This window comes from Sphingobacterium sp. GW821-FHT03E03 (assembly GCF_059420745.1).
Genome location: NZ_JBWKUH010000006.1, coordinates 230687 through 277921, shown reverse-complemented (window position 1 = coordinate 277921; position 47235 = coordinate 230687). Strand labels below are relative to the sequence as shown.

Here is a 47235-nt window from a genome sequence, read left to right as displayed (position 1 = left end):
GATTTTTTGTTGGCTTTTGATACTAAAAAAATAGCGTAATTTGACATCTTCTGAAAAAGTTTTTAAATTAGATATTAATAAATATTTGCTCGTTCGAGCATACTTTTCATAAATAGGTTAATAATATGGCTTAAACACCCGAAGATCCCCAAATTTGCGGGTGTTTTATTAATGAACTATTTTTATAGCAACTTCAGGGCGGCAAGACTCGCAGAATGTAGAATGCTCTTAAAACCATTTTAATTTCACGCTGTAACTTTCTTGGTTGATTTAATATTTATATTTTCAACACAAAAAAATCTATGTTGGATACAGAATACATTGAAAATGTGCTAAAAGGGAAGGATGGTTTAGAGTTTCAGAAATACTGTGTGAATTTCCTACGAAAAAAATATGGTGGGGCATTTCAGGAGGTAGAATCAATGGGCCCACTGGGAGATGGTGGTAAAGATGGTTATGTGTTTGAAACTAGAGAGTACTTTGCCATGTCGAGCTGGTCTGAGAATATAGCAACAAAAATAAACAATGACTTTCATAACTGCCTGGCTAAAAACCTCGAAGTCAAAAAGTTCATCTTTGTTACCAACCGGAAAATAGGCCCCAAGGAATGTGATATTATGGACGAAATAAGATTGGAGTATCCACATATTAAAATCGAGGTACTCAGTCATAAAGATATTGCTAAAGATTTAATCAATTATTCTCAACGAGAGGTTTTAGCGATGCTTGGAAAGCCCGTACCATTTTTTGACGATACAACTGTATATTTTGAAGAGTGCAGGGAGAGGCAAGTCACTTTTACCCTGTGGGAATCCGTGAAAGATTCAATGCATCTTTACATTATATGGATCATTTTCATTGGGCTCTTTGCCGTCTCATTTTTTCTTGTAGAAGCTAATTGGGGAAAAACGCTCTGTTTTATTGTAATTTCAGGTCTGATGCTAGTTTATATGCATTATAATGTTGACAGTCTACGAAATTACAAATATGCCCATAAGATTTTGTACTTACTGCTTTTTGATAAGCTCCGAATATTGGATGAGGTTTTATTGGATGAGGGAACTCATTTAACGATCCGACGTAATTCAGTGTGGAACTTTACGATTAATAGAAGATCGGTAGACTGTACAAAAAGAGGCTGTACTGGTAAAGTCTTTTTGACCAATCAAGAGGACGGTACGCTGGTAGGAAGGTGTGAAAAGGATAAAATTAATCACATATACAAAGTTGACAATAATTTTTATGGTGAATTACTTTAAAATAAGAAGAACCAGTTTACAATATAAGTAACTCAATTCTATTAGTCATTTTTTTTAAAATTGTAGTCTTAACGGGCCATTATATTGTTATGGGCAATAATAGCAAGTTGGGTTAATATTTATAACAACAACATTTAAACTTCATACGTTAACTCTGGAACTTCAGAATAGAAAGGCAAAATCCAAGCGTTAAAGACGATGTCTGTAAATCTTACCTTTATTAGCCTAAATTCTACTTGTTAAAAATGTTATCCAGCTAATAGTATTCATTAAATGCAGGGTATTTTGATATTTGGCTTTTATTTTTATTTGGTCATCGGTTAAAAAGTTTCATTCTTGTGATATAAAAATAGTGAAATGCCTATTTTGCTAGATATTATTAAAACATAGCGTGTTTTTAAGATATGTTTTTTCTTTTAATGTGTTTAAATTTACTACTGTAATCAACAGATTGTATTTCAAATTAAAAGCAATTAATGGCAATGAAAAGTATTATTAGTATTATTGTATTCCTTGCAGTATTGCTTGGACTACAAAGTTGCGAGAAAGACCAAGTCAAATCAATTGACCATCTCAAATCAAGCAGTGATAAAGGGAATCAAAATTTTTCCCTGAAAGCAGCTTTTGATCGGCAATATGAAGGAAGCAATTTTAAATCAAAAGAAAGAAGCTTTAATGAGAACTTTAGAACGGAGATACAATGGGATAATATAACCTACCGAACCGCAGATACTGCGATCATTAAGGTAAAGCTACTGGATGATGTAAAGATTTACACGAATGATTCCATCCCAGTAAATCTTGCTGAAAATTTGATTGTTAAGGCTACGAAAAACGCTAAAGGAGAATGGGTCTTCGTTAAGTCTATTTATCTTCCTGAATATGGAAATGATTTACATTCTGGTTTCACAGGCCGAATAATATCAGAAGGTTATTTTGATAATAATTATATGGTTGCAAAATACCTTAAGGGGCATGGTTATTTTGGCACTTTCAATTCGGATAATACGTGGTTTAATCCCAACGTTAGCCGTAAATTGAAGGCGGGAGGATTGCCAGGTGATCCAAGATGTACAGAAGAAGAAGAAGAGGGTGAGACGGTAATTGCTTTAGTTAATGGTGAAGTGAACTCGATATGGTATAGACCTAAATCTCCAACACCTCCAGTATGTACTGATGATCCTACTTCCACAAACGTTGGAGGAACAGGTGGTGGGGGCGGAGGTACTCCTTCCGATGTTATGGCTGAAAATACACCTACTGAAGAATTGGGCGAATTTGAGATTGACGGTTGTAAGACAACTCTTGATGCACCAGATCAAAAAGATCCCCAACAGGGTGATCCAAAAAAAGTTTCTAAAATAGATTGGAAGTATAAAACCAAGAGGGGAACGCAGGTCACCGACTGGACTGATAATACTGGAAGAAAGCATACTCATATCAAAATGGATACTTACTACAGTGGTTTTTTGCGTACTTTTGTAGATGAAATCCTTTCAACTGGAACAGGTGTAAATATGATTTTCGATATGTTTAAAGCTGGAAAACTTGTTACACCAAAGACTTTAGGAGGTTTGTATGCGGATGAGGCGAAGTATATTTCAGAAGAAATGAAAGAATATTATGAAGCAAAAAAGCAACAAAATGAAACAACTGGAAAAAAATGCAGTCCATAGTAAGACAAGAATAGAACGAAATTATATCAATTTTTTTTATTTTTTTAGTGGCGCTTCAATATTTTTGTATTCCGTTAGTTTTAGTAACTTCTGGAAGCCAGCGAATTATTTTCAACTTATTGTTTTGGCTGCTAACATTGTGTTTGTATTTACGCCATTATGGAAAAAAATTTATAATTACAATCTGTTAGTAAGTAAGAAAAACCCCATTTGGATTTATGTATTCATATATTTAATGCATACCTTATTCCTAATCAGTCAGATAGGGGCATTAATAAAATTTTTATAATATCGAATAAATATCACATTTTGGATAGTACTATTAAAAATATGCCTAAATTCCATGTATTTAGGCATATTTTTTTTTGAATCATCAACAAGAGTTAAAATTACCGAACAGCTAAATTATGCGTTACCTAAAATCATCTCTTTGATAGAGTCAAGTCTTTTAAAACAACAAAAGGAAATATTGAAGTTCAGTATTACGTACCTTAACAGAAAAGCCAATAGTGCTATTTTTTACTGATAGTAAATGATTTTTACCTATCACGGGCACGGGACTAAATGTCTTTCTGTATTTGATAATGATCAAAAATTTGACATTTTCTAAAAAAGTATTTAAATTAGAGACTAATATTTATTTGCTCGATCGGGCATACTTTTCATAAAATAGGTTAATAATATGGCTAAAACACCCGATGACCCCCAATCTTCGGGTGTTTTATTATGGAATTATTTTATATAGAAACTGCAGGCTAGAAAGACTGGTAAAATGTAGTATGCACTTAAAACCATTTAAATTTCACGCTGTAACTTTCTTGGTTGATTTAATATTTTTATTTTCAACAGGAAAAAATATGTTGGATATAGAATACATTGAAACAGTGCTAAAAGGGAAGGGCAGTGTTCGATCAAAAAAAGTACAGACCAAAATTTTATATATTCGGAAGTAAAAGTTAGTTATCTTGTTGCAGCTAGATGGACTTTTACGTTCAGAAAATAGTCAGCAGAATGTACTAAGACAGGATGCTCCGGCAAGGTATACTTATACGGATCGGAAAACTTTACCTACCTTGGAAGATGCGATATAGATCAACGAAGCCACCTTTGCAAAGTTGACAAAAATTTGTATGGCGAACAGTTATAGGACAGTAGTCTGACTGGTGATTTAGAGAAACGTTAATTCAATAATTATTTCAACATAAATTTTTTTACCATTTTTTTCTTGTTATTGTTTTTAGAAAATCTTCCCCGGTTTCATTTATTTCCCTAATGGATTTCATTTTGCCTTCCTTTATCCAATCCAGAAGTTCTACTTTTAGAAAATGGAGCCTATTGCCTTTTTTATAGAACGGTATTTCCCGTAGACATACTTTGGAATAAAGTGTAGGCAATGAAATTTTCAGGATTTCACAAGCCTCTTTTGGTCCAATAAATTCTATTTCTACTTCCGTTGAAATTCTATCTAATAAAATTTCTTCCATTTTATCTAGCCTTTCTTCAATTCTTTTGAGAATATCGGGAATTTGATCAAACGAATACTTCATAACTTCTTTTTTCAATTTTAATCACGTTAAATAAATAATTTTTATGGGTGGTACTTATTGTCCTAATTAGTCATCCAATGACCTTTAAACGCTCACCTCATTTAAGAGTTGAATACTAAAATCATAAATATTGATTTTTATTTTTTCCGAAGCTTCTTTTTTCAAGCTGTCAACGATTTTTGCATATATCTGAGTAGTTTTAATGTCTTTATGTCCCAATAATTTCATAACTGTATACAAGTCTGTTCCAGCAGCAATCTGAAGAGTCGCAAATGTGTGTCGGAATCCATGAAATGTAAAACGCTTCTCTATTCGTGCATTGATAAGCCATTTTTTTAATGCATTTACAGTTTGGTCATATTTTAACCCTTGGAAGACCTTAGAGTCCGAATCTCCTCGTGGTCCCAATAATTTAATGGTCTGGTCCGATACGGGGTAATATTCTGCACTTTCTGTTTTTTCCTGATTATATACTATATAATAATTACCCTCCGAACCGTGAATTTCACTCCACAATAATGTTTCGATATCAGAGTATCTAAAGCCTGTCATAGCAGAAAATAGCCCTGCTTTTTTTACAATCGGGATTGGGCAAGAGGCGCTTGCCATGTTTTCTAATTCCTCTTTAAATAGAAATGGACGATGGGTTTCCTGTGGGCTAATGCTTTCAATTATCGTAGAAAGATCCGTAGGTAGGAAACGTTTTTTAAACGCCTCTTTCAATGTTAGTTTAAATCGCCCGAAATATGCGACGGCTGTATTTTTTTTGATTTTTATTTTTGATCTTCCCAAAGCCGGACGAGATAGTAGATAGTCTGCATATTCTTCACATAAGGTTTCATTTAATGCCGTAAAAGGGACAGTTGATCCGGCAAATGCTTTGAAATACCTGATGGACATTGTCCAATTATAACTGTCTTTCCTTTTTGCAGATTGTTCTTCAAAGAAATCCAGGAAGTTGGATTTAATTTTTGAATCAGATACAAAATCGAATCTTCTGCTTTGTAAATCAATCTGGCGTTGAGCTCTAACATATTCTGCTAATGCAAGGGTTTCTTTATTTAATTCCTTTTCAATATTATTTTTGGGTCGATTGATGATATATAATTTTAAATACTGCTTGCGTTGCATTATTCCCGTATCAGGATTGTAGACAGCAGGATATATCTCTAAATATAAAGAATGTCTACCATTAGAGATTGGTTTTTTTCTTAAAGTAACTTTTGACATAACATAGATTTTTACAGGTAATATGGAATATTGAGTGGTTATTTCCAGGTTCACTGGTTCCAAGAGTCTTAATTTGGCGTCTATAAGCCTAATACATTTTAACCACTATAGATACCTAATTGGATTCTTTTTAGAATGTGATCTATTTTAACTCTGGGAACATAAACGAATTTTCCTTTTTGAAATTTGGGGATATTATGTCTTTGAATAAGATTCTTTAATGAAGTTTCAGAAATGTTAAATTCTTTTTGAATCTGCCCAATAGTATAACAATCTTTTAATGGTGTCCAATCAAGCATCTCCAAATCCTCTGGTGGATTTTGTTCTATTTGGAGCTTAATTTCAAATAAAGTGTCAATATCTTTCTTTAGTAGTCGAATCTTTCTGATAGATAAATTAGCTGCTGGAATACTGCCGTTCTTAACCATTCGATAGACTGTTCTCTTATCACATTTCAATAATATCGCAGCTTCCTTGACTGTTAAGTAATCAAGAGTTTTTAATTCGAAATAGGAGGTAGGATCTTCTTTTGGTTTGGATGTGGTTTGGGATGGGATTTCCTGAGTAGCTTCTGTTAATTTCACTCTCAGCTCCCTTACTTTGACTTTGTAAGCTCTGGAATTACAGGTTTTGCCACAGTACCTGGTAACTGTTGTTTGCGCAATAAATTCAAGCCCACAATGCTCGCAAATCTTTCTTACTTTCATAATATTTTATTTGTGGGAGTTCAAACATCGCTTTAGGTACAATAAGGTACATTAAGATACGATAAGGTGCAATAAGATACCTTAAGCGACATAATCTCTCCTGGATTAAAAAAAATAAAATATTAATCGTTGGAAGGGCAAATAGGGGGCAAATTTTAACAAAACAAACTAAACTTCTTAAAATTATTACAAAATTAGATTAATCGTAATATTTTGAATTACAGGCGTTTAGTTTGTTTTGGTTTGTTCTATTTTACCTATTTATTTCCCGATACAGAATTTGGAAAAGATATTATCCAGTAAATCATCTGTAGATACACTACCTGTGATTTCTCCAAGATGGTACAAGGCCTGACGGATATCCATCGCTAAGAAATCCGAAGTTACAGGATTATCAATACCAAATAATACGCGCTCCAGAGAATCTGATGTCTTTTGCAAGGCTTCTACATGTCGGATGTTAGTTACCATGACGTCGTCTGTATTTAAATTTCCCAGCTGTACTTTGTTGATCAGTTCATCCTTCAATTCTTCTACGCCTATCTGCTCTTTCGCTGAAATATAAAGCGGAGTAAGCGGTTCATATTCAGCTTTTTGTTTGTCAGATAATAAATCAGATTTATTGATGATGGTCAAAAATGGAATTTGAAGATTTTCAATTTCTAGCAACTGCGATTGAACTTCATCTATTTTATCTTGCATTGGATCAAAAAGATAGATAATCAATCTAGCCTGTTTCATTTTTTCGCGTGTACGCTCAACTCCCTTCGCTTCAATGATATCCGCAGTCTCACGAATACCCGCAGTATCTATAAATCTGAAGGTTACACCATGGATATTAATTTCATCTTCAATGGTATCACGTGTAGTCCCGGCGATGTCCGAGACAATGGCACGTTCCTCGTTTAAGAAAGCATTCAATAGGGTTGATTTACCTACATTTGGTTTCCCCGCAATGACTACAGGAACACCATTCTTTAACACATTTCCTTGTTCAAAAGACTGAACCAGTTTTTGAACAATTACTTTTATTTTATTGATTAGGGTTTTGAGCTGATCTCTATTCGCAAATTCTACGTCTTCCTCTGAAAAATCCAATTCTAGTTCAATAAGGGAGGCAAAGTGGATCAAGTCCTCACGAAGGGATTTAAGTTGATTGGAAAATCCGCCTCGCATCTGCTGCATGGCAATTTGATGGGATGCTGCCGAATTGGAGGCAATTAAATCGGCTACAGCTTCGGCTTGTGAAAGATCCATTCCACCATTGAGGAAAGCACGAAGCGTAAATTCGCCAGCCCGGGCAGCCCGAGCTCCTTTTTTGATGAGCAAATTAATAATACGCTCAATAATATATTTGGAATTGTGTGTAGAGATCTCTACCGAATTTTCTTTTGTGTAAGAGTTTGGAGCGACAAAAAGGGATACGAGTACTTCATCTATAATCTCTTCACCATCGCGAATGGTTCCAAAATGAATGGTATGGGAAGCTTGTTGGAGCAGATCTTTACTCTTGAAAATGTCATTGGTGATTTTAATGGCCTGTTGACCTGAAACGCGAATCACAGCAATCGCACCATTGGCACCAGCCGATGTCGCCAATGCGACAATTGTATCTTCAGTAATATAACCTGTATTGGACATGCTGCAAAGATACGTTAAATTGGCTGGAATGAAAGTGCCTAAATATCCCAACAAATTAAATTTTCGATGAGGAATTAAACCTTTGTTTAGACACGAATGTCATACCAATAGAAACGCTTATAAAAAGGTGAAAAAGTAGGCGGTATTGTACTTGATTTATAAATTTAAATTGTCTGGTTATGAGAAAGATAATATACTTCGCATTAGCAATAGGAGGACTTGCTTTAATAACTCCAAAAGAATCGTCGGCTCAGCATCGTGGAAATGACCGCGAATGGAAGCATGAGAAAGAGCATCGGAAATATGAGGAAAAGAGAGATCGTGAAGAACAGAAATACTGGGAAAAAAGAGATAAGGAAGACCGGAAATATCATAAAAAGGTAGCCAAGTATTATCGTAAGGAATATAGGCATGGCCCGCCAGCATGGGCGAGAGCACATCGATATGATAATAGACATCACGTTTATTTTAGGGACTATAAAACATTTTATGACCCTTATCGCAACGGATATGTTTATATGAGAAACGGACGTTGGAGTTTTTCGGCTAATGTACCTTCTTTCATGTTAAACGTTAACTTAGGGGCAGCCAACATACGTGTGGTGAAGGATGTGCCGATCAGCAGACACCCAGAAGATTTTTATAACGACTATCGTTGGGATTAAAAATATAATTTATCTTGTTGTTTAAACTTAAAAAGCCTCGTTCTTTATTGAAATGAGGCTTTTTGTTTGTGTTGTTAATCTTCTTCGAAGCTGACTTTATCCACTTCCAAAGATTTTATGCGTGCTAAAGATTCTATTCTGATATCGGATAATTTCCGTAATCTTTCGCCACCTTCCTGAAAGGATTTTTCAATAATAAAGCCCATACCCAATAATGCTGCGCCAGACTGTTGGATGAGATCCAGCATACCGAATGCTGCATTTCCATTGGCAAGAAAGTCATCGATAAAGAGCACTTTGTCATCCGTGGAGAGAAATTCCTTGCTCACACAGATATCGTAGGTTCGATTTTTTGTAAAAGAATGTACTTCACTAACATACATATCACCCATAGTCTTAGGTTTTGCCTTTTTAACAAAAACAACGGGGAGTTCTAAGAGGTAGCCCAACATGATCGCTGGTGCAATACCACTCGCTTCAATTGTTATGATCTTGTTGATGGGTAGATCTGCAAAACGACGTATAAATTCTACTGCAATAGATTTCATCAATACGGGATCCATCTGATGATTGATAAAGTTATCTACTTTGAGTATGCCTCCAGCGAGGCTTTTGCCGTCATTAAGGATTCTATCCTTTAATAATTTCATGTGATACTTTTTATAAATAAGTGCGAAGATACATTAAAATAGGAGTGATATCGGTTAATCGATCTCCATTTGATATAGATTATTAAATTCTTCCTGATGATGTTCGAGAATAACTTTACGCTTCATTTTCAAGGTCGGTGTCAGTTCTCCATTTTCAATAGTGAATTCATCCCTTAAAATAATAGGCTTTTTGATTTGCTCCCAATTGCCAAAGTGCTGATTGGCGCGACGTACTTCCTGATTTACCTTTTTGATAATTGCAGGATTAGTCAAGAAGTCCTCTTTAGTCATATCTGCGAGTTCTGGAGCATCGTTTTTTGCCCAATCCAATAGGTGGGAATAATTGGGTACAATAAATGCTGAAGCAAATTTCATCCCGTCACCAATCACCATGGCTTGTTCTATAAATTTAGATTCCACAAGTTTGGTCTCTATAGGTTGCGGGATAACGTACTTGCCACCTGAAATTTTGAACATCTCTTTCTTGCGATCTATAATTTTTAGGAATTTCTCATCTTCCCATTTGCCGATGTCGCCTGTATGCAACCAGCCATCTATAATCGTTTTGTCAGTCTCGGTTTTATTTTTGTAATAGCCCATCATCACATTAGGCCCTTTGACCAAGATCTCGCCATCCTCAGCAAGTTTGATTTCTACGAACCGAACTGGGAGCCCAACAGTGCCTATGCGTATTCCTTTAATGTAATGGTTAACCGAGATTAAAGGCGATGCCTCAGTCATACCATATCCTTCGTATAATGGAATTCCGGCAGCCAAGAAAGCTCGCGTCAGTCTGTTATGCAGTGAGGCAGAGCCTGAAGCAACGGTTAACAGCTCGCCACCTAAGGCTTGGTACCATTTGTTGAGTACAAGCTGTTTGGCAAGTTTAAGCTTCATATTATAAGCAAAACTTCTCTTGATGGGATTAGGGTCATATTCTTCAGCGATATTAACGGCCCAATCAAATACTTTTCTTTTGAATCCGGTAAGCTCATGACCTGTTTTCATGATTTTCTCATAAACCTTCTCGAGGATGCGGGGAACCACGGTCATGATATGTGGCTTTACCTCTTTTAGGTTATCACCAATTTTATCAAAAGACTCTGCAATATGTATGGTAAAGCCCAGGTACATGTAGGTATAGAGTACCATCCGCTCATAAGCATGACAGGGGGGAAGAAAAGTTAGTCCTCGATCATAAGCCTTGCAGGGCGTGATTTCTGCCGCTCCAAGCACATTCGAAAAAATGTTATTATGGGAGAGCATAACGCCTTTCGGCTTACCCGTTGTACCGGAGGTATAAATTAATGTAGCCAGATCTTCGGGTTTGATTTGATCACGTAACTGAATCAGTTTATCTTCTGGACAGTTCACTCCTAAATCATTGAGTTCATTCCAACTTCTTGTAGATTCCTGTTCCGAAATACAGAAGATATATTTTAATGTATAAATAGACTCCGTTAGGTTCATCAGGCGGTCATATAGACTCTTATTACTAACGATGCAGACTCTGATTTCGGCATCATTAAAAATATATTGGTAATCGGCGTCGGTAATATTGGGATAGATGGCTACAACCACTGCGCCAATTTGTTGAATAGCAAAATCTATCATGTGCCATTCCATACTACTGCCTGCGATAAGACCAACCTTTTCGTTGGGCTTGACACCGAGTTCAATTAGTCCTTTGGACAGACTGTCCACTTTTTCAAGAAAATCAGCCGCTTTGATATAGCTCCACTTGCCATCCAGTTTGTGAGCAAACATGTTAAGATCGGGATATTTGCTGACCTGGTGACGTGCAAGATCAAATAATCTAAGTTTTTCTTCCATTTCAAATATATATACTTTTTGTTCCGGGGGAACATCATTTCCCTATGAACTTTATTTTAAGGGAAAAGTTTGCAAACATAAATAATTGTTTCAATAATTTGGAATCAATATGTAATTAGCTTATTCCAATGTCGAGAAGCTGAAATAGGAACACTGTTTTTATGAAACATTATCTCTATTTATAATAGATATGGAAAGTAGAGCGGGAGAGGGTCGTCACGATGTAATCGCGACTCATATTGAAGACAAAGACAGCGTATAGGATTGTAGAAATCTAACAGGTAAATGCACGCTTAAAAAGAAAAAGCTAGTCGTTATCGACGACTAGCTTTTCTTCTTTGTTTTTCCTTGATCAACAGCCCGAGCTCCCGACCAGTGGCTCCGGCAACGGAGGTGTTTTCTTGTGCTCTTCTGAATAAGTAAGGCATCACAGCCTTAACCGGTCCATAAGGCATATATTTAGCAACATTATAGCCATGAGCAGCCAAATTAAAACTCAAATTGTCTGACATCCCCAATAGTTGAGCAAAATAGATCCGATCTGTCGATCTGTCGATACCACGTTTGTCTATTTCCTCGGCCAATAACATACTGCTGTCTTCATTGTGTGTACCAGCCATCAGTCCGAAATTGTCCAAGTGGTCCAATATAAACTCAATAGCTTCGTTGTAATCTGTATCAGATGCAGCTTTACTTGGTTGGATCGGATCAGCATAGCCCATTTGTGTAGCACGGGCACGTTCGATCTCCATATAGGCACCACGTACAATTTTTGCTCCCATGTGAAAGCCTCTGATCTTGGCATATTCAAAATCAGCCTTTAAAGAAGCTAATTTGTCACTACGGTACAGTTGGTAGGTATTATAAACAATAGGTTTTTCCATATTGTATTTTTCCATCATCTCACGCGCAATGTCATCAATAGCATCCTGGATCCAAGAGTGTTCAGCGTCAACCAATACCTTTACGCCCGCTTCATGACAAGCTTTACAGATCCGGTCTGTGCGATCCAACATGCGTTGATATTCTGCTTGTTCGGATTCTGTTAATGTTTCTTTCGCATTAACCTTCTCGAACAATTCAAAACGACCTAATCCCGTTGGTTTAAAAACTGAAAACGGAATATACTTGTTTTTGCTAGCAGCGGATACAGTACGTAGTACTTCTTCGCAACAGGCATCAAAGGCGCTTTCAGTCTCTTCGCCTTCAACTGAATAGTCTAATATAGTTCCAACGCCATTTTCGCCCAAATCATTGATGGCGGTTTCGCAGCCTTCAATGGTTTCTCCTCCACAAAAATGTTTGAAGATTGTACTACGGATTATACCCTGGATCGGCAATCCAATGTTCAGCGCAAAGTTGGTCATTGATGGACCTACTTTCGTTAAGAAGTTATTCGCTATTATTTTGAATAACCAATACGCTCTTTCTAAATCCTTATCGCTTTTACTTTTAAAAGCGATCTCTGTATTATCAAAGGACAATGTTCTGGGCTCAGAATTCTCAATCATAATCTTTATTTGCAATAAGGCAAATGTAGCAATTTAGTAAGCATTAAAACGATGATTATTCTTGTATTCCTCGGTTAAACCACTATTTTTGTGAAATGCAAGAATTTAAAATCGAAGGAGAATATATACAGCTTATTCAGTTACTTAAAGCTTTAAATTGGGTAGAGCATGGCGCTATGGCTCAGTGGGTTGTCGCTGAAGGGTATGTGAAGTATAATGGCCAGGTTGATTATCGGAAAAGACTGAAATTAAAGCCTGGTGATGTTGTTGAATTTGATGGGATGGAAGTAAAATTGGTGTAATATTAAACAATATTGGTAAATAGAAAACTTAAACCTTAAAGAATCGTAGAATGGAAGTCATAGAAAGTTTGGGCTATCAAGTATATTTTGATGATACGTTGGCCTCTTTGGAGACGTTTTTAGCGGAACGGAATTATTCAAAAATTATAGTTTTGGTAGACACCAATACCTTAGACAATTGTTTGCCATTGTTTCAACAAGCCCTACCTAATTTATCCAACTATGACGTCATAGAGGTAGATCCGGGGGAAGAGAATAAAAATATAGATTTCTGCATTGGAGTGTGGCAAAATATGCTTGATTTTGGAGCTGACCGACATTCGTTGCTGATCAATCTCGGTGGTGGTGTTGTCACTGATATGGGCGGTTTTGCAGCATCTACGTTTAAGAGGGGGATGGATTTTATTCAGATTCCGACAACCTTACTTTCGCAGGTAGATGCTTCTGTCGGAGGGAAGACTGGAATAGATATGGGAAGCGTGAAAAATATAATCGGAACGTTCACACAACCGCAGGCTGTATTTATCTCAAGCCAATTTTTAAAAACATTGGATAGAAGGCAATTGATATCCGGATTTGCTGAAGTTATTAAACACGGACTGATCTTTGACCATGCGTATTACGAACGTGTTAAAATGCTTGATGTAACGCAGGTAGATAATGCGTTGGTGAAGCATTCGGTTTCCATAAAGAATAAGGTAGTGCTAGAAGACCCCAAAGAAAAAGGGCTTCGTAAGATCCTAAATTTCGGACATACAATCGGTCATGCCATTGAGGGATATTCGTTGTTGAATGATCGCAACTCTTTATTACATGGGGAAGCTATTGCTGTTGGAATGATCTGTGAAGGTTATCTTTCTCATAAATTGAATGGACTTTCGTTAGATGAATTAAACGACCTAATTGCTACTTTCAGACGATACTTTGACGATTATACGTTCAGTTCGGCTATTGATACAACCCTATTGCATCTGATGCGAAATGATAAGAAAAATCTATCTAATCAGATCGGCTTTGCGCTCCTTGATAAAATAGGTAGTTGTCAGTATGATATTTTCGTTTCTGAGGATGATATTATTGAAAGTCTTGATTTCTACCGTGAGCTAATCGCAGGATAAAATTTTGGAAAAAGCTGTGTACGGGGAGAGTACATAGCTTTTTCTATTATGATCTAAGTGTTAAACGTACTGCAGAAAGTTGCGACCTTAGCTTATAAAAAACCTAAACTAAATTTTAATAATAACCAACTATATCATGAATAAATTCTCCATTTTTCTGTTTTTCTTTTTTGCGGTGAGCATGACCGCCATTGCACAAAAAAGGGTGCTGATTTTTAGTAAAACCCAAGGGTTTAGACATAGTAGTATTGAAAAAGGTGCTCAAGTACTGAAACAATTGTTGGACAAGGAAAAGATTGCCTCTGATCATTCCGAAGATGCGGCTCTGTTTACGGACCAAGACTTGAAAAAGTATGATGCCATTATCTTTTTAAGTACTACTGGCAATATTTTGGATGAGACACAGCAAGAGGCGTTTGTCCGTTATATTCAATCGGGCAAAGGTTTTGTGGGGATCCATGCCGCAACGGATACCGAATTTGACTGGCCTTGGTACAACGGTTTGGTTGGGGCCTATTTTACGTCACATCCTGCTGTACAGAATGCTAAAATAGCTATTGTTGATAGAAAACATATCGCTACCAAACATCTTGATCCTGTATGGTGGCATAAGGATGAATGGTACAATTTTAAAGATGTTAAAGAAGGTCTACATGTGTTGATGAATTTGGATGAGAAGAGTTATAATGGCGGGAAAATGGGCGATCATCATCCGATTTCCTGGAGCCAAAATTATGATGGAGGAAAGGTTTTTTATACAGGACTGGGGCATACAGAAGAATCTTATGATGAACCTGCGTTCCAAAAACACTTGATTGGCGGAATTTTATCGGTACTTCCGAAAAAATAGTGTAATTAGCCTAAAGTTAGTATAATCCAAAAGTCTGAGTGCTTTAATGCTAAAGATTCAATAAACGTCTAATACCCCATAAGTGATAATCATTTATGGGGTATTTTTAGCTATAAGAGACAGCATGCATTTTTAATCATGGGTATCCCATTGTGCTGATTTTAAGTTTTTAGTACCTGAATTTGTATTTTGCACCTAGACTAAACCACCTTCCTGGCATCGGTACAGCTGCCGCTTCAATATAGCTCTTGTCAAAAATGTTCTGAATATCAGCAAAAATATTGAGGTCGATAAGCTGATACGAAGCTCTTAGATCTGCAATAAAATAATTTTTGTAACTGATACGTTCGTTGAAACGATTTGCTGTTGTCAGCATCCAGTTATTATGATTCACCGTAAAATTGAGAATAACCTGATGTCTTAAATTTTCAATGGCATATTTGGAGCGGATGCCATTTTCAACTTTGATCTTTGGATTTAGATAGTTATAACTTATTGTCGTGTAATATCGTGTGGTAGCCGTTGGATCATTGAGCTGATAACGAAAAGATCCATTGAGTCCATCAACAGTATTTTTTCCAATATTGGAGGGTTTCCATGGAACCACGGTTCCCTCAGCAACAGCACCATCGGTTTTTTGCCAGTCTATAAAATCATTTATATTTCGGTGAAAATAGCTAACCTGAGCAACGATATGATTGGATAGATATTTGATACCACCTTCAATCTGATAGGCATTCTCTGATGTTAGATCTGGATTTCCAATATTGGCAGTTTGATTGGTATAGAGGTCTGTAAATGACGGAATACGTTGGGCAGATCCTGCACTCAGGACGAATTTCCAGCGTTCTGTTATACTATAGCCTAGGTCGAGCCCCGGGAATACCTGCCAGCCAAATTTTGAATTATAATTTACGTAGGCTCCCCCATTGACCATTAGTTTGGCAATCGCTTCAGTTTTGAATTCCAGATAACCGCCGTAGTTTTCGCGGTTATGGGAGCCAATAGCAGTACTATTGATTCGCTCGAATCGGCTCTCTAGTCCCAAACCAAAAGTTCCGTAATGCTGTTCTAATGCGGCATTTACTTCGGCCCCAAAAACATTGCTATAATGTTTTGATCTACCTTTGCTGGTTTGCCTTCCCAAATACCAATATTCATCTTCATTATATCGGTTACTGAGTCGAGGGCTAATAGAGAAGTCCTTGCTCAATTGATGTTTCGACTGTAGGGATGCGAACGCTGTTTTAACTTGTTCATAGGCCTCTTTGTCCGTTGGAGCAGCATAATATCCATTCGCTCCAAACTGATTGTCGATATAGCCAAAGTTTGCTTTTATTTGATTAGTCTCATTGGGCTGATAAGTTCCGTCGTAATACAATTTGTTATTATTGGAGGCTGTATTATAACGCTGACCGTTGGAATCTTCATGTCCAAAATACAAGCCGTGACTGGTAAGTCCGCTGTTGAACTGCGCACCTAATTGGGCTCCCTTGCCGTAATATTTACCAGAGCTCGCCTGTTCATTGTCTTTAAAGGGCGATCCACCATATACCTGTGCACTGATCTGATTGGATTCTATTTTTTTTGTAACGATATTGATCGCACCTGTTAGCGCATTGATGCCGAAGATACGGGAGGCTGGCCCTCTGATAATTTCGATACGCTCTATAGATTCTACCGGTACGGGGAGGTTCATATTATGGTGTGCAGTCTGTGGATCTGTAATTTTAACACCATTTAATAGGATAGCAGTTTGTTCAAATGAGCCACCATCTATACTTACATCAGCCTGTGAACCAAATGGCCCTCTTTGACGTACATCTACACCGGGTATATTTGTTAGCAGTTCGTTTATCGAACGATTGGGTAGTCGTTGGATGTCTTCTTGTGTCAGTATCTGTATGTTTTTGCTTTGCTTTGAGAAGGGAATCTGGAGCCTATTCTGATTGATAATGACTTCATTCAATGCTGTCGTATCCCTCATTTGTGCATAGGTTGCACCTACAGTCAAGACGATGGCGAGCTTTGTTAACGCTATTTTTTTATTCAACATGATTTCATTTAATTACCCTATTTAATCATAAACTTGGTAGTTCGTAAAGAGATTCGATATATCCTTGTTACCTGTTGTTGATTTGCGCCAGTATAGTATTTTACCTTTTTGCAAAATCACTATAGGGCAGTTCATAGGTTTTATGACGCAAAACTAGTTCAGTTGATTAAGAAAGTAAATAGTCCGGTACTAATATTGTGTGTAGTCCGGTCGGTTATCTGCGGTCTGCTTACATCCATTCCTCGCGGCCAATAGGCTTTTTACCGTTTGTAGTGATGCTATCCTGCTTATTTTCAAATTTGATTTTGGAGGTGCTAGAAAGGTCGGGTTGACCAGACTCAAGCCAGGCCGAGTACCAGTATGAGGCTACCCGAAGAATTGTTTTACGCATTCTCCGTTCCACCATTCCGTTCAATGCATGATGATAGGCTTTAGCATAACTATCGGAATAAGTCCATAACAATTGATTGTTCCGTTCTATAAATGAGTTTTTTTGAGAAGCTTTAAATTGTTTGTTGAGAAGCGATTCAATACTGAGTACAGAATCGACGAGTTGATTGCTTTCACGAACAATATTCCAGGCTTCGCTTAAAGGATCTGCGATATAAATGGCTTTTCCAACAAGTAGATTATACTTGCCGGCGAACATTTCGGGTAGTCGGCTCTCCCAAAAAGCATGAATGCCGATCTGACCAGTTAATTGTCCATTATAATTTTTGGTCGTATGTAAGGGGACATGGGCATCGGCGATATAATGACCTAAATCTGCTGAATGTTTGACGATTTTATCATAATCCTTTGATTGAAAGGCTTTAACAAGCTTTAGATAGGTAAAGTTAATTTGCCAGGGGATAATACCGTTTTTAAGTAGTTGTCGTTCTTGGAATTTATCCTTTGCTTGTGACCAATGTATGGGTATTGAATCTATCTGTCTATCTGCACGGTAATCTTCAATGTCAATAAAGTGTCGTGGTCCCTCAGTACTGTCGATAAAACAACGCTTATCTGGATCTACAGCTTTCTCTGTAATAAGGTCAATATTGGTCTTGTAAAATTTGGCCAACTTCGCGGGGAGTGCAAAAACCGCGTAATGGTTGATTTTTTTATGCGCAAAAAATCCCCATGAATTAAATGTAAACAGTGCAACAATGGAAAGTGTCCAAAGGAGAGGAGACTTTTTCATAGTAAATTGGTTATTAAATAATTGTTAATCCTAAAGATACATAAAAATGAAGAAAAATGGTATTAACTATATAAATTCATTATATTAATTTATCTTTTCTTAATATGACTAAACAATAAAATAATATTGATAGTCGTTAAAATTCATTAATTTGCCGACACAAATACAGTCGTTATGAAGATATTGTACGCCGTACAAGGGACTGGCAATGGGCACCTGAGTCGTGCCATGGACATTGTTCCCTGTTTGAAAGCTTTGGGAGAAGTGGATGTTTTGGTCAGTGGAATTCAGGCAGATCTCTCCTTGCCTTTTGAAGTAAAGTATTGTTTTCATGGTTTAAGCTTTATTTTCGGAAAATCGGGAGGCGTAGACTTATGGAAAACTTTTATGAGTTCAACCATTCGTAAATTTACAAACGAGATCAAAAGTCTGCCAATCGAAGGTTATGATTTGGTTATCAATGATTTTGAGCCTATTTCAGCATGGGCCTGTCACTCCAAGGATCTAGAATGCATTGGATTAAGTCATCAGATAGGGGCTTTGGATCCTGCAAGTCCTAAACCGGAAGAAAGTGATATGTTGGGGAAGTTTATTATGAAAAATTATGCTCCTTCGACACATTCATATGGCTTCCATTTTAAAAGATACGCCAAGAATATTTTTCCTCCGGTTATCCGTAATGCCGTCCGTGATTTGACTGTTACTGACCAAGGACATTACACCGTTTATTTGCCCGCCTATGATGATGCGCATCTGTTGAAACACTTAATGAAGTTTCCGGACGTGAAATGGGATGTATTCAGCAAGCACAATTCCCGACCCTTTGAGATGAAGAATGTAACGATCAAACCAATCAATAATCAAGCTTTTATTGAAAGTATGGCTTCTTCCTCCGGAGTTTTATGCGGCGCGGGTTTTGAAACCCCCGCAGAAGCGTTATATTTGAAAAAGAAACTATTGGTCGTCCCGATGAAAAATCAATATGAGCAGCATCTAAATGCAGCATCATTGGAAGAAATGGGCGTACCAGTGATTTCGAGTTTAAAACAGAAAAATATGCTGGCCATTGAGGCTTGGCTCAACAGTAAATCAAGGGTTGAAGTTGATTACCCTAATATAACGCAAGAAATTATCAATGAAATTGTGCAAAAGCACCGCTAAGTAAAACATGAAATACATCACATTAGCCCTATTGTCTCTGACAACCGTAACAGGATTTGCTCAGCAGAAAAAAAAGACCAGTACGGTCAAGAAAAAAACAGTGACAACAAAAACAAGTTCAACCAATCTTTTGGTGACCAAAGCGGATTCTGTATCCTATGCATTTGGTATGGATATTGGAAAATCATTGAAATCAACCGAAGTAGAATATTTAAAAGCTGATGTTATCGCAAAAGCGATTGCTGCTACCTTGAAAAATGAGAAAACCTTATTGGAAGATGGACAAACAAGAGAAGTCATCCAAAAAGCCATTATGGATATACGCGCTGAGAAAGAGGCTATAAGTCGCGCGCAAGAAGATAAATTCTTCGCTGAAAATGCGAAAATAACGGGAATGAAAACGACGGCTGAGGGAATTCAGTATCTTGTTTTGACTCAGACAGAAGGAGCGAAGCCTACTGTGAATGATGAAGTTACTGTGCATTATAAAGGAACCTTATTAAACGGTAAACAATTTGATAGTTCGTATGATCGAAATGAACCATTAAAACTATCGTTGGGACAAGTGATCAAAGGTTGGCAGATCGGTATTCCATTAATGTCGAAGGGGGCTAAATATAAGTTTTTTATACCAAGCAGACTTGCCTATGGCGGGCAGGCGAAAGGCAATGATATTCCAGCGCATAGCACTTTGGTGTTTGAAGTAGAATTGCTCGATTTTAATACGAATGAAACAACGTAAACTAGGCGAAAGTGGTCTAATGGTTTCGGAAATTGGTTTGGGTTGTATGTCATTGAAAAGCAATCAACCCAAACAATCCAAAGATATTATCCAAAAGGCTTTCGATAAGGGAATCACATTTTTTGATACTGCTGATCTCTATGACAAAGGTCAAAATGAGACCGTTGTTGGTGAGAGCGTACAGGCTTTTCGCAAGCAAATTGTTTTGGCGAGTAAAGTCGGTAATCTCTGGCGTGCTGACGGTTCGGGCTGGGACTGGAAAGCATCTAAAGATTATATCATTAGAACTATTGAAGGATCGTTATCACGATTGAAAACAGATTATATTGATCTTTATCAATTGCACGGTGGTACAATTGATGATCCGATCGACGAAATCATTGAAGCTTTTGAATTGCTGAAGAAACAGGGAAAGATCCGTGCTTACGGGCTGTCGTCTATTCGCCCAAATGTCATTAAGGAATTTCTATCAAAATCTTCTATTTCGTCGGTGATGATGCAATACAGTCTTTTGGATAGGAGACCAGAAGAGGAGATCGATGGGTTATTGGCTAGCAATGGTGCCAATATGTTGGCGCGAGGAGCTTTGGCAAAAGGACTCTTGGTGAATAAGCCTGTGGAACCATATCTTCAATATAGTTCTGGAGAGGTCGCACATATACTTCGGAATCTGGATAACATGGCAAAAAAATCAGGAGAAGGTAGGGCGACTGAAGCGCTATCCTATGTGCTATCCAATCCCGCAGTAGCAACAGCTGTAGTAGGTGTGAGCACTAAATTGCAGTTGGATGAATTGCTATCGACAACACAACGGATTAAGCAATTGGATAAATTAGACAAGAAGAAATTACTGGACGGTGTTCGGTCTTTATATTACACCGAACACCGGTAAGTGTCTATTTATTAAAAAATAGTTTTAAAATTTTATTGAGATCTTCTTTCGTATCGACTGCTACAGTTTCATGCGTGGTAACTGCAGTTTGGATTGCGTAGCCATTTTCTATCCAACGCAACTGTTCGAGCGCTTCAGCTTCCTCAAGTATAGATACGGGCAATTGTGTCAAAGCTCTTAAAGTATCTACTTGATAGGCATAAATACCAATATGTTTGTAGAATGTTTGTTTCTTAAGCCATTGTTCCTGATCAACTCCTCTTAAAAAAGGAATCGTTTGCCTGCTGAAATAAATGGCTTCCCCAAATGTGTTTCGGACAACTTTTGGAATATTCTGATTGAATAATTCCTCTGGAGTCCCGATTTCTTTTACTAAGGTTGCAATTTTTGTTTGCGGATTTTCAAAACAAGTTGCCAAAAGATCTATTTGATCAGGATTGATAAAAGGTTCATCGCCCTGTATGTTGATCACGACATCATATTTCCGATCATTGGCAATGACTTCGGCACAACGGTCTGTACCGGACTGATGTGTATCGGATGTCATGGCCACATTACCCCCAAAAGAGAGCACTTCCGCCGCTATACGTTGGTCATCGGTAGCGACAATTACTTCGGTCAATTTTTTTGATTTCTTTACCTGCTCGTATACGCGTCGGATCATGGTTTGGCCTTCAATATCAACCAAAGGTTTGCCCGGAAATCTGCTTGAAGCATATCGAGCAGGAATAATGCCTAAAAATTTCATGATACTTTGTGAATTTCTATTTAATAAAAAGCCTGTAAAATCATAAATTTACAGGCTTTTATCTATCTGTTGTCTATTATTATTCAAATAATCCGAATAATTCGGCTTCTATCTTTTGTATGATTCCACCAAGATCCTCTGGATTAGTCGTAAAATCAAGATTATCTTTATCTAAGATCATTACTTTACCTTCTTTATAATTGTTGATCCATTTATCATATTTATCATTCAATTTGGACAAATAGTCTAATCGGATGGCGGATTCATAATCACGTCCTCTTTTTTGGATATTGTTAACCAAAGTGGGAACAGAAGCTTTTAAGTAGATCAATAGATCAGGAGGTTTAATGTAGTGGATAATGCTTTGGAATATGTTGCTATAGTTTTCAAAGTCACGAGCACTCATTAAGCCCATATCATATAAGTTTTCGGCAAAGATATAGGCATCTTCATAGATTGTACGATCCTGAATCATATTAATGTCCGTCTCCTGAAGCTTTACAATATGCCTAAAACGACTATTTAAGAAGAAGATCTGAAGGTTGAAAGCCCAACGTTTCATGTCTGAATAGAAATCTTCTAGATAGGGATTATTGTCCACGGCCTCAAATTGAGGTTCAAATTTGAAATGACTCGCTAATAATTCTGTTAGCGTCGTTTTTCCAGCACCTATATTTCCTACGATAGCAATATGCATATTCTCTTTCCTTGTTTAATAAAATCTCTTGATACCAATAATCTCACGAACTTCTTTCAGTGTCTTGCGTGCAGATTCACTGGCTTTCTCGGCTCCCAATTTTGCAACTTTAGCAATATAATCATCATCGTTCGATATATCTTCAATACGAAGACGTACATCATTTGTAGCCAATACCATATCTTCTGCCAACTGCTTTTTGAAATCTCCATAACGGATCTCACATTTATTGTAAAGTTCGTCAAAGTGCTGTAATGTATCGGATGTCGAAACCACTTTCATTAGATCGAATAGGTTTTGGATCGCTTCGGGTTTCGGTTGGTTCATTTCAGTTGGACCTGAATCAGAAACGGCACGCATTACTTTTTTACGAATGGCATCAGCAGAATCCGAAAGATAGATGCAATCAGCCTCACCATTGGATTTACCCATTTTACCTTGACCTGCCAATCCAGGTATTTTAACCAATTTGTCCGAGTAGGAGAAAGCAAAAGCTTCTTTAAAATAATCTACATTATATAGACGATTAAAGCGATTGCCAAATGTACGTGTCATTTCCAGATGTTGTTCTTGGTCTTTTCCAACAGGAACTTTAGTTCCGTGGTGGATCAGAATGTCACAAGCCATTAAGACAGGGTAGGTTAGCAAGCCAGCATTGACATTGTCGGGGTTGCTGCGCACTTTATCTTTAAATGCTGTTGCTCGCTCAAGTTCGCCTAAGTAGGCGTTCATATTCATGTATAGGTAAAGCTCTGCAACTTCAGGGACGTCAGACTGTACGTAAATAGTTGATTTTTCGGGGTCTATACCCGCAGCTAAATATTCAACGATAACTTGACGTACAGTTCCCTGAAGACCATGTGGTGTAGGGTGTGTCGTCAAAGAATGCAGATCCGCAATAAAAAAAAAGCAATTATATTCATTTTGCATTTTCACAAAATTGCTCAATGCGCCATAGTAATTTCCTAAATGTAATTTTCCGGTACTTCTGATACCACTAACAACTGTTTCCATATTCCTGCGAATTTACGGATAAATTTGACAAAGTAGAATTAAATTCCGTGAGTCGTATGCCTTTTAATGGATTGTCGTTATTTTTTTAGTTTTTTTGCTTCATTCCAATAAACATCCATTTCTTCGAGGCTCATATCCTGTAATTGTTGCTTGTTTTCCGCAGCTTTTTGCTCCAAATAGGTAAACCTGTTTATGAATTTCTTATTGGTACGTTCCAGGGCATTTTCTGGATTGATACCAATATGCCTTGCATAATTTATGAGTGAGAATAATAGGTCCCCAAATTCAGCCTCTGCTTTTTCACGGTCAATGGCTTCGGAGGTTTCAATATTGAATTCAGTTTTAAATTCAGCAAGCTCTTCCTCAACTTTTTCCCATACTTGTCTTTTGTCTTCCCAGTCAAAACCAACACCTCTTACTTTATCTTGAATACGGTAGGCTTTGACCAGAGCCGGTAGTCCTTTTGGAACACCTGCAAGGACGGATTTATTGCCCTCCTGAAGCTTGATGGCTTCCCAGTTGGATTTCACTTGATCTTCAGTATGCGCATTTGCGCCAGCATAGATATGGGGATGGCGGGTAATTAGCTTGTCACAGATTGCATTTAGTACATCAACAATATTAAAATGTCCTTCTTCTTCCGCAATACGGGCGTAGAATAGGAGATGCATCAGAACATCACCAAGTTCCTTTTTTATTTCTGGATAATCCTGTTCTAGGATAGCATCTGTCAACTCATATAGCTCTTCCATCGTCAGGTGACGCAAAGATTCCATGGTTTGTTTCTTGTCCCAAGGGCATTCAAGCCTTAAGGTATACAAGACATCGAGTAAACGTTGGAATGCTAGTTGAGGGGTGTGCTGATAAGCCGGAGCTGCTAGATTTGCCATATGATTTTGAGTTTTCGTCTTACAAAAATAGAAATATGATTTTGAATAAACTATTTGAAATTGAGGAAAACAAAAGGGACTAAATGGTCGTTTTATAATAAAAAGGATTATTTAGATCAACTTAAGAAGAATCAGTTATGGAAAGAATGCACGGGTACTCGTCAGCTAGTGTGGCATTGGAAAAGTTAAGCGGCTTGGGATATAAAATAGATTACAACATCGAATTTGATGATTTATTGGCCCATGCAGACCAGTTTAAGATTGATTACCTATTTCGTTATGAAGGGGCGTCAGATCCAGATGATGAGTCTACTGTATATGGAATAAGCCGAAATTCAGGAGAAAAAGGTGTTTTTGTGGCAGGTAATTTATCGTTGATTGAAGGAAAGAAGCGAGATATTCTACTTCAGCTTGAACTAAAAGAAAGAGAACATTAGCAATAAGACTATCCTAAAATAGTAGCTATTAATATAATTAAGTTATGGAAGGAAATAGTTTTACTGAATCGGAAAGACTCAAAGAACTTAGGATATGGGCTTTGCGTCGCGATGGCAAGCCTTTGGATGGAGGCTATACCGATCTAAATGGGGATCGTCTGTTGCAAGTATACCGCAATGAGGCGCTCAACTTAATGAAAGGGGGATTTTATAATAATGGCACAGGGCTTTTTGAGTCTTATGTCGAACGACATTATCCACGGGAACTGGAAAAGCTTATTGGTAAACTGGAAAGGAGTTACGATAGCCTCGAACGATTTAGTCCGGGGCTGGTCGAAGAAGGGTTTTATAATCTCGTTTTGGGAGATCTTCCACTACATATGAAAGGAACAATAGTGGTGTTGCTCCGTGCGAAGGAGTCAGAGTTTCCTTCTATTTACAACAACGATCAAGACGCGGACATGCGTAGTTCCCCAAATTGGTTGTTACAACAGCCATACAATGATATTTGGGTAGATATGCATCAGACTGCTTTGAATAATATACATTATCCGGATCGGATACTGTAGTTTGGCAAAATTTTTGTTATGGACTACCACGAAAAGAGGATACTGATAATCAATATCCTCTTTTTTGACGCTCAATTTATTTGTGAATTATTAACCAATTTCTAAATTATAATAATATGATTTTATACATCGGTATTTTTGTTGTGATTGTGGCAGTCTGCGTTTTCATTTCTATCATCATGATGAAAAAGCAAAAAGAGACTGCTCGGAAGTATGAAGGAGATGCTGGGATTGCTTTAGCTCCAGGTGTCAAAGATGAGCTGTTGCTTCAGGAGTTTCGAGAATTAACCAAACAAATGAACGGAGCTCCAATCGATGCATTTACACAATGTGCCTACATTGCAACAGTCGGTGATAAGGTGGCTTCAGCGGCAGCGACGGCAGCTAAAACTGTAGCTTGGGCCGCAGTAGGGGTAAAAGCGAGGTATAGCGAACGTGACAATGCCTCCTATCTTGTGCTTAGCAACAATGAACTGCATTACGTCTTTTTTGATGATGGTGAAGCCAAAGATCATTTGGTTTTTGACCATGAAACGCTATTGAACGCACGTCCTGCTCAAATCAGCAATTCAGAAAAGGTTACCCGTATGGGATCCATTATGGGATTAAAACCTAAAAAAATGCATCTTGATGTCAATGGAAATAGCCTGGATATTATCTATTATGGCGCTGTGCAACGGATGCCTGATGGAATTATATCTCCCGGTTCTGGTATGTTTGAAACACAGTCGAAACTTCAGCTGATGGGACGTTTTTTCCTGGATAGGTTGTATCAAAAATACCCACAGCTTCAGCATCAAAACTAGTTTGACTACCTATGAGGATACTTGTTTATGGTATCTATAATATTAAAAAGTGCGGCGCCATCTATCTTTATGGCACCGCACTTTTTAATCGACTACTTGAGTAGCTGATTATTTAGGTAATCAATAAAAAACAACGAATGGTGTTAATTCATGATGTTGTTATTTTTTTTCTAAATTTTCATTGATCAACTGCTGCTGGAAAGAAGGGCGGCTTCTGTCACTGTCTCCAGCTTGGGTTTTAAGTTTAATGAGTTTCTTTTTTAATCGACTAATGTCTTTTACGTATCGCTTGTCATTGATCGCATTATGTGTTTCCATAGGATCTTTTTGTAGGTCATAAAATTCCCAAGCTGGCGCTGTAGTTTTTTTATCACTGCCTGTCATTTCCAATGGTTGTCCATAAAAATAGATGAGTTTGTAGCGTTCGTCACGCACACCAAGATGAGCCGGGCGTATAGGAGCATGTTGCCAATATCGGTAATACATAGATTTACGCCAATTGTTTGGTTTGTGGCCCGCTAGGTTTTTGCGAAAACTCTCTCCCTGTATATACGCAGGTTTTTTTATGCCGGCATAGTCTGCAAATAGCGCTGCAAAGTCAATATTAAGGATCATATCATCAATTATACTACCTGCCCTAATTTCCCTTGGGTAGCGGATCACAAAGGGCATGCGTAGCGATTCTTCATACATCAGACGTTTGTCCATAAAATTATGTTCCCCCAGAAAATACCCTTGGTCGGACGCAAGGATGATCACCGTGTTTTCGTCAATTTTGGCTGTTTTCAGATAACGCATAATTTTTCCAAGATTATCATCTACACCTGCGACACAACGCAAATAATCCTTCATGAGTTTTTGATAGATTTTTTTGCGGGCGTCGAGTGCACTCATGCCTTTGGTAGAGAAGGGAAGATCGGGGTAGGAAGTCCAGAAGGGGCCTGTGGACGCTTGTTCGTAACGGTTGCCGAGCTCTTCGAGCGGCTGGCCTTCAAAGGTCCGTCCGGTTGTCGTTGCGCCGGAATCCAGAAAAGTTGCAGGATAGGGGAATTCAATACCCTGATACAAGTCCTTGAATCTGTCTGCGAAGTCAAAAGGTTCATGGGTTGCTTTGTAATGACACATCAAAAAGAATGGTTTGTCAGGATTGCGCTGGTACAACCAGTCAAGGCTCAGCTGTGTTGTAATATCATCTACATAACCTTTGTATGGCGTGCCAGCCTCTTCATTGTCATTCCAATTATCTTTGGAAAGGTATGTTGGATTATGATAAACTCCATGTCCTGGCAATACCTTAAAATCATCAAATCCTGAAGGTTTCTTTTTAAGATGCCATTTCCCGAAAACAGCCGTTTGATAGCCAGCATGCTGTAGGTCTTTGGCGATATTCGCTCTGTTTGGATCCAGTGCATCATCTAGGGTATAAACTTGGTTTTTATTACTGTATTGCCCTGTAAGAATGGCTGCTCGGCTAGGTGTGCAGATGGAATTTGTACAGAATGCGTTGTTGAGTATCGCACCCTGTTTGGCAAGACTATCAATGTTTGGATTCTTTACAATATCTTTTAAAATTCCACCATAAACACCCCAAGCTTGCGCAGTGAAGTCGTCAGTTAAAATAAAGATAATGTTTGGGCGAGTTTTGTTGTCGATTTTCTGCTGGGCTTGTGTTATAAATGGTAGTAAGCTACAGATAAACAAAAATAGTTTTTTATTCATGTATATTCTCCTTGTGTGTGCTATGTAATTCCGCGAAATGCACCGACAGTACAGATACTGGTTTAGGTTCCGTTCAGCGTTGCATAACAAAGCTACCAAATTCCAGCCATATTCATACTGCTATCGCCAAAAGTCCGCATCGATTCTGCATTGACTCCAGCTTTTCCCGTTCTTTTAGTCATCTATACCTTTTCCCTCCAAAATATGCTGATAATATTTTTCAATCCTTGCTTCACGAGTTTTTGCCTGTTTTGCCTGATTGAAATAAAATAGATATCCTTTTTGACGACCAGGAGTTAGGGATAGAAATGCATTTTGGAATTCCTTATCCTCATTTAAGGCTTTCGCGAATTCTTCGGGAACGGGGTAGTCTTCCGTTTTTCGCATGTTGACTTTTGCACCAGACTTTTCAATCGCCACAGCCTCCTGGATATAATTTACGATGGTCTCCCTTAGGTTTGCAATTTGTTCGATATGTGTAAACCTGAGTTGTCTGCCTGACTGGACGTTTTCAGTCTGTTGAATTAATAGCTGTTTTTTGTCTTTTAGTAGGGCGCCTTTGTGAAATAATAAGGCACAGTAATCTTTAAATCCGTGGATCAAGACAATATTTTTCCCTTCAAAGGTATAACAGGGGTGCATCCATTTGTAATCCTCTACGAGCGATTGGTTTTCTACGACAATTTCCCGTAATAAATTGAATTCTTCGTTCCATTTTTTTGAATTCTCGAAGAAATGTTGTGCTTTTAGGTTCATATTCTATTGTGGTTTATATAATCGAAGATTAGGTAAATTTGATTGCGATTTCCTGAAGCCTGTTATGTGCGATATTGATGCCTTGAGCAAAGGGCATCTGAAGAAGCTGATCGCGGAATCCGACAGATTGAAATACAATGTGCATGAGAAGTTTGCTGCTATTGTCGGTTAGTTTTTCGAAGCTCAGATATTCCAATTGTACCGGAAAGGGGCTGTCTTCCATTTCGAATGTTCTTGTGATTTTCTCATTGGGAATAAATTCGTGTATTGTTCCGTTCGCTTTAAATACAACATGGTTGTCGTGGGAAGTTTCGAAGGCATAAGAACCATGCTTTTTATTTTCCCATTTTAAAACCTTGGTTCCCATCCATTGTTCAAAGATTTCAGGTTGTTCATATGCTTTGAATAACAGTGTTAGCGGTAAGTCAAATTCTCTGGTGATCAAAATCTCCTGTTTACCCTCTTCGGCATGGATTTTTGTTTTCTTTTCCATCTTATTTGTCTTTATAATTTTTCATAATTTCTTCCAATTTGTTAAATCGCACATCCCACATGTCGCGGAAAGGTTCAATAAAATCAGCTATTTCTTTCAATTTTGATGGATTGAGCTGATAGTAAATTTCACGGCCATTTTGCTCGGATTTCAGTAGCTCGCATTCGCTTAGAATCTGCAGGTGCTTAGAGACTGTTGGTCTTGCGGTATTAAAGTTTGCAGCGATAGCTCCTGCAGTCATAGCTTGTGAAGCCAGAAGAAGAAGTATAGCTCTTCTGGTTGGATCGGCAATAGCTTGAAAAACATCTCGTCTTAAATTCATTATGAAGTTATTTAGCTACAAATATATATGTTGCCGTTTAACTATACAAGTGTTTTTTTTATATATTTTTTTTGAATCTCGTTTTAAACTTAGCGAAAGCGGGTGACTAAATATGTATAGACTATATCACCTTAGGAGGTGTAAAAGGAGGGGGCTTTTTTCTTACGTATGGACATTTGCTTCTATGTATGTACAATATATTTATTTGCAGGTGTTCAAAAGTGCTAATAATAATTATTGTTGGATAAAACTATTTGTTCTGAGGGAGACAGTGAGTAGTAAAAATGCGGTTATTAGCCTATTTATCTAGTAAATACAATGCAACCGCTTGCTTTAATTTTTTTCTTAAAAAAATAAGAAAAGATTTGAAATTAAAATTTTAATATGTAACTATGTATATACAAATTGAAATTATTTTCATACAAACCAAGTTAAACTAACCAAAATTATGAGCCAAAGTATCATTTCTTACTTTAGGGTGCGTGCTCTCCTCTGTCTATTTTTGATGGGGATTTATGCGCAATTATGCAATGCTCAGTCAGGCAGTTTTACAATTAAGGGGAAAGTGAAAGATCAAGCCGGTAAAGGCTTGTCTGGTGTAAGTGTATTATTGAAAAATAGCAAGACTGGAGCGACGACTGACTCCATCGGGAGTTACACGATTAAAGTACCGGAGGCTAAAGGCACTCTTATTTTTTCCTTTGTAGGGTTTATGGGAACCGAAGAGGAAATCAAGGGACGCAATCAGATTGATGTTACCTTAAAAGACAATCAAAGTGAATTGGGGGAGGTTGTTGTTGTGGCCTATGGGCATCAGAAAAAGGAGAGTATGGTCAGTTCGATTACGACGATCAATCCAAAAGAACTCAAAGGGCCAACGAGCAATCTGACCACCATGTTAGCAGGAAGGTTATCCGGTGTAATTGCATACCAACGTAGTGGTGAGCCCGGCGCGGATAATGCGCAGTTTTTTATCCGTGGTATCACATCTTTTGGTAGTGGAAAGGTAGATCCACTTATTTTGATTGATGGTATGGAATCTACGCCAACTGCCTTGGCTAGGCTCCAACCGGATGATGTCGCAGGGTTTTCTGTACTAAAGGACGCAGCAGCATCTTCATTATATGGCGCAAGGGGCGCAAATGGTGTCGTACTGGTTACGACAAAGACGGGCTCCGATGGAAAGACCAAATTTAACTTTAGACTGGAAAATTCAATCTCTACCAATACACAGAATTTTAAGCTGGCGGATAATATAACTTACATGAAGTTAGCGAATGAAGCTGTACTCACCAGAAATCCAATCGGTGAGCTACCCTATTCGCAAAATAAGATTGATCATACTATTGCGGGTAATAACCCCCTGTTATATCCCAATAACGATTGGATAGGCTTAATGATTAAAGACTACACCATGAATCAACGATTCAATTTTAATATGAATGGCGGGGGGAAGGCTGCTCAATATTATATTTCAGGAACGGTTAACCAAGATAACGGCATATTAAAAACAAATAAACAAAATAACTTCAATAATAATATTGACCTTAAAAGTTATGAAATTCGTTCCAATGTAAACGTGAAATTAACACCTACAACCGAAGGAGCGGTCAAGACATCCGGGAGCTTTGATGATTATACTGGTCCGATAGGCGGGGGCGGTTCAATTTTTAGGAGCACCTTAACTTCCAATCCGGTATTGTTTCCAGCATTCTTTCCCGCTTCGGATATGCCTCGGGTAAATCATCCTTTATTTGGCAATGCTGCTCTGGCAGAAGGAAAGTTTTATAATAACCCATACGCTTCTATGGTGTCTGGTTTCCAGGAGTATAATACTTCTACCTTAAATGTACAGCTGGAGATCAAACAGGACTTCAACTTCCTGACAAAAGGCCTGACTGGTCGATTGATGGCTTACACGCAACGTTATTCTCATTTTAATTTGACCCGTCAGTACAGCCCATTTTTTTATCAGGCCAATCCAACAAATGCCAATGAAAAGGGGTATAATTTGTCATTACTGAATGAGAAAACAGCTACTGAATACCTAAATTATAGTGAGGGTGTTAAAATTGTAAATACAAATACGTATGCTGAAGCAGCAGTTAATTATAATCGCACGTTTAATGAAAAGCATAATATCAGTGGTCTGTTGATTACGATTATGAGAAATTACCTGAACGGTAATGCAGGAAACCTTCAGGCTTCTTTGCCATTTAGAAATCAGGGGCTGTCCGGAAGATTTACCTATGATTACGATAACCGTTATCTGCTCGAAGCCAATTTTGGTTATAACGGTTCGGAGCGTTTTGCTAAAAAGCAACGCTTTGGTTTCTTTCCATCCATTGGCGTGGGATGGAACCTGAGTAATGAAGCTTTCTTTAGGCCAATTGCCCCTATAATTACAAGAATGAAATTGCGGGCAACATATGGTTTTGCGGGAAATGATCAGATAGGAAAACCCGAAGACCGATTTTTCTACCTTTCAGATGTCAATCTAAATAATGCTGCGAGAGGCGCTTTTTTTGGTGAAGATTATGGCTATTCAAGACCTGGAGTATCTGTCTCAAGGTATGCTAATGACGACATTACTTGGGAAAAGGGAAATACAACCAACATTGGGCTGGACTTAAGTATATTAAATTCATTAAATGTTGTGGTAGAAGTGTATAAGCAACGTCGGAGCAATATCCTGATGGAAAGAGTTTATATCCCGACGACAGTTGGTTTAGAACCTAAAATTAGTGCAAACGTGGGAAAGGCAGAGGGTAAGGGCGTAGACGTATCGATGGATTATCATAAAACTTTTGGAAGTGCCTGGCTACAGGCGCGGGGTACATTTACCTATGCGACCAGTAAATTACTGGTCAATGAGGAACCCGATTATCAGGAAAACATGTACTATCTATCACGCGTTGGGCATTCATTGGCGCAGAATTATGGTTTTATTGCCGAACGATTATTTGTTGATGATGAGGATGTTAAAAGTTCGCCGAGGCAAAACTTTGGCGAGGTGAGAGGCGGAGATATCAAATACCGCGACTTGAACGGTGATGGTGAAATAACTAATCTAGATATGGTTAATGGCTTGGGGCATCCGGTTACACCAGAGATTACCTATGGTTTTGGTTTTTCTTTAGGCTACAAAAATTTCGATATCAGTGCTTTTTTTCAAGGGTCGGGAAGATCTTCCTTATTTATAAATCCTGAAGCAATTTCACCATTTATACTTAGTGGCGGAATGCAAAGTGGACTCTTGGACGTAATCGCCAAAGATCATTGGTCGGAGGACAACAATAACTTATATGCGTTTTGGCCACGCCTCAGCGCGACTGGGAACGAAAACAACAACAAGCCTTCTAATTGGTGGATGCGCAATGGATCTTTCCTTCGCTTGAAAACAGTGGAAATTGGATACAACCTACATGAAAAAATCGCGAAAAAATTTGGCTTAGGAGGTATGCGAATCTATGCCAACGGAAGCAATCTCTTTTTGGTTAGTGCCTTCAAAATGTGGGATCCGGAGCAAGGAGGAAATGGTCTGGGTTATCCGCTTCAAAAAGTATTTAATATAGGAGTAAACGTTCAATTAAACTAATCATGAAACAGTCTAATTTTGTACGCAGAAATATTGGGAAATGTTGCCTATTTATCATTGTCTTAATGATCTCAGGTTGTAAAAAAAGCTTCCTGGATGTCGTGCCTGATAATGTCGCGACCATAGATCATGTCTTCGCAAATCGTATTGAAGCCGAGAAATATTTATTTACCTGTTATTCTTATCTACCACGGGAGGGAAACCCAGACATGAATCCGGGTTTTAATGGCGGCGATGAAACCTGGACCTATTGGCCGATGACGCTTGATTTCTTTTCATTGGATTCCTATGAAATTGCAAGGGGATTACAGACTAAAGTTAACCCAAAGATGAATTATTGGGATGGGTATGATAGCCGCTCGCTATGGACAGGAATATGCAATTGTAATATTTTCCTGGAAAATGTGGATAAAGTAGTTGACCTAGAGCCCTATGTAAAGGATCGTTGGGTAGCTGAAGTGAAATTCTTGAAAGCCTATTTTCATTGGTATCTGTTTAGGATGTATGGTCCTATTCCGATTCTTGATAAGAATTTCTCCACTACCGCGACACCAGAAGAAGTAAAAACATATCGCCAGCCAGTCGATTCTGTTGTCAATTATATTTCAAATTTAATTGATGAGGCATCTTTCGGAAATGTCAATGTCGGTCTACCTGCTAAAATAAATAATCGCTTTACTGAGCTTGGTCGTGTGACCAAGGTCGCGGCACTGTCTATCAAGGCAAGGTTGCTGGTTACTGCAGCGAGTCCACTGTTTAATGGAAATACAGATTATATTAATCTAAAAAACAAGGATGGAAAAGCATTATTTAATCCAGTCTATGATGAAAAGAAATGGGTAAGAGCGGCTGAGGCTTGTAAAAAAGCCATCGATATGGCATTGGAATCGGATGTTGCTTTATATCGTTTTGTTCCGAAGGCAGGAACGTTGAATGAAGATACGCAGATTGAAATGAACATTCGCAATGCAGTCTGCGAAAAATGGAACAAGGAGCTGATCTGGGGGGCAACCTCCGATGGGTCACCCACCTATTGGATACAGCTTTTTGCTTGCCCCCAGCTAGATCCCAATAATATTAGCAGGGAGCTCAAAGGTAAATATGCACCTACACTGAAAATGGCGGAATTGTTCTACACCAAAAATGGTGTTCCCATAGAGGAAGACAAGAATTGGGATTATGCAAACCGATATGAACTAAAAACTGTAACAGCCCAGGACAAGGGTATGCAAGAGGGCTACCAGACCGTTGCTTTACATTTTGGCCGCGAACCACGATTTTACGCTGATATTGCATTTGACGGTTCTAAATGGCTGATGTCAAATAAAGAATATGAGATCAAGAGCAAATCGGGTGAACATAGTGGTAAAAAACAGCCCCGTATGTATTCCATCACAGGTTATTATACAAAAAAGCTTGTCAACTGGAATCTGGTGGCAACAGAAACTTCAACTACCGTGGAATCGTACCCTTGGCCTATTATGCGTCTGGCAGATCTTTATCTGCTCTATGCTGAGGCATTAAACGAAAGCGGAAATTCGAAAGCAGCATTGCCCTATCTCAACCAGATCCGCGAGAGAGCGGGACTTAAGTCCATAGAAGAATCGTGGATGGCATATTCCAAACGACCAGATAAATACACAACTGTAACTGGGCTGCGGGAGATTATTCATCGTGAACGTGGTATTGAGATGGCTTTTGAAGCGAGTCGTTTTTGGGACCTAAGACGATGGAAAACAGCCTCAAAACTGCTCAATGAACCCGTTTATGGCTGGAATATTACACAAGAAACAATAGAGGAGTATAACACAAGAGTGTTTTTGTTCAATCAGGGATTTATTGCTCCACGCGATTATTTGTGGCCTATCAATGATTATGCGCTTCAGATCAATCCCAATTTGGTCCAAAATACAGGTTGGTAAAAAATAAAAAATTGATATTCAATTCAAATAATAAGGATAATGAAACAGATGATATATAAGTTCTTGTTCGGGGTGTTATTGCTGTCTATGTATGCCTGCAAACAAGATGAAATAGGTGCTATTCAGAATGATGGAATAGCCCCAGGTCCGGTCAACAATGTAAACGTGAAAAATTTAAATGGTGCAGCAGAAATTACTTACGAGATTCCCAAAGATCCAGATCTGCTTTATGTCAAGGCAGCTTATACTGCGCCAAATGGTGAGGTTCGGGAGACAAAGATCAGTAAACACAAAAACACAGTACTGGTAGAAGGATTCGGCGATACGAAGGCTTATGTTGTAAGCTTAACTGCTGTAGATAAAGGGGAAAACGCCTCGGCAATAGTTGACGTTACAGTAAATCCCAAGGAACCACCAATGAAGTTAGTCAAAGAGACAATCAAAGTAACGCCAGATTTTGGAGGTATCAACATCAGTTATGAAAATGTGACTGCTGCCAATATGGCCATTGTTGTACTGACCAATGATTCATTGGGGCAGTTTGTACCTGTCAATACCCATTATACCAACTTAAAAAAGAGCGTCTTTCCGACAAGAAACCTGAAGGCTGAGGAGGCTAGATTTGGTGTTTTCGTACGTGATAGATGGGGCAATCGTTCGGATACATTGTACCTCAACTTAACCCCATATTTTGAAACTAAGCTGGATCGGACGAAAATGAAAGGCCTTAGGTTACCAACAGACGCAGGATTAGACTATGGCGGGACAATGGCGGGACTTTTTGATGGAAATGTAGGGGATGGTACGTTCTATCATTCGGATAATAATGCAAAGATGCCACAATGGTTTACGGTTGATCTGGGTGTCACCGCAAAGTTGAGCCGTTTGGTTTACTTTATGAGGCAGGCATTCTATTATGGTCTGCATAATCCACGCGAGATAGAAATATGGGGTTCAAATGATCCTTCAGCGGATGGAAGTTTTACGAATTGGGTATTGCTGACAAAATACACCGCAGTGAAACCCTCGGGATTACCAGAAGGACAACTTTCGCAAGCCGATAAGGCCGCTGCGGAGGCTGGAGAATCAGTTCCCATTCCCAAAGAGGCACCCAAAGTACGTTATATCAGGTTCAAAACACTGAAAAATTGGAGTAATGGCACTTATGTCAATTTCAATGAACTGGAAGCTTGGGGTGATCCAAGATAATTAACAGAGTTTATAATATTAAGCAGAACAAAATGAAATTTAAATATATTGTTGAATGCTTGGCTTTTCTCCTAGGTATAGCTGCTTTTTCATCCTGCAGAAAAGGAGATGAGTACAAGAAATTTTTTGGAGATGGAGAACTGATCTATGCCAGTAGGGTAGATAAGGTCATTGTGCATCCCGGAAATAGAAGGATATTGCTCTCTACTATACTTTCAGATGATCCATTAGTATCCAAAATTAAGGTCTCCTGGAATGAGGGTAAGGATTCTCTTGTACAAACAATAATACGGGAACCTAAGAAAGATACCTTAAATTTAATGATCAATAATCTGGATGAGGGTGTTTATAATTTTGTCATGCATACGTATGACGATAAAAATCGCTCTTCCGTCGCATTGAATGTGTCGGGGACGGTTTATGGTGAGAGCTATAGCAGTTCTTTGGGAAATAGAAGGTTAAAAGCACTTAAATATGGTGCCGGCGAAAATATCCTTAATTTCTCCTGGGCGAGTCCTAATCTTGATGATATCGGTGTTGAGCTGCTGTACAAGCACAAAGATGGTACTATGCGAACCAAGATGTTTCTGTCAAATAAAGTTGATACAACTTTAACAGATTTTGACGCAAATACAAATTTTAGATATAGGACACTATTTAAACCAGATTCAAATGCTGTGGATACTTTTTCAGTAGCTTATGTCGAACTTGTGGTTCCCGGATTTGAACGCGAGCTTGATAAGTCTAAGTTTAAGGAATATGTGCTTCCTACGGATGCTACTACCAATCATGGATGGGTGATGCCTAATATGTGGGATGGCAATTACGACAACGGTTTTGCGACAATTAACCGGATGCCGCAATGGTTTACATTTGATACTGGAGTTTTGGCTTCACCAAGTAAATTCAAGATCTGGCAGGCTGCAGACAGGATTTATGCGCAGGAAAATATGCGGAAATTTGAAATCTGGGGCAGCGACAAACCTGCGCCTGACGGTAGTTGGGACAACTGGACAAAGTTGGCAAGCTGCGAATCGCGCAAGCCATCAGGCTTGCCTGGCATAGAAAAAAATGATGCTGATATTGCCTTTGCGAAGGCCGGCGAGGACTTTGTTTTGTCAGAGGGTTTACCCAAGGTGAGGTACATCCGCATCAAGGTGCTGGAAACATGGGGCAAGGCTAACTTTGCCACAATAGGCGAACTGAATGTATATACCAAAGACAGGAATAAATAAAAAGTTTAAATCAATTATAATTATCAGATGCAAATGAATGTAAAAATGTTAGTGCTAGTGGGTCTATGTGCTTTTACCGGGAGTAAGAGCAGTTATGGACAGGATGGGAAAGCCGTGAAGAACTCGGGAAGAGTTGAAATTAAACCCAAAGCGGATGTTGTAAAAACAATGGCGGAGCAATTGGTTAAAAAAGGTTTCACCGCTGGTGATGGCTATGGTGAAGTCTGGATAAGAGACCTGAATACTTTTGTCACCGTTGCCAGTACAGTTAATGATAAAGAGTTAATAAAAAAGCATTTGCTTACTTTTTTTCAGTTTCAACAACCTGATGGCGGTATTCTAGATGGCTATGTACCTGTAAAGAAAGGCGCCGTTCCTTACAATTATTATCATTCCGCGTTAGCGCCGGAGTATGCCGGACATAAGAATACGGTTGAGACTGATCAGGAAACTTCATTGATCCAAGCAGTGGCAAAATATGTCAGAAGTACTGGAGATAAAAGTATTTTGAATAATAAGATTGGTGGAGTTTCTGTACAGAAGGGGCTTGAGCGGGCAATGGATTTTCTATTGACCAAAAGGTATAATGAAAAATATGGATTGTTATGGGGAGCGACAACTGTCGATTGGGGTGATGTCCAACCGGAACACGACTGGGGGGTCGTTTTAGATGAAAATTCCCACCTGACACTTGATATCTATGATAATGCGATGTTTATCATTGCCATTAATGATTTTCTGGAGATTGCCGACCTGAGCAAGGCTGAACAGAAACATTGGAAGGATATTAAAGACAAGATTGCGAAGAATGTCCGTAAGCACCTTTGGGATAAAAAGAAGGAGAAATTTATACCACATATTTATCTGAACGGTTCACCTTTTCCAGATTCATTCAATGAGTCCGAAATATACTATCACGGCGGAACAGCTGTGGCGATAGAAGCGGGATTGCTCAGTAAGGCTGAGGTAAAAGTGGCGTATAGAAAGATGCAGGACAATGTCAAGAAAGCAAATGCGGCAACCATAGGATTGACAATTTATCCTGTATATCCACAGGGCTTCTTTAAAAACGGTGGTATGGGACCATATTCCTACCAGAATGGCGGTGACTGGACCTGGTTTGGTGGACGTATGATCTCACAACTGATCCGTTATGGTCTTATTGATGAAGCCTGTGAGGCACTTGAACCAATGTTAGATCGTGTACTTAAAAATAAAGGTTTTTATGAGTGGTACACGCCAGACAACAAACCACAGGGTTCGGCTAGTTTCAGGGGAGAAGCTGGTGTTTTGTGGACCGCAATTACCGATCTTGAGAAAAAAAGGAGTTAATAGTGTCGAAGCACTAACGGAGCGACTATCCAAAAAGCAAATATTGGCATATAAGACCCGATAAAACTTTGGAACCTCAGTCTAATGAATGTATAAGGTTCAAGTTCTTAATGAATTTGGACCTTATTCTATTTTACCCAAATGCGAATAGACGCGAAATTGTAGCGAATTTAAAATGGTTCTAGACGAATTGGAGTTGGCTTATAAATTTGAGGGTAATAGTTTTAATTTAGTACTATAAATTATATGACAACTTTATGAATACGCATTTATCCTATATTAAAAAATTAACTATTCTGGGGACAAAAACCTTATTTAAGTGCTATTTGTTAGCTATTCTGTCAACAGTATTGTATCTCATCGTCGGATATCTACTGCTCAGGAGCAATGCAGATGGCGTCTTCTTTTCAATGACCGGGTCAATAAAGACCGTTGGAAAGTTCCTGTGGTTGATCGGGTTGATCTTGTTGCCGATCTTACTCTTCTTATTTATCAATAAATATGTTTTCTCGACTGTAGCCAGTAAGGTTGTAGAAGAGTGGCAAGATGATTTAATTATTCCTGCTTTGGACAGGGTATTACTTGTTTTTCAGTCCAATCAGCCTGATCTTATTCAGAATGCGGGCGATTATACTTTTGCGAAACTCAAGTTGATCAATGAAGTGAAAAACACAAGGATTGAGAATCCATGGATCAAGCGTATTGTGGTATTTGGCCTAAACAAGATAAGTTTTGACAGCTTAGATCTCGATAATAATAACAACTTTTATGATATTGTGAAGTCCAAATTTATTGCTGTATTGGACATGCTGACTGAGGCTGACAATAGACCTTTTTGGATCTGCATCGCTATTCAATGGTTGATTATTCTGTTTATTTGGTTTGCTGGTTCGGATGCTTCATTAATTGGTCAATAAATTGGCCATAAAGCCGATATAAGATGAACCGTTTTTCTTCAAATAGATCAAAGTTGAAAGGTACACTCAATGGAATTAGTGAAAAGCTCAATAAGGAGATCGTGACCTGTAAACAAGTTAAAAAAACAGATATATGAATGAGACTATTATAGAATTTGACAGCAAAAAGCGCCTGAAATTAGTCGTGTTCGGTGTTGTGTTTACTGTCGCAACGTTGGCCTTTGCTTATTACATTTTCTTCGTTGCTCAAAGAATAAATATAACCTTTGGTACATTGATGTTAATGATGGGCTGCCTTGGTTGTTATGGTTTAATTTCCGGTACAAAGAGCATGTTTGATAAAGACCGAACAGGCCTTATTTTGAATGCGGATGGTATCCATTTTAAGGGAACGCATCTGGGGAAAGCGATTGGCTTAATAAAATGGAATGCAGTGCAGTCTGTATCGGAGGGAATTGCCCATCGTGCTCCATTTGTCTCTTTGAAATTGCGGAATCCAGAAGATCATATTCAAAATCTTTCATCGCAGTTGCAACAATTTGTTATCAGCAATGGACTAGTCGTGACAGCTGATCAATTGTCTGTTGATTTCAATGAACTTAAAAATCTGATCGCAGATTACCATCAAAGGTATCGCCAATAATGGATAGTGTGATTAGCCAATGCTGGGCAGTAATTTTGATAAATAATAGCTTTAGGAAATGAAAAAAGTATTTGTAGTCATGTTATTCTTGCTGTTCGCTCAGGTTGGCCTGTGGGCTAGCGAATGCTATCATTACCATACAAAGAAAAATTATAAAATTGTTACTCTAAAAGGAATACCTCAGTTGCAGATTACTATAATGGATCCTAACGGGATTAGTATGGCAGATCAACAACAGATTCCTATCCTGCAGGTGGGCAATGATATTAAAATTGTTGATCGAAATAGACACAATATGCTTCTTGCTGATCATCAGGCATATTATCTACTCGCTGCAGAATTCTATGATGTCGATCGTGTAACACCTGTAAAAATTGCAGATAGAAAAGATGTGAAAAGTACATTTGACGCAGATCTACTTTATATGCATGGAAAATGGTTTTCTTTTTCCTTTGATCCATACGCAAAAAAAATAACCAAGACAGCAACTAAGTTGTTTCCTGACAAACCTATTGTACTCGCTCAATTCCAAAACCGTAGATACCTGCTCAAGGACGATAAACATGTCTATTGTTATGAGGGGACACAATTAACAACTGAAATAATATCGGGGTTGAACGCCGCGACCATACAATGCCTCAGACTAGAAAATAATGAGGATAAATATTTGCTTACGGATGGGAATACGGCCTACATTTATGATGTCAGTATTTTTGATCAAATAGATATTACCGAATCGCTTCTGAGTCTTGATCTGAAACGGCCGTTTACAATTAAAGAGGTGGCGCAAAACTGGCTGAATTCGTTTGTTGATTTTAATGATGGAAATATCTGGTGCTATATTTCTGCGGGTCTGGATCTACAAGACGGTACAACTGCTTACTTGTATCCAGTAAAAGCACAATGGCTGAATAAACAGCATGAACTTATTGACAAAGAAGGTAAGATATATTATAATGGTTGGGATTTGATCAATGATCAGCCATCAATGAACCTGACCGCTGTTGCACAGCCAAGCTTATTGGAGATTACCACCTTTGGATTCTATTTTGATGGCATAGCTTTTTATAAAGACAAAGATGGAGCGGGAACATTAGAGCCTGTGACTTGGCTCAGTAAAGACAGCAAGTTTGTCAACGGGGTCTATTCCTATCAAAAAGGAATTCCCAATTTCTTTGATGATGATAGGCAATTGGTATTTGACGATAATACCTTGGCGAAGAAAAGAACAATAGCACATCAGTCCGCTTTAAATGATCTGAAACTAGCCTACGCCTATGACGATAAATTGCTGATAGAAGATAGAGAGATTCCCAATAGTGCAGATCGCGAAAGCATGGAATTGCTCGGTTCTACAGTGGATGTCATTGAAGGTTGTGATGGTGGCAAGGGGCAGATACCAGTGGTGATTGAATATAACTATTTTTTTCGGGACAAAAATCATATCTATGGTTACCACTCTGGTGACCAGACGTTGACACTGATTAAGGCTATTGCACCTCATACCATAGAAAAAGATAATTATGAGAAGTTGAGGGAATTACAGAAAAAAATGAAAAATTGATGCGTTGCCACTCTTATTCTTTAATTTGAAATGCCACCATTGCTAAATTGGCCTGAGATAGGTTGACTTCTTTAGGTTGTCCAACTGTATTGGCATAAAAAAAATGGACGTTATTTATTCGAAACCTATTTTAATTAAAAATTGCGAAATAAGAGAAATAAAAGGGACTCACAATTTGAGTATAGGATATTCTAGAAGCTTTTTTACCCCGAGGATAAACGCAATAGAGTAGCGATGCAGCTATTAGATAGTAACGGCAGGAAATTAAGGTAAGAATGGAGTGAAGTAGGACTTGGGGATGTCTACTGTCAAACTTCGGCTGGTATATGGACTCGATGGGGACCAAGTTAAGACCAAGTTAAGACCAAGTTCGTCCTGTAGGTAGATTCAGTGCACAGTGAGTCCACCTTGAGTCCACCTTTCATGGTGCTTTCACGGTACGTGCACATTTTTTACAAGTCGGGAGCAGGGCGAGCATGGGGCGAACTTGCCCATAAGCTATTTACAACAAGGTCCCTTGAAAATTGCAATATTTATAATTGTCATTTTACTCAAATTTGAAATTTATTAAAAATAAATAAGATGCTTGACATCAGGTTTTTACCGTCGTATCTTTAGGTATGGGAATAAATGATAATGGATTTATCAGAGGCCTGGTTGGCCCCCTGGTGAATAGAAAAGTTGGCAACAAAAACTACCTGCAAAGCAGACCATATCGCGTCAAACAGACGGATGATACCAAAAGAGCAGGTAAAGATTTTGGTAAGGTAAGCCGCGCGGGTGCATTGATTCGGATGTGTTTTGGGGAAGTCCACCAGGATCTCCATGATGGGCAGATGGGCAATCGCTTAAATAGGCAGATCTATCGTGCAATAAAGACAAATCTTGATTGTGAAAAGGGAAACCGTACGCTGAGTAACTGCGTATTGGATCGTTTGGTAAATTTTCAGTTCAATGAAAATTGTCATATGCAGGATTATCTTTTTATTGATCCGGTAATCTCGCTGAACAAGAGGAAGGATCTTAAAATATCATTTCCGCAGTTTGATATCAAAAGAGCACTGGTACTTCCTGAAAAATGCAATGCGGTAGTATTTAAATTTAAAGCGTTGTCATTCGATTTCGATGAGCTTGGGCCTATAGAAATAAATGATGTGGAGTGGGAATACGATATTAAATATAGAGAGCAAGCGATATCAGAAAAGACCTTGACTGTCAAATGTGGTGACTTTGTAGGTACCTCTATATTTGTTGGATTTACCATGCTGTATCTGGAAAAAGATAGCCGCCGGTCGAATGTACTCAATAAAATAGATTTTAATCCAGCTTCGATTCTAGCCGCTTTTCAGCTATATTAAAGATATGGTGAGCAGCATACCAGATGCTGTAGTGGATACAACTGAATTTATTGTTGATCCGAAAAAATAATCAGAAAAACGATGTAAACAAATAGAAGCAGTCTCCCAATTGTGCTGAAGAACAATTTCGGAGACTGCTTCATATTTAAAACTAAATAGGTACGCTACAGGACTTTGCTGCGAAAAAAAATACCGCGAGCCATACAAGTCCCTTAGCCAGGAAGAAGATAAATGCCCCCATGCCGGCACGCTTCAACCATTTTGATTTATTGTCTTTTCTATTGTCTTTTTGCTCCATGTGAAGGGTTAAACAATATTCAGCCTATTTAGTTTGAACTGGCAATAGGCGTGAATACTTCACCAAAGTTATAAAAAGTTTGGTTTGCAATTTCTACCGAACGGTCATAAGTTGCAGGATCCGCAGCATATTTATTCAATACTGCTGTAAAGCCAGCCCACATCTCACGGCTATTTTCACCGTAGCCTTCAAAGAAAGAAGTTCCCTTGTTGACGCCATATTTATTCAGCATCTGTACGATGTAGGGGCCACCCATGATCGATCCTTCCAGTACATATAATGACGCAAGGGCTTCCTGTACATTTGTTACTGCCGGAGCTGTTGCTTCTGGAAGATTCTCCACGTCACCTCCCAAGGCTTCAATATCACTTTTGATATAAGAAGAGTTGCGGCGTTCCGCCAGATCAGGTAATATTTCGGATGTAACAAAAGGAGCGATGCTATCTTCTACTGCACGGAAATAAGCGTAGAAACCTTTTAAAACTTCAGCATAATCTGCTTCAGAACGAATATTTTTCAATTGGCGCACGATCGTTCCTTCTACATTTTGGTGAGCAGCGTGCGTCTGCTCTTTGATATGTTGACTTAACATGTTCTTTCTTTTATTTATAACGATTCTATACAAAGATTCGTATTTATTTTCGATTTTTTATGCTGTTTTCTGATTTATCATCTATGAAAAACGACAGGATTTTTATTCAACAATTTTGATCGGATAAGCAAATTTAGGGGTGGATTGTGTATAAAAACGATTAATACGTACCCGTATGCTAACACCATTTTCTAAATCCGAACTAATGCCTACCGGGGCATCTTCCGGGATCTGTACTTTGATGGATTTTAAATCGTCTGAAATACCTACAAAGGTCAGTGACAGGCTATTGGGAGCACCATCTTCGGTATAACTTAGATTTACAACTCTAATATCGGACGTTTTGGTTAAATGTCTTGCAGGAAGTTCTATAATTTCACCTCTTTTGACTTGCCATTCTTTCGTATGGTTAAAATACACATAAGGAAGCGATTGATCGCTCGCAATGGTGACAAACTTTTTACTGCTTTTAACTGGCGTACGGAATTTGTTGATCACCTGTACGTAATAATCGCCAGCCGGAATACCTGAACCATCATACTGATCCACAAAAAAATCAATAAACCCACTTTGCACTTTATTCAGCATGAGTTTATAACCTTTGTTTTGATCATTGACAAGGTATAGACTGTCGCTGCCATCCAGGGCAAGGTTACGCATTGGTATAGAAAAGTTGCTTTGGCCAACAAGGGCAGTAATCTGTGTGTCTTCGTCTTGAAAAGAAGGTAATAATGCCCCATTCGATAGTTTGACCGTATAGGTCTTGATGGTGCCGTCCTGAGCCTTTACTTGATATTGAGCGCCGTCTTTGAGCGCAATTGCAGCTCCCGAGGCCGGGCTAATGCTTGCATTTTTTGAAATGTTGATAATAGGGGCGACTGTTTCAGGAATAGGCCATTCAGTAGAGCCAGGCCAGGAAACATAAATATTTTCGCCATCCACCGCAGCGACAATAGTATCCTTTCCTCCATTGTAAGGAATTTTGAATGCAGTAATTTCGGTATAGGGGGTCGGAGCGATTTCATACTCCTTCTTGCAAGCTGAAAACACGGTGATTCCCATCATCAGCAACAGGGCAGGAATGCGATATAATGTATTTATTTTTTTCATAGTTATGGTGACTTTCTATCGTCAAATGATATTTCCATAGATGAAAAGCAGATGCAATTCATGAATAGGATAATATGTATAATTAGTTATTGTATATAATTCGAATAGGATTCTTTAAAGTTACCTCACGACTGTAGTAGCGCAATTTGACATAGTAATCACCTGCCGCTGGTACCTTGTTATATTTTAGCGAACTGCCACTACCCGTTATACGTCCCTCAATGGAATTTAATGGTAGTTGCATGTAGGCATTGCCAACATTCGGAGGGATACCTGTAGTCAATTGTGTAAAATGATATTCCTTGCCATTCTTGTCCACTAGACTTGCACGAGCTATCGTTAAGTCAGTTTCATAAATTCCGAAGAATGGATAGTTCGGTTGAACGGTATTGACATCAATAAAATTAAAGACATAACCGTATGTCTGATCATATACAACAGGAGTATTTGGATCGGAACTAACCTCTTGTACATTGAGTACCGGCTGGTTACTTTTGACAATCAATGAATAGGTCGCGGTACTGCCATCTGTGGCTGTAACGGGGTATTGAATGGTACGACCATTGGCGAAATAGCCCATCATATTGGTGATCAGCGTATCCGAACCTTGCTTTAGCGTAGCGCCTGTGGCGACTTTTATTTCAGGCTCCAGACTGGTCATATAAAGTCCTTCGGGCAGTGTGACCGTAATTGTTTTATCATCGTTGTTAATGGCGCCGATGACTTCTTTGCTGGTATTAACGATCTTAAAACTGCTGATTCGAGCCATACTTTCCTGTTCATAAGGTTGAGTTTCGGTTTTCGTACAGGAGCTGGTCAATAGGCCACTTAGTAAAACGACTGTGGCGATTTTAAATTTTTGTGAGGTTAATAACTGATTTTTCATCTTGGTTTGGAAAGAATCCAGTACCAGCAGAGCTGGTACCGGATTTAAAATTTACAATTCTTATCAAAAAATAAGGGATTTTAAACTTATTACAGTTTCTTATAATCGAAACTCATAAATGGAAAGTTTGTTGCTGCATAACTTGCATTTGGTGTTTCATCTTTATATACACTATTCAAACGTACTTTCCATAAATCACCGGTTGTTTTGTTTTCTAGAATGTAAGTTCTAGGCCCGTAGCTGCTCATAATGTGATTGCTTAGGTTATAGATGTACCAGCCAGCACTGCTTGGATTTCCTGTTCCATTTAGACTGTTAGAGCCAGCTACTCCAGTTGAAATGAGCGTTCCTGAAGTACTTGCTGTCACTGATTCAAATGCTGTATTTACATAATACAGGTTATATTTAGCCGTATTTACGGTCAAGCTTGCATTTGCTGTACCACTAAATTGAAAATCGTAGCTAGTGGATGTACCACCATCATTGGTAATCAAGTTGTAGTAATAAGTGCTTGCTGGATTTTTCCATTGTGTCGTATCCACCAAATCAGGCACTGTGCCTTGATGGAAGTTGCGTGCACCATAGGTGCCAGTTGCAATCGTTTTTAAGTACCCTTTTGTACCGGTTGCGGTAAAGTTTACTGTGCCTCCGATAGTTGTTGAAGGTGTAACTGCGCGTTTGCTGAGTGATTGTTGCTCTACATTTGGTGCAAGTGAATTGTCTTTGCTACATGATACTGTCATGCCAATCGCGGCAAGACCTAAGGCAACGGATAAAGTTGTGAATTTGATTTTCATTTCTTTTTCGTAATTTTGCCACTTCTACAGTGGGCTAGTTAATAAATATATGTTAATTAGTCAATTTGTTACCGGATGTACCTCGACCGTATATCCGGTTTTTTTTGAATAAGAATTGTACTATTTAGGGTTTTATCTCGAATGTCTTACTGCCTTTAGGCACAATGACATAATCAAAGGAGATAAATACGTGTGGTGAATCTTTAAGCCACTCCGCAGGGTTATACAGACCTTTGTACATAGAAACTGGTCTAATCTTCGCGTAATTACCCTTTGCCGTGCGAACGATCAAGGTTCGTG

44 protein-coding genes (1 of these 44 running past the window's edge) are annotated in these 47235 nt (G+C 38.4%); 21 read left to right on the top strand and 23 right to left on the bottom strand.

The window, feature by feature from the left end; translation table 11 throughout:
• The first annotated feature begins 302 nt into the window (after positions 1 to 302).
• Together AC07UV_RS10455 and AC07UV_RS10450 are read left to right on the top strand one after the other, a co-directional pair.
• Positions 303 to 1259, top strand: a complete 957-nt coding sequence (locus tag AC07UV_RS10455; RefSeq protein ID WP_495183660.1) for a hypothetical protein — start codon at positions 303 to 305, stop codon at positions 1257 to 1259.
• 476 nt (positions 1260 to 1735) lie between these two features.
• Positions 1736 to 2935: a hypothetical protein gene (locus tag AC07UV_RS10450; RefSeq protein WP_495183659.1), complete on the top strand. Its 1200-nt coding sequence runs from the start codon at positions 1736 to 1738 to the stop codon at positions 2933 to 2935.
• A 1211-nt stretch (positions 2936 to 4146) separates the two neighbouring features.
• Here the strand turns inward: AC07UV_RS10450 and AC07UV_RS10445 are convergent.
• From AC07UV_RS10445 to mnmE, 4 genes are all read right to left on the bottom strand, one after another.
• The gene (locus tag AC07UV_RS10445; RefSeq protein WP_495183658.1) at positions 4147 to 4497 is read right to left on the bottom strand and encodes a helix-turn-helix domain-containing protein; all 351 of its coding nucleotides are present in this window, start codon (positions 4495 to 4497) and stop codon (positions 4147 to 4149) included.
• A gap of 69 nt (positions 4498 to 4566) precedes the next feature.
• Entirely contained in the window at positions 4567 to 5712 is a 1146-nt protein-coding gene (locus AC07UV_RS10440) for a site-specific integrase (RefSeq protein ID WP_495183657.1), read from the bottom strand.
• Positions 5713 to 5810: 98 nt separating this feature from the next.
• A complete protein-coding gene (locus tag AC07UV_RS10435) occupies positions 5811 to 6419 on the bottom strand; it encodes a helix-turn-helix domain-containing protein (protein WP_495183656.1) in 609 nt (202 codons plus the stop codon).
• Between the two features lie 261 nt (positions 6420 to 6680).
• Positions 6681 to 8060, bottom strand: coding sequence for a tRNA uridine-5-carboxymethylaminomethyl(34) synthesis GTPase MnmE (gene mnmE / locus AC07UV_RS10430; protein WP_495183655.1), 1380 nt, complete (start codon positions 8058 to 8060; stop codon positions 6681 to 6683).
• Positions 8061 to 8239: 179 nt separating this feature from the next.
• Here mnmE and AC07UV_RS10425 point away from each other — a divergent pair, with 179 nt between their 5' ends.
• The gene (locus tag AC07UV_RS10425; RefSeq protein WP_282254071.1) at positions 8240 to 8725 is read left to right on the top strand and encodes a hypothetical protein; all 486 of its coding nucleotides are present in this window, start codon (positions 8240 to 8242) and stop codon (positions 8723 to 8725) included.
• A gap of 74 nt (positions 8726 to 8799) precedes the next feature.
• Here AC07UV_RS10425 and xpt read toward each other — a convergent pair whose 3' ends face one another.
• From xpt to AC07UV_RS10410, 3 genes are all read right to left on the bottom strand, one after another.
• A complete protein-coding gene (gene xpt / locus AC07UV_RS10420; protein WP_282254072.1) occupies positions 8800 to 9375 on the bottom strand; it encodes a xanthine phosphoribosyltransferase in 576 nt (191 codons plus the stop codon).
• A gap of 54 nt (positions 9376 to 9429) precedes the next feature.
• Entirely contained in the window at positions 9430 to 11208 is a 1779-nt protein-coding gene (locus tag AC07UV_RS10415) for an AMP-dependent synthetase/ligase (protein ID WP_495183654.1), read from the bottom strand.
• A gap of 314 nt (positions 11209 to 11522) precedes the next feature.
• Positions 11523 to 12719: a proline dehydrogenase family protein gene (locus tag AC07UV_RS10410; protein ID WP_495183653.1), complete on the bottom strand. Its 1197-nt coding sequence runs from the start codon at positions 12717 to 12719 to the stop codon at positions 11523 to 11525.
• Between the two features lie 95 nt (positions 12720 to 12814).
• Here AC07UV_RS10410 and AC07UV_RS10405 point away from each other — a divergent pair, with 95 nt between their 5' ends.
• The 3 genes from AC07UV_RS10405 (at position 12815) to AC07UV_RS10395 (ending at position 14989) form a co-directional block, all read left to right on the top strand.
• Positions 12815 to 13021, top strand: coding sequence for an RNA-binding S4 domain-containing protein (locus AC07UV_RS10405; RefSeq protein WP_120257306.1), 207 nt, complete (start codon positions 12815 to 12817; stop codon positions 13019 to 13021).
• Between the two features lie 50 nt (positions 13022 to 13071).
• Positions 13072 to 14139: a 3-dehydroquinate synthase gene (aroB, locus tag AC07UV_RS10400; RefSeq protein ID WP_495183652.1), complete on the top strand. Its 1068-nt coding sequence runs from the start codon at positions 13072 to 13074 to the stop codon at positions 14137 to 14139.
• Positions 14140 to 14275: 136 nt separating this feature from the next.
• Complete coding sequence (locus tag AC07UV_RS10395; protein ID WP_495183651.1) at positions 14276 to 14989, top strand: ThuA domain-containing protein; 714 nt, start codon at positions 14276 to 14278, stop codon at positions 14987 to 14989.
• Between the two features lie 169 nt (positions 14990 to 15158).
• On the opposite strand, the gene AC07UV_RS10390 is transcribed toward AC07UV_RS10395, so the two are convergent.
• Together AC07UV_RS10390 and AC07UV_RS10385 are read right to left on the bottom strand one after the other, a co-directional pair.
• Entirely contained in the window at positions 15159 to 17045 is a 1887-nt protein-coding gene (locus tag AC07UV_RS10390) for a TonB-dependent receptor plug domain-containing protein (RefSeq protein ID WP_495183650.1), read from the bottom strand.
• Positions 17046 to 17274: 229 nt separating this feature from the next.
• Positions 17275 to 18228 carry a zinc dependent phospholipase C family protein gene (locus tag AC07UV_RS10385; RefSeq protein ID WP_495183649.1) on the bottom strand — a complete coding sequence of 318 codons (954 nt, stop codon included), beginning with the start codon at positions 18226 to 18228 and terminating at the stop codon, positions 17275 to 17277.
• Between the two features lie 174 nt (positions 18229 to 18402).
• Between AC07UV_RS10385 and AC07UV_RS10380 the strand changes: the two genes are divergently transcribed.
• From AC07UV_RS10380 to AC07UV_RS10370, 3 genes are read left to right on the top strand one after another with little or no spacing between them, the layout of a single operon-like run.
• Positions 18403 to 19389, top strand: a complete 987-nt coding sequence (locus AC07UV_RS10380; protein ID WP_495183648.1) for a glycosyltransferase family protein — start codon at positions 18403 to 18405, stop codon at positions 19387 to 19389.
• A gap of 7 nt (positions 19390 to 19396) precedes the next feature.
• Positions 19397 to 20131: a BamJ family beta-barrel-assembly machinery protein gene (gene bamJ, locus AC07UV_RS10375; RefSeq protein ID WP_282254081.1), complete on the top strand. Its 735-nt coding sequence runs from the start codon at positions 19397 to 19399 to the stop codon at positions 20129 to 20131.
• Entirely contained in the window at positions 20118 to 21023 is a 906-nt protein-coding gene (locus tag AC07UV_RS10370; RefSeq protein ID WP_495183647.1) for an aldo/keto reductase, read from the top strand. Before bamJ ends, AC07UV_RS10370 begins: the two co-directional genes overlap by 14 nt.
• Before the next feature lie 4 nt (positions 21024 to 21027).
• On the opposite strand, the gene kdsB is transcribed toward AC07UV_RS10370, so the two are convergent.
• The 4 genes from kdsB to mazG all read right to left on the bottom strand — a co-directional run bounded on the left by kdsB (position 21028) and on the right by mazG (position 24372).
• Positions 21028 to 21771 (bottom strand): 3-deoxy-manno-octulosonate cytidylyltransferase, encoded by a 744-nt coding sequence (gene kdsB, locus AC07UV_RS10365; RefSeq protein WP_495183646.1) that lies wholly within the window; start codon positions 21769 to 21771, stop codon positions 21028 to 21030.
• Between the two features lie 79 nt (positions 21772 to 21850).
• Positions 21851 to 22468, bottom strand: coding sequence for a deoxynucleoside kinase (locus AC07UV_RS10360; RefSeq protein WP_120257315.1), 618 nt, complete (start codon positions 22466 to 22468; stop codon positions 21851 to 21853).
• A 15-nt stretch (positions 22469 to 22483) separates the two neighbouring features.
• Positions 22484 to 23482, bottom strand: a complete 999-nt coding sequence (gene trpS / locus AC07UV_RS10355; RefSeq protein WP_282254084.1) for a tryptophan--tRNA ligase — start codon at positions 23480 to 23482, stop codon at positions 22484 to 22486.
• Between the two features lie 77 nt (positions 23483 to 23559).
• A complete protein-coding gene (gene mazG / locus AC07UV_RS10350) occupies positions 23560 to 24372 on the bottom strand; it encodes a nucleoside triphosphate pyrophosphohydrolase (protein WP_495183645.1) in 813 nt (270 codons plus the stop codon).
• Positions 24373 to 24509: 137 nt separating this feature from the next.
• On the opposite strand from mazG, the gene AC07UV_RS10345 reads away from it, so the two are divergent.
• From AC07UV_RS10345 to AC07UV_RS10335, 3 genes are all read left to right on the top strand, one after another.
• On the top strand, positions 24510 to 24809 hold the full coding sequence (locus AC07UV_RS10345; RefSeq protein WP_120257318.1) for a hypothetical protein: 300 nt from the start codon (positions 24510 to 24512) through the stop codon (positions 24807 to 24809).
• 44 nt (positions 24810 to 24853) lie between these two features.
• A complete protein-coding gene (locus tag AC07UV_RS10340; RefSeq protein WP_495183644.1) occupies positions 24854 to 25378 on the top strand; it encodes a hypothetical protein in 525 nt (174 codons plus the stop codon).
• 116 nt (positions 25379 to 25494) lie between these two features.
• Positions 25495 to 26184: a hypothetical protein gene (locus AC07UV_RS10335; protein WP_495183643.1), complete on the top strand. Its 690-nt coding sequence runs from the start codon at positions 25495 to 25497 to the stop codon at positions 26182 to 26184.
• 159 nt (positions 26185 to 26343) lie between these two features.
• Here the strand turns inward: AC07UV_RS10335 and AC07UV_RS10330 are convergent, their stop codons facing one another.
• The 4 genes from AC07UV_RS10330 to AC07UV_RS10315 all read right to left on the bottom strand — a co-directional run bounded on the left by AC07UV_RS10330 (position 26344) and on the right by AC07UV_RS10315 (position 29474).
• Positions 26344 to 27903, bottom strand: a complete 1560-nt coding sequence (locus AC07UV_RS10330; protein WP_495183642.1) for a sulfatase family protein — start codon at positions 27901 to 27903, stop codon at positions 26344 to 26346.
• Between the two features lie 174 nt (positions 27904 to 28077).
• Positions 28078 to 28659 carry a YdeI/OmpD-associated family protein gene (locus AC07UV_RS10325; protein ID WP_495183641.1) on the bottom strand — a complete coding sequence of 194 codons (582 nt, stop codon included), beginning with the start codon at positions 28657 to 28659 and terminating at the stop codon, positions 28078 to 28080.
• Positions 28660 to 28687: 28 nt separating this feature from the next.
• Positions 28688 to 29152, bottom strand: coding sequence for an SRPBCC domain-containing protein (locus tag AC07UV_RS10320; protein ID WP_495183640.1), 465 nt, complete (start codon positions 29150 to 29152; stop codon positions 28688 to 28690).
• A gap of 1 nt (position 29153) precedes the next feature.
• Positions 29154 to 29474 carry an ArsR/SmtB family transcription factor gene (locus tag AC07UV_RS10315; protein WP_120257324.1) on the bottom strand — a complete coding sequence of 107 codons (321 nt, stop codon included), beginning with the start codon at positions 29472 to 29474 and terminating at the stop codon, positions 29154 to 29156.
• 448 nt (positions 29475 to 29922) lie between these two features.
• Here AC07UV_RS10315 and AC07UV_RS10310 point away from each other — a divergent pair, with 448 nt between their 5' ends.
• From AC07UV_RS10310 to AC07UV_RS10270, 9 genes are all read left to right on the top strand, one after another.
• Complete coding sequence (locus AC07UV_RS10310; protein ID WP_282254095.1) at positions 29923 to 33072, top strand: SusC/RagA family TonB-linked outer membrane protein; 3150 nt, start codon at positions 29923 to 29925, stop codon at positions 33070 to 33072.
• Between the two features lie 2 nt (positions 33073 to 33074).
• Positions 33075 to 34994 (top strand): RagB/SusD family nutrient uptake outer membrane protein, encoded by a 1920-nt coding sequence (locus tag AC07UV_RS10305; RefSeq protein WP_495183639.1) that lies wholly within the window; start codon positions 33075 to 33077, stop codon positions 34992 to 34994.
• A 39-nt stretch (positions 34995 to 35033) separates the two neighbouring features.
• Positions 35034 to 36203, top strand: coding sequence for a DUF5000 domain-containing lipoprotein (locus tag AC07UV_RS10300; protein ID WP_495183638.1), 1170 nt, complete (start codon positions 35034 to 35036; stop codon positions 36201 to 36203).
• A 32-nt stretch (positions 36204 to 36235) separates the two neighbouring features.
• Positions 36236 to 37438 carry a DUF4998 domain-containing protein gene (locus AC07UV_RS10295; protein WP_495183637.1) on the top strand — a complete coding sequence of 401 codons (1203 nt, stop codon included), beginning with the start codon at positions 36236 to 36238 and terminating at the stop codon, positions 37436 to 37438.
• A 45-nt stretch (positions 37439 to 37483) separates the two neighbouring features.
• Positions 37484 to 38770, top strand: coding sequence for a GH36-type glycosyl hydrolase domain-containing protein (locus tag AC07UV_RS10290; protein WP_495183636.1), 1287 nt, complete (start codon positions 37484 to 37486; stop codon positions 38768 to 38770).
• Positions 38771 to 39027: 257 nt separating this feature from the next.
• A complete protein-coding gene (locus AC07UV_RS10285; RefSeq protein WP_495183635.1) occupies positions 39028 to 39687 on the top strand; it encodes a hypothetical protein in 660 nt (219 codons plus the stop codon).
• Between the two features lie 133 nt (positions 39688 to 39820).
• Positions 39821 to 40330, top strand: coding sequence for an STM3941 family protein (locus AC07UV_RS10280; protein WP_495183634.1), 510 nt, complete (start codon positions 39821 to 39823; stop codon positions 40328 to 40330).
• A gap of 58 nt (positions 40331 to 40388) precedes the next feature.
• Positions 40389 to 41894 (top strand): hypothetical protein, encoded by a 1506-nt coding sequence (locus AC07UV_RS10275; protein WP_495183633.1) that lies wholly within the window; start codon positions 40389 to 40391, stop codon positions 41892 to 41894.
• A gap of 620 nt (positions 41895 to 42514) precedes the next feature.
• Positions 42515 to 43252, top strand: a complete 738-nt coding sequence (locus AC07UV_RS10270; protein WP_282254103.1) for a hypothetical protein — start codon at positions 42515 to 42517, stop codon at positions 43250 to 43252.
• A 151-nt stretch (positions 43253 to 43403) separates the two neighbouring features.
• Here the strand turns inward: AC07UV_RS10270 and AC07UV_RS10265 are convergent, their stop codons facing one another.
• The 6 genes from AC07UV_RS10265 to AC07UV_RS10240 all read right to left on the bottom strand — a co-directional run.
• On the bottom strand, positions 43404 to 43550 hold the full coding sequence (locus AC07UV_RS10265; protein WP_495183632.1) for a hypothetical protein: 147 nt from the start codon (positions 43548 to 43550) through the stop codon (positions 43404 to 43406).
• A 28-nt stretch (positions 43551 to 43578) separates the two neighbouring features.
• Entirely contained in the window at positions 43579 to 44142 is a 564-nt protein-coding gene (locus AC07UV_RS10260; RefSeq protein ID WP_495183631.1) for a biliverdin-producing heme oxygenase, read from the bottom strand.
• 102 nt (positions 44143 to 44244) lie between these two features.
• Positions 44245 to 45252, bottom strand: coding sequence for an SGBP N-terminal domain-containing protein (locus AC07UV_RS10255; RefSeq protein WP_495183630.1), 1008 nt, complete (start codon positions 45250 to 45252; stop codon positions 44245 to 44247).
• 82 nt (positions 45253 to 45334) lie between these two features.
• Complete coding sequence (locus AC07UV_RS10250; RefSeq protein ID WP_495183629.1) at positions 45335 to 46138, bottom strand: SGBP N-terminal domain-containing protein; 804 nt, start codon at positions 46136 to 46138, stop codon at positions 45335 to 45337.
• 89 nt (positions 46139 to 46227) lie between these two features.
• The gene (locus AC07UV_RS10245) at positions 46228 to 46935 is read right to left on the bottom strand and encodes a hypothetical protein (protein WP_495183628.1); all 708 of its coding nucleotides are present in this window, start codon (positions 46933 to 46935) and stop codon (positions 46228 to 46230) included.
• A gap of 124 nt (positions 46936 to 47059) precedes the next feature.
• Positions 47060 to 47235 carry the end of an HmuY family protein gene (locus AC07UV_RS10240; protein WP_495183627.1) on the bottom strand. It continues 613 nt past the right edge of the window, so the window shows 176 of its 789 coding nt (coding positions 614–789); its start codon lies off the right edge, out of view; the stop codon is at positions 47060 to 47062.

Bases quoted from the DNA above. Each gene is read 5' to 3' on its own strand.
- AC07UV_RS10295 (WP_495183637.1), top strand. From the start codon at position 36,236: ATGAAATTTAAATATATTGTTGAATGCTTGGCTTTTCTCCTAGGTATA.
- AC07UV_RS10275 (WP_495183633.1), top strand. From the start codon at position 40,389: ATGAAAAAAGTATTTGTAGTCATGTTATTCTTGCTGTTCGCTCAGGTT.
- AC07UV_RS10370 (WP_495183647.1), top strand. From the start codon at position 20,118: ATGAAACAACGTAAACTAGGCGAAAGTGGTCTAATGGTTTCGGAAATT.
- AC07UV_RS10450 (WP_495183659.1), top strand. From the start codon at position 1,736: ATGGCAATGAAAAGTATTATTAGTATTATTGTATTCCTTGCAGTATTG.
- AC07UV_RS10310 (WP_282254095.1), top strand. From the start codon at position 29,923: ATGAGCCAAAGTATCATTTCTTACTTTAGGGTGCGTGCTCTCCTCTGT.
- AC07UV_RS10280 (WP_495183634.1), top strand. From the start codon at position 39,821: ATGAATGAGACTATTATAGAATTTGACAGCAAAAAGCGCCTGAAATTA.
- AC07UV_RS10340 (WP_495183644.1), top strand. From the start codon at position 24,854: ATGGAAGGAAATAGTTTTACTGAATCGGAAAGACTCAAAGAACTTAGG.
- bamJ (WP_282254081.1), top strand. From the start codon at position 19,397: ATGAAATACATCACATTAGCCCTATTGTCTCTGACAACCGTAACAGGA.
- mnmE (WP_495183655.1), bottom strand. From the start codon at position 8,060: ATGTCCAATACAGGTTATATTACTGAAGATACAATTGTCGCATTGGCG.
- AC07UV_RS10410 (WP_495183653.1), bottom strand. From the start codon at position 12,719: ATGATTGAGAATTCTGAGCCCAGAACATTGTCCTTTGATAATACAGAG.
- AC07UV_RS10285 (WP_495183635.1), top strand. From the start codon at position 39,028: ATGAATACGCATTTATCCTATATTAAAAAATTAACTATTCTGGGGACA.
- AC07UV_RS10270 (WP_282254103.1), top strand. From the start codon at position 42,515: ATGGGAATAAATGATAATGGATTTATCAGAGGCCTGGTTGGCCCCCTG.
- AC07UV_RS10320 (WP_495183640.1), bottom strand. From the start codon at position 29,152: ATGGAAAAGAAAACAAAAATCCATGCCGAAGAGGGTAAACAGGAGATT.
- mazG (WP_495183645.1), bottom strand. From the start codon at position 24,372: ATGGCAAATCTAGCAGCTCCGGCTTATCAGCACACCCCTCAACTAGCA.
- aroB (WP_495183652.1), top strand. From the start codon at position 13,072: ATGGAAGTCATAGAAAGTTTGGGCTATCAAGTATATTTTGATGATACG.
- AC07UV_RS10315 (WP_120257324.1), bottom strand. From the start codon at position 29,474: ATGAATTTAAGACGAGATGTTTTTCAAGCTATTGCCGATCCAACCAGA.
- AC07UV_RS10345 (WP_120257318.1), top strand. From the start codon at position 24,510: ATGGAAAGAATGCACGGGTACTCGTCAGCTAGTGTGGCATTGGAAAAG.
- AC07UV_RS10405 (WP_120257306.1), top strand. From the start codon at position 12,815: ATGCAAGAATTTAAAATCGAAGGAGAATATATACAGCTTATTCAGTTA.
- AC07UV_RS10335 (WP_495183643.1), top strand. From the start codon at position 25,495: ATGATTTTATACATCGGTATTTTTGTTGTGATTGTGGCAGTCTGCGTT.
- AC07UV_RS10290 (WP_495183636.1), top strand. From the start codon at position 37,484: ATGTTAGTGCTAGTGGGTCTATGTGCTTTTACCGGGAGTAAGAGCAGT.
- AC07UV_RS10245 (WP_495183628.1), bottom strand. From the start codon at position 46,935: ATGAAAATCAAATTCACAACTTTATCCGTTGCCTTAGGTCTTGCCGCG.
- AC07UV_RS10385 (WP_495183649.1), bottom strand. From the start codon at position 18,228: ATGAAAAAGTCTCCTCTCCTTTGGACACTTTCCATTGTTGCACTGTTT.
- AC07UV_RS10390 (WP_495183650.1), bottom strand. From the start codon at position 17,045: ATGTTGAATAAAAAAATAGCGTTAACAAAGCTCGCCATCGTCTTGACT.
- AC07UV_RS10325 (WP_495183641.1), bottom strand. From the start codon at position 28,659: ATGAACCTAAAAGCACAACATTTCTTCGAGAATTCAAAAAAATGGAAC.
- AC07UV_RS10250 (WP_495183629.1), bottom strand. From the start codon at position 46,138: ATGAAAAATCAGTTATTAACCTCACAAAAATTTAAAATCGCCACAGTC.
- trpS (WP_282254084.1), bottom strand. From the start codon at position 23,482: ATGGAAACAGTTGTTAGTGGTATCAGAAGTACCGGAAAATTACATTTA.
- AC07UV_RS10435 (WP_495183656.1), bottom strand. From the start codon at position 6,419: ATGAAAGTAAGAAAGATTTGCGAGCATTGTGGGCTTGAATTTATTGCG.
- AC07UV_RS10305 (WP_495183639.1), top strand. From the start codon at position 33,075: ATGAAACAGTCTAATTTTGTACGCAGAAATATTGGGAAATGTTGCCTA.
- AC07UV_RS10265 (WP_495183632.1), bottom strand. From the start codon at position 43,550: ATGGAGCAAAAAGACAATAGAAAAGACAATAAATCAAAATGGTTGAAG.
- AC07UV_RS10360 (WP_120257315.1), bottom strand. From the start codon at position 22,468: ATGCATATTGCTATCGTAGGAAATATAGGTGCTGGAAAAACGACGCTA.
- kdsB (WP_495183646.1), bottom strand. From the start codon at position 21,771: ATGAAATTTTTAGGCATTATTCCTGCTCGATATGCTTCAAGCAGATTT.
- AC07UV_RS10415 (WP_495183654.1), bottom strand. From the start codon at position 11,208: ATGGAAGAAAAACTTAGATTATTTGATCTTGCACGTCACCAGGTCAGC.
- xpt (WP_282254072.1), bottom strand. From the start codon at position 9,375: ATGAAATTATTAAAGGATAGAATCCTTAATGACGGCAAAAGCCTCGCT.
- AC07UV_RS10425 (WP_282254071.1), top strand. From the start codon at position 8,240: ATGAGAAAGATAATATACTTCGCATTAGCAATAGGAGGACTTGCTTTA.
- AC07UV_RS10255 (WP_495183630.1), bottom strand. From the start codon at position 45,252: ATGAAAAAAATAAATACATTATATCGCATTCCTGCCCTGTTGCTGATG.
- AC07UV_RS10330 (WP_495183642.1), bottom strand. From the start codon at position 27,903: ATGAATAAAAAACTATTTTTGTTTATCTGTAGCTTACTACCATTTATA.
- AC07UV_RS10440 (WP_495183657.1), bottom strand. From the start codon at position 5,712: ATGTCAAAAGTTACTTTAAGAAAAAAACCAATCTCTAATGGTAGACAT.
- AC07UV_RS10300 (WP_495183638.1), top strand. From the start codon at position 35,034: ATGAAACAGATGATATATAAGTTCTTGTTCGGGGTGTTATTGCTGTCT.
- AC07UV_RS10455 (WP_495183660.1), top strand. From the start codon at position 303: ATGTTGGATACAGAATACATTGAAAATGTGCTAAAAGGGAAGGATGGT.
- AC07UV_RS10380 (WP_495183648.1), top strand. From the start codon at position 18,403: ATGAAGATATTGTACGCCGTACAAGGGACTGGCAATGGGCACCTGAGT.
- AC07UV_RS10260 (WP_495183631.1), bottom strand. From the start codon at position 44,142: ATGTTAAGTCAACATATCAAAGAGCAGACGCACGCTGCTCACCAAAAT.
- AC07UV_RS10395 (WP_495183651.1), top strand. From the start codon at position 14,276: ATGAATAAATTCTCCATTTTTCTGTTTTTCTTTTTTGCGGTGAGCATG.